The sequence below is a fragment of the Alteromonas abrolhosensis genome (assembly GCF_001953635.1).
Lineage (GTDB): Bacteria > Pseudomonadota > Gammaproteobacteria > Enterobacterales > Alteromonadaceae > Alteromonas > Alteromonas abrolhosensis.
The window spans coordinates 230685-288355 of the sequence record NZ_MEJH01000004.1 but is presented as its reverse complement, the minus strand read 5'-3'; the positions used below and the strand labels follow the sequence as shown (position 1 = coordinate 288355).

Annotated in this window: 53 protein-coding genes and 9 tRNA genes (2 of these 62 cut by a window edge); 30 read left to right on the top strand and 32 right to left on the bottom strand. The window is 44.5% G+C overall.

Features of this window, described 5'->3' with window-relative positions; genetic code table 11:
• The 4 genes in view from trpCF to BGK61_RS08740 are tightly spaced (at most 20 nt apart) and all read left to right on the top strand, a layout consistent with a single transcriptional unit that may run on beyond the window.
• Positions 1-1169, top strand: the 3' portion of a protein-coding gene (gene trpCF, locus BGK61_RS08755) for a bifunctional indole-3-glycerol-phosphate synthase TrpC/phosphoribosylanthranilate isomerase TrpF (RefSeq protein WP_076026050.1). It extends 241 nt beyond the left edge of the window; 1169 of the gene's 1410 nt are visible here — the last part of the coding sequence; its start codon lies off the left edge, out of view; the stop codon is at positions 1167-1169.
• Positions 1170-1189: 20 nt separating this feature from the next.
• Positions 1190-2371 (top strand): tryptophan synthase subunit beta, encoded by a 1182-nt coding sequence (gene trpB, locus BGK61_RS08750; RefSeq protein WP_014976090.1) that lies wholly within the window; start codon positions 1190-1192, stop codon positions 2369-2371.
• On the top strand, positions 2371-3180 hold the full coding sequence (trpA, locus tag BGK61_RS08745; RefSeq protein WP_076012458.1) for a tryptophan synthase subunit alpha: 810 nt from the start codon (positions 2371-2373) through the stop codon (positions 3178-3180). Before trpB ends, trpA begins: the two co-directional genes overlap by 1 nt.
• A 4-nt stretch (positions 3181-3184) precedes the next feature.
• The gene (locus BGK61_RS08740; protein ID WP_076012457.1) at positions 3185-3484 is read left to right on the top strand and encodes a YciI family protein; all 300 of its coding nucleotides are present in this window, start codon (positions 3185-3187) and stop codon (positions 3482-3484) included.
• A 364-nt stretch (positions 3485-3848) separates the two neighbouring features.
• Here BGK61_RS08740 and BGK61_RS08735 read toward each other — a convergent pair whose 3' ends face one another.
• Positions 3849-4313: a pyridoxamine 5'-phosphate oxidase family protein gene (locus tag BGK61_RS08735; protein WP_076012456.1), complete on the bottom strand. Its 465-nt coding sequence runs from the start codon at positions 4311-4313 to the stop codon at positions 3849-3851.
• A gap of 715 nt (positions 4314-5028) precedes the next feature.
• Between BGK61_RS08735 and BGK61_RS08730 the strand changes: the two genes are divergently transcribed.
• Genes BGK61_RS08730 through BGK61_RS08720 form a run of 3 tightly spaced genes read left to right on the top strand, consistent with a single transcriptional unit; the run spans position 5029 to position 7302 of the window.
• On the top strand, positions 5029-5298 hold the full coding sequence (locus BGK61_RS08730) for a PepSY domain-containing protein (RefSeq protein ID WP_076012455.1): 270 nt from the start codon (positions 5029-5031) through the stop codon (positions 5296-5298).
• A 1-nt stretch (position 5299) separates the two neighbouring features.
• Complete coding sequence (locus BGK61_RS08725; protein WP_014997903.1) at positions 5300-5974, top strand: response regulator transcription factor; 675 nt, start codon at positions 5300-5302, stop codon at positions 5972-5974.
• Positions 5971-7302 carry an ATP-binding protein gene (locus BGK61_RS08720; protein ID WP_076012454.1) on the top strand — a complete coding sequence of 444 codons (1332 nt, stop codon included), beginning with the start codon at positions 5971-5973 and terminating at the stop codon, positions 7300-7302. Before BGK61_RS08725 ends, BGK61_RS08720 begins: the two co-directional genes overlap by 4 nt.
• A 263-nt stretch (positions 7303-7565) precedes the next feature.
• Here BGK61_RS08720 and BGK61_RS08715 read toward each other — a convergent pair whose 3' ends face one another.
• Positions 7566-8606, bottom strand: a complete 1041-nt coding sequence (locus BGK61_RS08715) for an AI-2E family transporter (protein WP_076012453.1) — start codon at positions 8604-8606, stop codon at positions 7566-7568.
• Positions 8607-8679: 73 nt separating this feature from the next.
• Between BGK61_RS08715 and folX the strand changes: the two genes are divergently transcribed.
• Positions 8680-9048 carry a dihydroneopterin triphosphate 2'-epimerase gene (gene folX / locus BGK61_RS08710; RefSeq protein WP_014997900.1) on the top strand — a complete coding sequence of 123 codons (369 nt, stop codon included), beginning with the start codon at positions 8680-8682 and terminating at the stop codon, positions 9046-9048.
• A gap of 21 nt (positions 9049-9069) precedes the next feature.
• Entirely contained in the window at positions 9070-9966 is an 897-nt protein-coding gene (locus BGK61_RS08705) for a TIGR01777 family oxidoreductase (RefSeq protein ID WP_076012452.1), read from the top strand.
• Positions 9967-10290: 324 nt separating this feature from the next.
• Here BGK61_RS08705 and BGK61_RS08700 read toward each other — a convergent pair whose 3' ends face one another.
• Both BGK61_RS08700 and BGK61_RS08695 read right to left on the bottom strand, forming a co-directional pair.
• Complete coding sequence (locus tag BGK61_RS08700; RefSeq protein WP_076012451.1) at positions 10291-12813, bottom strand: ABC transporter permease; 2523 nt, start codon at positions 12811-12813, stop codon at positions 10291-10293.
• Positions 12814-13512, bottom strand: a complete 699-nt coding sequence (locus BGK61_RS08695; protein WP_014997897.1) for an ABC transporter ATP-binding protein — start codon at positions 13510-13512, stop codon at positions 12814-12816.
• A 16-nt stretch (positions 13513-13528) separates the two neighbouring features.
• Between BGK61_RS08695 and BGK61_RS08690 the strand changes: the two genes are divergently transcribed.
• Both BGK61_RS08690 and BGK61_RS08680 read left to right on the top strand, forming a co-directional pair.
• Positions 13529-14185, top strand: a complete 657-nt coding sequence (locus BGK61_RS08690; protein ID WP_076012450.1) for an arylesterase — start codon at positions 13529-13531, stop codon at positions 14183-14185.
• Positions 14186-14798: 613 nt separating this feature from the next.
• Complete coding sequence (locus tag BGK61_RS08680) at positions 14799-15773, top strand: transposase (RefSeq protein ID WP_076012449.1); 975 nt, start codon at positions 14799-14801, stop codon at positions 15771-15773.
• Between the two features lie 29 nt (positions 15774-15802).
• On the opposite strand, the gene dusC is transcribed toward BGK61_RS08680, so the two are convergent.
• The 10 genes from dusC to gltX form a co-directional block, all read right to left on the bottom strand.
• A complete protein-coding gene (gene dusC / locus BGK61_RS08675) occupies positions 15803-16741 on the bottom strand; it encodes a tRNA dihydrouridine(16) synthase DusC (protein WP_014997894.1) in 939 nt (312 codons plus the stop codon).
• A 63-nt stretch (positions 16742-16804) separates the two neighbouring features.
• Complete coding sequence (locus BGK61_RS19810) at positions 16805-16927, bottom strand: hypothetical protein (protein ID WP_267889389.1); 123 nt, start codon at positions 16925-16927, stop codon at positions 16805-16807.
• Between the two features lie 88 nt (positions 16928-17015).
• The gene (locus BGK61_RS08670) at positions 17016-17177 is read right to left on the bottom strand and encodes a DUF1289 domain-containing protein (RefSeq protein ID WP_014997893.1); all 162 of its coding nucleotides are present in this window, start codon (positions 17175-17177) and stop codon (positions 17016-17018) included.
• A 277-nt stretch (positions 17178-17454) separates the two neighbouring features.
• The gene (locus BGK61_RS08660; RefSeq protein ID WP_076012447.1) at positions 17455-18360 is read right to left on the bottom strand and encodes a M14 family metallopeptidase; all 906 of its coding nucleotides are present in this window, start codon (positions 18358-18360) and stop codon (positions 17455-17457) included.
• A 410-nt stretch (positions 18361-18770) separates the two neighbouring features.
• Positions 18771-18846, bottom strand: a tRNA-Glu gene (locus BGK61_RS08655).
• Positions 18847-18997: 151 nt separating this feature from the next.
• Positions 18998-19073: transfer RNA gene (locus BGK61_RS08650), tRNA-Glu, on the bottom strand.
• Between the two features lie 150 nt (positions 19074-19223).
• A tRNA-Glu gene (locus BGK61_RS08645) sits at positions 19224-19299 on the bottom strand.
• 157 nt (positions 19300-19456) lie between these two features.
• A tRNA-Glu gene (locus tag BGK61_RS08640) sits at positions 19457-19532 on the bottom strand.
• A gap of 92 nt (positions 19533-19624) precedes the next feature.
• Positions 19625-19700 (bottom strand) — tRNA-Ala (locus tag BGK61_RS08635).
• A gap of 85 nt (positions 19701-19785) precedes the next feature.
• A complete protein-coding gene (gene gltX, locus BGK61_RS08630) occupies positions 19786-21195 on the bottom strand; it encodes a glutamate--tRNA ligase (RefSeq protein ID WP_014997890.1) in 1410 nt (469 codons plus the stop codon).
• A gap of 616 nt (positions 21196-21811) precedes the next feature.
• Here gltX and BGK61_RS08625 point away from each other — a divergent pair.
• The 5 genes from BGK61_RS08625 (at position 21812) to BGK61_RS08605 (ending at position 24090) form a co-directional block, all read left to right on the top strand.
• Positions 21812-21887, top strand: a tRNA-Val gene (locus BGK61_RS08625).
• 37 nt (positions 21888-21924) lie between these two features.
• Positions 21925-22000: transfer RNA gene (locus BGK61_RS08620), tRNA-Val, on the top strand.
• A gap of 37 nt (positions 22001-22037) precedes the next feature.
• Positions 22038-22113 (top strand) — tRNA-Val (locus BGK61_RS08615).
• A gap of 36 nt (positions 22114-22149) precedes the next feature.
• Positions 22150-22225 (top strand) — tRNA-Val (locus BGK61_RS08610).
• Positions 22226-22467: 242 nt separating this feature from the next.
• Positions 22468-24090, top strand: a complete 1623-nt coding sequence (locus tag BGK61_RS08605) for a response regulator (RefSeq protein ID WP_014997889.1) — start codon at positions 22468-22470, stop codon at positions 24088-24090.
• A 40-nt stretch (positions 24091-24130) separates the two neighbouring features.
• Here the strand turns inward: BGK61_RS08605 and BGK61_RS08600 are convergent, their stop codons facing one another.
• Positions 24131-24658 (bottom strand): GNAT family N-acetyltransferase, encoded by a 528-nt coding sequence (locus BGK61_RS08600; protein WP_014997888.1) that lies wholly within the window; start codon positions 24656-24658, stop codon positions 24131-24133.
• 128 nt (positions 24659-24786) lie between these two features.
• On the bottom strand, positions 24787-25755 hold the full coding sequence (gene moaA / locus BGK61_RS08595) for a GTP 3',8-cyclase MoaA (RefSeq protein ID WP_076012617.1): 969 nt from the start codon (positions 25753-25755) through the stop codon (positions 24787-24789).
• Between the two features lie 327 nt (positions 25756-26082).
• On the opposite strand from moaA, the gene BGK61_RS08590 reads away from it, so the two are divergent.
• The 3 genes from BGK61_RS08590 (at position 26083) to BGK61_RS08580 (ending at position 28508) form a co-directional block, all read left to right on the top strand.
• On the top strand, positions 26083-27903 hold the full coding sequence (locus tag BGK61_RS08590) for an ABCB family ABC transporter ATP-binding protein/permease (protein ID WP_076012616.1): 1821 nt from the start codon (positions 26083-26085) through the stop codon (positions 27901-27903).
• On the top strand, positions 27904-28119 hold the full coding sequence (locus tag BGK61_RS08585) for a DUF3820 family protein (protein WP_014948919.1): 216 nt from the start codon (positions 27904-27906) through the stop codon (positions 28117-28119). It abuts the gene before it with no gap.
• Between the two features lie 65 nt (positions 28120-28184).
• A complete protein-coding gene (locus BGK61_RS08580; RefSeq protein WP_014997885.1) occupies positions 28185-28508 on the top strand; it encodes a hypothetical protein in 324 nt (107 codons plus the stop codon).
• Here the strand turns inward: BGK61_RS08580 and BGK61_RS08575 are convergent.
• The 8 genes from BGK61_RS08575 to BGK61_RS08540 form a co-directional block, all read right to left on the bottom strand.
• Positions 28505-29869, bottom strand: a complete 1365-nt coding sequence (locus BGK61_RS08575; protein WP_014978808.1) for a TrkH family potassium uptake protein — start codon at positions 29867-29869, stop codon at positions 28505-28507. The genes BGK61_RS08580 and BGK61_RS08575 overlap by 4 nt on opposite strands.
• Complete coding sequence (locus tag BGK61_RS08570) at positions 29866-30522, bottom strand: potassium channel family protein (protein WP_014997884.1); 657 nt, start codon at positions 30520-30522, stop codon at positions 29866-29868. Before BGK61_RS08570 ends, BGK61_RS08575 begins: the two co-directional genes overlap by 4 nt.
• A complete protein-coding gene (locus BGK61_RS08565) occupies positions 30522-31217 on the bottom strand; it encodes a response regulator transcription factor (RefSeq protein ID WP_076012615.1) in 696 nt (231 codons plus the stop codon). Before BGK61_RS08565 ends, BGK61_RS08570 begins: the two co-directional genes overlap by 1 nt.
• A gap of 4 nt (positions 31218-31221) precedes the next feature.
• A complete protein-coding gene (locus BGK61_RS08560) occupies positions 31222-32220 on the bottom strand; it encodes a sensor histidine kinase (RefSeq protein WP_014997882.1) in 999 nt (332 codons plus the stop codon).
• Positions 32221-32400: 180 nt separating this feature from the next.
• Entirely contained in the window at positions 32401-33744 is a 1344-nt protein-coding gene (locus BGK61_RS08555; RefSeq protein ID WP_014997881.1) for a class II 3-deoxy-7-phosphoheptulonate synthase, read from the bottom strand.
• A 179-nt stretch (positions 33745-33923) separates the two neighbouring features.
• Positions 33924-34859 carry an ABC transporter ATP-binding protein gene (locus BGK61_RS08550; RefSeq protein WP_014997880.1) on the bottom strand — a complete coding sequence of 312 codons (936 nt, stop codon included), beginning with the start codon at positions 34857-34859 and terminating at the stop codon, positions 33924-33926.
• Between the two features lie 16 nt (positions 34860-34875).
• Positions 34876-35853 (bottom strand): FecCD family ABC transporter permease, encoded by a 978-nt coding sequence (locus BGK61_RS08545; protein WP_044556768.1) that lies wholly within the window; start codon positions 35851-35853, stop codon positions 34876-34878.
• 57 nt (positions 35854-35910) lie between these two features.
• The gene (locus BGK61_RS08540) at positions 35911-36387 is read right to left on the bottom strand and encodes a low molecular weight protein-tyrosine-phosphatase (protein WP_014997878.1); all 477 of its coding nucleotides are present in this window, start codon (positions 36385-36387) and stop codon (positions 35911-35913) included.
• Positions 36388-36480: 93 nt separating this feature from the next.
• Here BGK61_RS08540 and pepE point away from each other — a divergent pair, with 93 nt between their 5' ends.
• The gene (gene pepE, locus BGK61_RS08535) at positions 36481-37203 is read left to right on the top strand and encodes a dipeptidase PepE (RefSeq protein WP_014997877.1); all 723 of its coding nucleotides are present in this window, start codon (positions 36481-36483) and stop codon (positions 37201-37203) included.
• Here the strand turns inward: pepE and bioD are convergent.
• The 4 genes from bioD to bioB are packed head-to-tail and all read right to left on the bottom strand — an operon-like array spanning position 37174 to position 41493.
• Positions 37174-37944 (bottom strand): dethiobiotin synthase, encoded by a 771-nt coding sequence (gene bioD, locus BGK61_RS08530; RefSeq protein ID WP_076012847.1) that lies wholly within the window; start codon positions 37942-37944, stop codon positions 37174-37176. The genes pepE and bioD overlap by 30 nt on opposite strands.
• Positions 37941-39005 carry a methyltransferase domain-containing protein gene (locus tag BGK61_RS08525; protein WP_076012848.1) on the bottom strand — a complete coding sequence of 355 codons (1065 nt, stop codon included), beginning with the start codon at positions 39003-39005 and terminating at the stop codon, positions 37941-37943. Before BGK61_RS08525 ends, bioD begins: the two co-directional genes overlap by 4 nt.
• 2 nt (positions 39006-39007) lie before the next feature.
• Positions 39008-40369: an aminotransferase class I/II-fold pyridoxal phosphate-dependent enzyme gene (locus BGK61_RS08520; protein ID WP_076026049.1), complete on the bottom strand. Its 1362-nt coding sequence runs from the start codon at positions 40367-40369 to the stop codon at positions 39008-39010.
• Positions 40369-41493: a biotin synthase BioB gene (bioB, locus tag BGK61_RS08515; RefSeq protein WP_014997873.1), complete on the bottom strand. Its 1125-nt coding sequence runs from the start codon at positions 41491-41493 to the stop codon at positions 40369-40371. The genes BGK61_RS08520 and bioB overlap by 1 nt, the downstream gene beginning before the upstream one ends.
• 98 nt (positions 41494-41591) lie before the next feature.
• On the opposite strand from bioB, the gene bioA reads away from it, so the two are divergent.
• The 3 genes from bioA to BGK61_RS08500 all read left to right on the top strand — a co-directional run bounded on the left by bioA (position 41592) and on the right by BGK61_RS08500 (position 44168).
• Positions 41592-42857, top strand: a complete 1266-nt coding sequence (gene bioA, locus BGK61_RS08510; RefSeq protein WP_076026048.1) for an adenosylmethionine--8-amino-7-oxononanoate transaminase — start codon at positions 41592-41594, stop codon at positions 42855-42857.
• A 156-nt stretch (positions 42858-43013) separates the two neighbouring features.
• Complete coding sequence (locus tag BGK61_RS08505; RefSeq protein ID WP_014997871.1) at positions 43014-43535, top strand: DUF2937 family protein; 522 nt, start codon at positions 43014-43016, stop codon at positions 43533-43535.
• 351 nt (positions 43536-43886) lie between these two features.
• The gene (locus tag BGK61_RS08500) at positions 43887-44168 is read left to right on the top strand and encodes a hypothetical protein (protein WP_199820709.1); all 282 of its coding nucleotides are present in this window, start codon (positions 43887-43889) and stop codon (positions 44166-44168) included.
• Between the two features lie 45 nt (positions 44169-44213).
• On the opposite strand, the gene BGK61_RS08495 is transcribed toward BGK61_RS08500, so the two are convergent.
• Both BGK61_RS08495 and BGK61_RS08490 read right to left on the bottom strand, forming a co-directional pair.
• Positions 44214-45488: a GNAT family N-acetyltransferase/peptidase C39 family protein gene (locus BGK61_RS08495; RefSeq protein WP_076011365.1), complete on the bottom strand. Its 1275-nt coding sequence runs from the start codon at positions 45486-45488 to the stop codon at positions 44214-44216.
• Positions 45485-46972 (bottom strand): RimK family protein, encoded by a 1488-nt coding sequence (locus tag BGK61_RS08490; protein WP_076011366.1) that lies wholly within the window; start codon positions 46970-46972, stop codon positions 45485-45487. The genes BGK61_RS08495 and BGK61_RS08490 overlap by 4 nt, the downstream gene beginning before the upstream one ends.
• A 252-nt stretch (positions 46973-47224) precedes the next feature.
• On the opposite strand from BGK61_RS08490, the gene BGK61_RS08485 reads away from it, so the two are divergent.
• Entirely contained in the window at positions 47225-48193 is a 969-nt protein-coding gene (locus BGK61_RS08485; protein WP_014997867.1) for a calcium/sodium antiporter, read from the top strand.
• Between the two features lie 177 nt (positions 48194-48370).
• Here the strand turns inward: BGK61_RS08485 and BGK61_RS08480 are convergent, their stop codons facing one another.
• Positions 48371-48859, bottom strand: coding sequence for a hypothetical protein (locus BGK61_RS08480; protein ID WP_076011367.1), 489 nt, complete (start codon positions 48857-48859; stop codon positions 48371-48373).
• Positions 48860-49184: 325 nt separating this feature from the next.
• Between BGK61_RS08480 and asnS the strand changes: the two genes are divergently transcribed.
• Entirely contained in the window at positions 49185-50582 is a 1398-nt protein-coding gene (gene asnS / locus BGK61_RS08475) for an asparagine--tRNA ligase (protein ID WP_014997865.1), read from the top strand.
• Positions 50583-50673: 91 nt separating this feature from the next.
• On the opposite strand, the gene BGK61_RS08470 is transcribed toward asnS, so the two are convergent.
• A complete protein-coding gene (locus BGK61_RS08470; RefSeq protein ID WP_076011368.1) occupies positions 50674-51693 on the bottom strand; it encodes a hypothetical protein in 1020 nt (339 codons plus the stop codon).
• Positions 51694-51857: 164 nt separating this feature from the next.
• Between BGK61_RS08470 and BGK61_RS08465 the strand changes: the two genes are divergently transcribed.
• From BGK61_RS08465 to BGK61_RS08445, 5 genes are all read left to right on the top strand, one after another.
• A complete protein-coding gene (locus BGK61_RS08465) occupies positions 51858-53000 on the top strand; it encodes a paraquat-inducible protein A (RefSeq protein WP_108721593.1) in 1143 nt (380 codons plus the stop codon).
• Entirely contained in the window at positions 52997-54649 is a 1653-nt protein-coding gene (gene pqiB, locus BGK61_RS08460) for an intermembrane transport protein PqiB (RefSeq protein WP_014997862.1), read from the top strand. The genes BGK61_RS08465 and pqiB overlap by 4 nt, the downstream gene beginning before the upstream one ends.
• A gap of 125 nt (positions 54650-54774) precedes the next feature.
• A complete protein-coding gene (locus BGK61_RS08455) occupies positions 54775-55377 on the top strand; it encodes a PqiC family protein (protein ID WP_076011370.1) in 603 nt (200 codons plus the stop codon).
• 8 nt (positions 55378-55385) lie between these two features.
• On the top strand, positions 55386-56501 hold the full coding sequence (locus tag BGK61_RS08450; RefSeq protein ID WP_076011371.1) for a GGDEF domain-containing protein: 1116 nt from the start codon (positions 55386-55388) through the stop codon (positions 56499-56501).
• 129 nt (positions 56502-56630) lie between these two features.
• On the top strand, positions 56631-57671 hold the 5' portion of the coding sequence (locus BGK61_RS08445) for an efflux RND transporter periplasmic adaptor subunit (RefSeq protein WP_014997859.1). The gene runs 108 nt beyond the window's last position; 1041 of the gene's 1149 nt are visible here — the first part of the coding sequence; the start codon lies at positions 56631-56633; its stop codon lies beyond the right edge, outside the window.

Sequence of the window (57671 nt, the reverse complement as noted above, 5' to 3'; positions counted from 1 at the left end):
CTGCCGGTATTTCTGTGCTGACAGACGAGAAGTACTTCCAAGGTAAATTTGAGTACTTAGCTTATGTTACTGAGCGTGTTGCTCACCCTGTGCTTAACAAAGATTTCTTCGTTGATACCTATCAAGTGTATCTAGCCCGTCACTATAATGCCGACGCAGTGCTATTAATGCTTAGTGTGCTAAATGATGACGAATATCGCGAGTTGGCAAGCGTTGCCAATGCTCTGTCATTAGACATTCTTACCGAAGTAAGTAATGAAGAAGAAATGGAGCGCGCTATTGCCCTTGAAGCCAACATCATTGGTATCAATAATCGCAACTTACGCGACCTTTCTACCGATTTAGCGACCACCGAACGCCTTGTGCCCATGCTTGAAAAAGCCACGCATGACTACGTGGTTATTTCAGAGTCGGGCATCTACACACACCAAGACGTGCTTCGTTTAGCGCCTGTATCCCAAGGCTTTTTGGTGGGCAGTGCGTTAATGGCAGAGTCTGACCTACCGCGCGCAGTGAAAACGTTAGTGAATGGTGCAGTTAAAGTGTGTGGGCTTACCAACCCTGAACAAGCGCAAATGGCGTTTGATAAAGGCGCTAGCTTTGGCGGGCTTATCTTCGCTGAAAAATCGCCACGCTGTGTGAGCGAAGCACAGGCTTTGACTATAACGCAGAGCGTTGACGGTGCTTTTGTTGGTGTGTTCGTTAATCACGACATTGATGAAGTGACATCACTCGCCGCCTCGCTCAACCTTTTTGCCGTGCAGCTTCACGGCAGCGAAGATGACACCTACATTTCAGCGCTTGCTGCCAAGCTTCCAGAAGGTTGTGAAATTTGGAAAGTCGAAGGTGTTAAAGCAACCTCTTCTGACGCACTACCAGACGCAGTGGACAGACACTTAAATAATAACCTTGTAAGCCGCGTTCTTCTGGATTGCCAAGTGGGTGATGCCAAAGGCGGTACAGGCGAAGCGTTCAATTGGCAGCTATTAAACGATATCGAAGCGAAGCATAAGTTAGTGCTTGCTGGCGGTATTAACGCCCAGAATGTTGCAGAAGCTATTGCAACCGGCTGTGGTGCTATTGATGTGAATTCAGGCGTAGAAACCGCCCCAGGCGTGAAAAGCGAAGAAAAACTCGACGCGCTTTTTGCTATTTGCCGCCGTTACTAATTTAAATACAGGACAACGTAATGAACCAGTTAGATACAAAATTTGGTGAATTTGGTGGCATGTACGTGCCCGAGCTACTTATTCCAGCACTAGACCAACTGGAAAAAGCATTTTTAGATGCCAAGGACGACCCAACATTTAACGAAGAGTTTTTATCTCTGTTAAAAGACTATGCGGGTCGCCCAACGTCAATGACGTTAACTCGCAATCTGGTAAGTAACCCAAAGGTAAAATTATACCTAAAGCGTGAAGACCTACTACACGGTGGTGCACACAAAACTAACCAGGTGCTAGGCCAGGCGCTGCTGACTAAGCGAATGGGTAAAAAAGAAGTTATCGCCGAAACTGGCGCAGGCCAGCACGGTGTTGCAACCGCGTTAGCATGTGCATTGTTGGGGCTAAAAGCACGTATTTATATGGGTGCGAAAGACGTTGAGCGTCAAGCGCCAAACGTGTTTCGTATGAAGCTTATGGGCGCAGAGGTTATTCCTGTGAATGCCGGTTCAGGTACGCTTAAAGATGCCGTAAACGAAGCCATGCGCGACTGGTCGGCAAACTATGATAAAGCCCACTATTTGTTAGGCACAGCCGCGGGGCCTCACCCGTTCCCGACCATTGTTCGTGAATATCATCGCATGATTGGCGAAGAAACTCGCGCACAAATTATGGAAAAAGAAGGTCGCTTACCTGACGCCGTAGTAGCATGTGTGGGCGGAGGCTCAAATGCTATCGGTATGTTTGCAGACTTTATTGATGAGCCATCTGTACGCTTAGTGGGCGTTGAGCCTGCGGGTAAAGGTGTGCACACCAAAGAGCACGGCGCAACTATCGTGACGGGTACAAAAGGTATTCTTCACGGCGCTTACACCTTCATCATGCAAGACAAAGAAGGCCAGATTGAAGAGAGCTACTCAGTATCTGCTGGTCTCGATTACCCTGCTGTTGGCCCTCAGCATGCTTATCTTCACGACATTGGCCGAGCGGAATACGTGGCCGCCACAGACGAAGAAGCACTGAACGCATTCCAATTGCTTGCAAGGAAAGAAGGTATTATTCCTGCCCTTGAATCGTCGCATGCCTTAGCGCACGCGCTTAATATGGCAGATGAAGCGGAAGAAGAAACTATCATCGTAGTTAACTTATCAGGTCGTGGCGACAAAGATTTAGCGCACGTTATCAACATTTTAGGGGACGATTTATAATGGATAGATATGCACAGATGTTTGCCGGCCTTGATGAAAAGAACCAAGGCGCTTTCGTACCTTTCGTAATGGTAGGTGACCCCGATTTAGCGCAATCTGAAGCCATTATTTGCCAGCTAGTAGAAAGCGGTGCTGACGCACTTGAGTTAGGTATACCTTACTCTGACCCCATCGCAGACGGCCCCACAATCCAAGCTTCTGCCATTCGCGCGTTAAGTAATAAGGTGACGGTAGCAGATTGCTTGGGCGTTATTTCACGTGTTCGCGCAAAATATCCAGACGTGCCTATCGGCTTGCTACTGTACAGCAACTTAGTTATGGCCCAAGGTATAGAGAACTTTTACAACAAAGCGCAAGAGGCAGGCGTTGACTCAATTTTGATTGCAGACGTGCCAATTCGCGAAGCGGCACCTTTCCAAAAAGCTGCAGAAGCAACAGGCATTTCTCAAATTTTGATTGCACCGCCGAATGCTACTGACGAAACCATGGAAAAAATCGGGGAATACTCAAAAGGCTATACATACCTGCTAGGCCGTGCGGGCGTTACAGGTGCAGAAACTGCCGCAAATGTGCCTGTTTCAGAGCTTATTGAGCGCTTGAACAAACACAAAGCAGCACCAGCATTGTTAGGCTTTGGTATTTCTACACCGGAACAGGTTAAATCTGCTATTGACGCAGGTGCCGCTGGCGCAATTTCAGGCTCGGCGACGGTGAACATCATCGCTGCCAATTTATCGGACAGTCACAAAATGCTAAGCGAGCTCGGCAGCTTTGTTGAAAGCATGAAAGCAGCTACGGTGAAAGGATAAACGCATGCTATATATGATTTGTGCAACCGATGTTACGGACAGTCTAGAAAAACGCTTGGCGGCGCGCCCTGCTCACCTTGAACGTTTGAATGCATTAAAAGATGCGGGCCGTTTAATAATGGCTGGTCCCTTTCCTGCTGTTGATAGCCCAGATCCTGGCCCAGCCGGCTTTACCGGTTCGCTAGTGGTAGCAGAGTTTGATTCGCTTGAAGCTGCCCAAGCATGGGCAGATGCCGACCCGTACATCGAAGCTGGTGTTTATGAAAGTGTTGTAGTTAAACCTTACAAAAAGGTTTTGCCTTAACTTTTAGCTAAACGCTGTGTAGTAAACTTCGATAAATAATGAAAGCCCCTTAAGACCGAACAGCTCCGGTTTTAAGGGGCTTTTTTGTTGTTTTAACAATATTGAAGCTAACTTTGGACAGACACTTATCTGCTAGACTACTGTCTGGTGTGAAGCCAATTATGGACAGACAGTTATTTACCGAAATAATGTGGACACACACTTGTAATCGTTCACCAAGCTTCACATTATTGATAGTGGACAGTCACTTAATAATCAGCCAAAAATCGCAATAAAAAATCCCTTGTGGACAGACACTCGCTCCTCTGAGTAAGTCTCCTAACGCCTCCAAGCTTCGCCATAAAATTGGCCCAAAATGCTGCGTTTAAAGTTCGACCTTCTCGTGTTCACCCATCTCTTCTGGCTTTACCGTTTTACCAGTGAGCATTTTAAACATGCCTTTTAGCGAAGGATCTGCATCCCACACCTCTGCATCTATAAGTTCAAAGCGAAGCATTAATAAAGAAGGATCATCTTTACCTTTCTCGAACCATGCTTCTACTGGATTAGACCAGTATTTATCAATCACCTCTTTACGTGATTCAACAGTGAGGTTGCCTCGGATACAAGCAAATACCTCATGACCTTTGGATGCAAAGTGAACCATCGCTTTTCCACCTTTAGCAATGCGGTTGTCTCGACTAGTGTAAAACCAAAACTCACTATCAGCGTCTTTATCAAGCTGGGCGTACATAGGCTCGGCATGCATATCCTCGCCTATCAGACTTACCATTACTTTTGGACTATCTGACATTGCTTTCCACATTGTTTTCTTAATATCGCTAGACATAATTTCTCCTTGTTGAAAATGAGTGTCTGTCCGACTTTACTATCTAGTTAAGTAGTTGAGCTGAACAGCTTATTTTCACTTTGTTGATTTATACGGAGCCAATGCCTCGCACATGCCATGCCAAAGAAATCGATGTCACCGAACTCACTTGCTAAAAAAACTATTGAGAAACGAGGGCATCTCCGCCCAATGCGAGGCAGGTACAGGTTTGGACACACACTCAAACCTCTATTTGAACTTTGTAAACCATTAAACTGTAACTGTGGACAGTCACTCATCAGCACAATAGATATTCATCTCCCTTAGCCCTAGATCAACAAAGTGGACAGACACTTTTTCAAAGGAAGCGTAAAGATTACTCAATGCTCCATAGCATCTGGAGCGCTCTAATAAATTTGAAATTGTGTTATCTAAAAAGAAGCGGTGGACATACACTTTCATTTAAACCTGAGATTTAACAGTAATTAAGTGTCTGTCCCTTCCAGCACTTCATAGCTGTACTTTATTCCTTTACTTTCAACCCCAATATCTTTCCACTTGATGCTCAAATCTGTGTCTGTCCACAAGATTTGCTTTTTTGTAAAACCCATTTACTTAAGGCGTATATACAGCTTTTAATCCGCAAGGTAGACTGAACCTAGTTCAGAATGGGTTCAGTTAACCAAGTTATACTTATCAGTAATTTGGACTGAGTGGATAATAATTGTGAGGTTGTATGACATTATCGCTTCGTGTTGCAGTAATTTGTTTAGTGTTAGCTTTGTCTAACACAGCGCCAGCTTTGGCGTTTCAAGACACTGGCGGCGATATATCAAAAAGCGAAGCTGCGGAACGTGCACGCACTGCTGTAAATGGCCGCGTTTTAAAAGTTGAACAAACCTCAAAAAACTACCGAGTAAAGGTGCTCAAGAAATCAGGGAGAGTAGTATCGGTAGACGTAGATAAACGCTCAGGCAAGGTAAAAACAAGTAAAGATAAGGATTAACATGCGTATCCTCGTAGCCGAAGACGATAGCAGATTATTAACTCAACTTGACGCGCTCCTTCAACAAAATGGCTATAGCGTAGACTTGGCAGACAATGGCGAACACGCACTTTTTCTAATTAAAGAATATAGTTACGACTTGGCTATAATTGACATTGGCATGCCAAAGCTAGACGGGTTTGAGGTTATAAGAAAAGCTCGCCAAGCAGACATTTCGTGCCCGATACTTATCTTAACTGCTAGAGATAGGTGGCAAGAGAAAGTAGAAGGCCTCGACGCTGGCGCCGACGACTACCTCACTAAACCCTTTCATAACGAAGAATTGCTTGCTCGAACGAAAGCGTTAATTCGACGAGCTTCAGGACAAGCGAATCCTACCATTCAGTTCGGCCCTATCTCGCTAGATACAGTAAGTGAAGAACTATCATTGAATGGCCAGGCTTTGGATTTAACCGCTTACGAATACAAAGTCATGGAATACCTGATGCTGAACCCGCAAAAGGTCATCTCTAAAACAGAGTTAACCGAGCACATTTACGATCAGGATTTCGATTTAGATAGTAATGTCATTGAAGTGTTCGTGGGAAGATTGCGAAAAAAGCTGGATCCGACAGGTGAATTAAAGCCAATCGAAACCCTTCGAGGTAGAGGATATAGGATAAATAGAAGTTTATGAGGCAGTTGTCGCTTCGCCTTCGAAGTATCTTTTTAGCGATTGTTCTTCTGGCGTTCTTTGCGCCCTTCACCGTTGTAATCTTAGATGAGGCGTACACAGATAGCCTTACTCAAGCGAAGATGAGCGAACTTCGGTTGATGAATTTAGGCTTGTTATCTGCATTCGAGTTAGATGGCGACCTGCCCTATATGCCTGAAATTTTATACGAAGAGCAGTTAAACCTTCCGGGCTCAGGCTATCTTGGTATTATCGTTTTTCGAAACGAGGTTATTTGGCAATCAGCATCCGCACTTGAATATACATTTTCTCCTCCTGAAATAGACGTTGCAGTGGGTAACGAGCTATTTTTGGACTCCTATACACCTACCTTTAAAGAAGATTCCGAGTTTTTTGTGTACGCCTTTACTGCGGAATTTGCTTCAAGTAGAGACTTTGAGCCTGTTCGATTTTATATATTTAATAATAAAGCTCTTTTTGAAGCAGAGCGAAATACGTTTTTGGACACGACGTGGCAGTGGATTTTCACGCTATGTATAGCACTCCTAATTTTTATCATTATTGGGATTAGCCTAGTTCTCCTCCCTGTTAGAAAGTTAATTGAAGAGATTTCACAAACTTCAAGCGGACATAAGCGTCAGTTGGACTCTCGCTACCCTGTTGAATTTGATTCATTAAAGCAATCTATAAATGGTTTACTTCAAACTGAGGCTGCCCAAAGGGCTAGATACAAAAACAGCTTGGGAGACTTGGCACATAGTTTGAAAACTCCACTGGCGGTGGCGTCCGGCAATAGAGACTTACCTTTGGAGGTAAACGAAGCATTACAGCAAATTGACCGAATCATTAAACGTCAGTTGAAAAGAGCGAGCGCAGGAAAATCTGGCTGGCAACACGCTATTGATATATTACCCATTTTGCACAAGCTTGCGGATGCGATGGATAAGGTCTACCAAGATAAAGCCCTTACTATTGAATTTGAACTGGATGAGGAGGTTCAGTTTAAAGGAGACGAGACCGACTTCATGGAACTTTGTGGCAATCTTTTAGACAATGCATGTAAAGCAGCGAACAATAGAATTATCGTATCAGTGACGAAGAGTGCTGGTTGGCTAACAATTAAAGTGGAAGACGACGGCCCAGGTATCCCCGACGACAAAAAGGTAATTTTATTAGAACGAGGAACACGCCTCGATACCTATACCGAGGGGCACGGAATAGGCATGGCGCTGGCTGCAGACTTAGTTTCTATCTATGAAGGTAGAATGCTGATTGAAGATAGTTCGCTCGGTGGCGCTTGTATTGTTATTCAATTTCCCAATCATGATTAGTCATGGAAGTGGACACACACTCAAAATCTCGAAAGCTATTTGAAACCAGATATTAGAACTGGACAGACACTTAATATGTGAATGTTCGACTGCCCGTTTTTAGAGAGCCGCTACAAGCTTTTAAGTGTCTGTCCCTTTTCGCTCACTTGCCCCAATTATGTAAACGCCTGACCTGAATCGGACAGGCACTTCTACGACCCGCCCAATTCAGTACTTTAATAAAAAACGAACAAGTGTCTGTCCACTGTTAACTCATTCTAAAATTAGGATGTAGATTTTTCGCCTTCACTCGACAACAACACTGCAAGCCACTTGCTCTCTTCTCGAGACTCTAATGCGATTTTCACTACCATGGTTAAAGGCACAGACAACAGCATCCCGACTGTACCTAGTAACCAACCCCAAAATATTAAAGACAGAAATACTACGAGCGTAGACAACCCCATGCCCTTGCCCATTAATTTAGGCTCCACCATATTACCCATGATGGTATTAACAAGCACAAAGCCTAGTGCAGCGAAGCCCGCAGAGGCAGGACCAAGCTGTACAAAGGCTATCAATACTGCTGGCACTGCTGCAATTATGGAACCGATGTTTGGAATGAAGTTGAGCATGAATGCCAAGACAGCCCATAACATGAAATGATCTACCCCCATCACATACAGCCAAACCCCAATAATCAAACCGGTCCCTAAACTAACCACTGTTTTTATTGCTAAGTAGCTGTTTACAGAACGAATAAATCTGTCGATATGCTTAAGCTTCATACCAGGGTCTGCGAGCGCAATATGGAGACGGCGAGGAATACTATCTGCTTCGAAAAGCATGAAAATAACGGTAAGAAGAATTAGGAAAAGGTTTGAAAGTACGCCCCCCATTCCACTAATAAAATTCGTCGCTACAGACATCGCCGTTGCAGGGTCGAGGTGAGAAGCGATCAACTCCCGATTGATGTGAATATTAAATTCAGCCAGTTTAGACGCAACCCAAGCAAATTCTGTGTCAAGCTTGCTTCGATACTCTGGCAAGTTTTCTCTAAACTCGGTCATAGACTGGCCTACTAAGCCAGCTAAAAGAAAACCAAAAACGACGATAAGTAGTATAACAAAAGTTATAGAAAGCCATTTAGGCACGCCGAATTTCGAAGTCCAGCGTATTATTGGACTACACGCAATCGCTATAAAAATAGAGAGAAAGAATGGCACCATTATCGCACTGGCGGCTTTTATACCGGCCATTACTACAACTAGACATGCTAATACGATAAGAATTTTTGCTGTTGGCGAGCGTAGTTCCATTGACATTTTGTGCTACATTCCTGACTGAAACGACAATACTTTACAACGACTTATAAACAACTACAAACAAGAGACTTAAATGAACTTTAATCTTGCCACTATTAAAATTAAAAACCTGAGATTACGCACGTACATTGGTATCAACGAAGACGAAATCAAGAACAAACAGGATGTTGTCGTGAACGTAAAAATTGATTATGACGCTGAAAAAGCGACAAATACCGACGATATGAGTGACGCACTTAACTACAAAACGATTACAAAGGCGATCATCAAACTCGTGGAGGACAACCGTTTTTCTCTTCTAGAAAAACTTACAGCCGATGTGCTAAGTATTGCCGCGGAGCACTCTTCGGTGCGTTACGCTGAGGTTGAAGTCGATAAGCCACATGCCCTTAGATTCTCTGATTCAGTATCCCTAACGCTATCATGCAATAAGTCGGGGTAGGCATACCTCAAGGAGTTAATTGTGAACATTCTTTTGACTGGCGGTACAGGCCTGATTGGTAGCGAGTTTATTCGGCAATATTCGCATGAACATGAGTTCACGGTGATTTCTCGCAACGCTGTAAAGGCAAAAAGCAAATTGGGGGATAACGTCAAAATAGTCGAGGGCGTTTCTTCGATAGAAAATTTCGAGAATTTCGACGCGGTAATTAATTTGGCTGGTGAACCTATCGCCGATAAGCGATGGACAGACACTCAAAAGAAAATAATTTGTGATAGCCGCTGGGACATCACTTCAGAGCTAGTCTCAAAAATAAATTGTTGCGATACACCTCCGCCTGTTTTCTTATCGGGCTCTGCGATTGGTTACTACGGCAATCAAGGAAACAAGCTTGTAACTGAGGAAACTTCTCCTTATAACGAGTTCACCCATGAGCTTTGCGCTAAATGGGAGGCTATTGCTCAAAGCGTAGATCAAACTAAGACACGCGTTGTGATTCTTCGTACGGGCGTAGTGCTCACCGAAAAAGGAGGCGCGCTTGGGAAAATGGCGCTGCCGTTTAAATTGGGGGCCGGAGGTACACTTGGGAGTGGTAGTCAGTATTTGGCCTGGATCCACTTACAAGATATGGTGCGTGCTGTCTCATTCTTGCTCGAAAATAGTGCATGTTCTGGTGCATTTAACTTAACGGCACCGGAGCCTGTCACGAACAAGGTGTTCTCTAAAGCGCTCGCAAAGTCTCTTAGCCGACCTTGCCTATTCAATGTCCCAAGCTTTATTATGAAAGTAGCAATGGGCGAATCGTCGACGATGATACTTGAAGGGCAAAGAGTCATTCCTCAAAAGCTTACTACCGCCGGCTTCAGTTTTGAATTCCCTTCTATCGACGAGGCGCTAAGAGAAATATATCGCGCTTAGTTGAATAACTGAAATTCGTTATGTGCCTTGTGGACAATCACTTGAATTGCTAAGCAAGTGTGTGTCCACATTTATTGCACAACATTATCGCGAGGCACTTTGCTTAGTCACAAACCTCAAAAATTTCTATCCACTCTCAAACCAAAGTACTTCTCAAACTCTTAGCGAAAATCACTCTTTCGTAATTAGCGAGCTTTGCTGTGAAATGCACAGTGGACAGACACTCATTTGAATTGAGTGACTGTCCACTGCCCTTAATTTAAACGGCACTTAACCAAGTGTCTGTCCATTTTGAATTAACGCGCCTTCTAAACACAAGAATACCTAAACCATATTCCGCAACATCTGGCTGGTATTAAGTGTAAGCAAACGCCAGCATCCAAACGCACCTAATATGCCTACAACGACAGCGCCAACGCTTGGCGCTATTGCCCAGTATTCTGGGTGTAAGCTTGCTTCCATTTGAAATACGGAGGTTTGGAGTAAATAAAGGCTCAACTCATTGGCCATCGCTGCCATAAAGCCTGCTACCACACCGATAATAACGAACTCAAAAATAACACTTTTTCTTATTAACGCCCCCTTTGCACCGAGCGTTCGAAGTATGGCTATTTCCTGTCTGCGTTCATCCATGCTCGCCTGTACTTGAGCAATCAATACCAGACTGCCCGCTAACAATACCAGCACCAAAATAAATTCAACGGCAACAGACACTTGATCCACAATCTCTCGCAACTGATTAATTCGAGCATCAACGTCGAACATAGTTATTGATGCAAACGGCTTAAGTAGGTTGGTTAACTCAGCCTTTCTCTCGGTAGGAAGGTAAAAACTAGTAATATAAGTTGGGCTAAATGCAGCCATCGCCTCGGGATGAATGACGAAGAAGAAGTTGGGCTGCATGGTTTGCCAATTCACCGTACGGATACTGGTTACTTTCGTTTCGACAATCTCGCTGCCCACATTAAAAGTAAGCCGATCGCCCATCTTAATGTTCAACCTTTCTGCAACGCCTTCTTCAACGGAAACCGGGAACCATCCTTCGCTGCATTGTTTATCCTCATCGCCGTGCCAGTTCCCATCAATAACCTCGTTTTCTTTTTGAAGCGTATTACTCCAAGTTAGGTTCGCTTCTCTGCCTAAACCTCTTCGGCCTTCTCGATTCGGCTCATCTTCTTTAGAAACCTCGGTGTTTACCCCTTCTCCATTTACCGAAACAAATCGACCTCTGATGACAGGATAAAACTCTTCGATATCTACCCCGTTGTCAGCGAAGTGTCTGTCCAACTCTGGTTGTATGTCTGGAGTAATGTTTATTAAGAAATAGTTCGGTGTACCTTCTGGCAATTGCGATCGCCATTGCGAAACCATATCGTTGCGCATTACTAGCACCACTAGAAGCAGCATAATGGTGACGGAAAAGCTAATAAGCTGCACGCTATTGTCCATTGCACGTCGCTTAATACGTGCCCATGCCAACTGCCACGCCCCCATCCTTCCACTGCCCAACTTGCGTCCCACAGCAATCAAGATGTATGTAGCGCCAAGCAGTCCAAGAACCAGCGCAGCGCCAGAAACGAAAAGAATTGCGCTAATTTTTAAATCTCGGCTATACATCCACATCAGTAAGAATATTGCACCACCGGAAGCCACGAACTGAATGCTTCTGGAACGTAAATTTGCTGATATGTCCTTTCTTAATACGCGAAGCGGGGGAACTGAAAAAAGCTGTAAAAGCGGATATAAGGAAAAAAGCAATGCACACGTAGCGCCTGTAGCAACGGCTATTAAAAGAGGGCGCCAATGCCACACATCAAGAGAAACATCCACCCTATCCGCTATTAGTGAAACCACCACTTGCTGACCGATAAAACCAATTACGAGGCCAATCAATATACCAAGTCCAGTAATGAATAAAATCTGGAACAAATAGACTTTCCGAATGGTGCTGCTTGTTGCCCCCAAGGTCTTCATTATTGCCACAGGGTCAAAGTGACGTTGAGCATAACGCTGAGCAGCAACGGCAATGGAAACTGCTGCTAATACAATTGCTAACAAGCTTGCTAACAGAAAATAGCGCTCAGCACTTGCGACAGAACGCCCTATCGCTGACTCGTCATCTTCGACTCTCCGCCACGAGTGTAAGTCGTCATTTAATTGGGGCAATAACCAGGTATTGAAGTTTTCTATGTCAGCCGAACCACCGGCAAAAAAGCCCACATAACGAGCGCGACTCCCTGGCCCGGTTATCGCAGTTTTTTCCAAGTCATCTAAGTTAATCAGCGCAATAGGGTCGGTATTAAACACGCTGAAGCCAGCATCTGGAATATCTACCAGCACATGGGTGACGGTAAAAGTTCCATCACCAATTTCGATATTATCGCCAATAGAAAGCCCTAAACTTTGAAAAAGCCGAGACTGTACCCATGCTTCGCCAGATTGTGGTAACCCTGCGGTAGCACGTTTTTCCCCGAACGGCTGGTCAGTAATATTGACTGTCCCTTTCAGTGGATAAGCTTCATTCACAGCTCGCAAATCAACAAGCGACATCTCGTCGCCTTTAAACACCATTGAGCGTGTTGCCACCTGCTTTGCCGTCTCAAGGCCCTCTTCTTGGGCTCTAGCCAACCATTCCTCGTTTATAGGATCGTCTGAGCGAAGTTGAGCATCTGCTGCAATGAAGGCCGCAGACCGAGACTTTAGTGCGCCTTGTAAACGCTCACTGAAAAGAGACAGCGACAACACCGCTGCCACAGATAGCACAATGGCCAGCAATATTATGGTCAGTTCACCACGTCTAGCCTCATGCTTGAAAAGCCGCCAAGCTAAATTAAAAGACGTCGACATCTAAACCGCCTCTTTATTATTCATTATGTTCGCGCCAGTTGTTTCAATGAGTTCTCCCGCATTCATAGTGAGTTGTCTGTCACAATGTTCCGCAAGCTCGTTATCATGAGTTACGAGTACGAGAGTTGTGCCTTTTTCTCTATTCATCTCGAACAACAGCGCTTCAATTTTTTCACTATTTTTGGCATCTAGGTTGCCGGTTGGCTCATCGGCGAAAAGTATCTTGGGAGAGGTAATAAACGCTCGAGCTATGGCAACGCGCTGCTGCTCGCCCCCCGATAACTGGTTAGGAAAATGATGCGCGCGATGTTTCAAACCAACTTGCTCTAGAATATCCAAAGCTAGTGCTTTCGGGTTATCAAGCCCTGCAATTTCTGCAGGTAGCATCACATTTTCTAAGGCAGTTAAGCTTTGAACTAACATAAAGCTCTGAAAAATAAAGCCTACTTTATTTCCTCTTAAAATCGCGCGCTCTTCTTCATTCATGCTGTGAAGTGCTTCACCGTCTAAGAAAATTTCCCCTTCTGTAACTTGGTCAAGCCCTGCCAACAAGCCCAATAGGGTTGACTTACCCGAGCCTGACGCGCCAATAATGGCAACGGACTCACCAGACTTGACTTCAAAAGAAATAGGACGAAGGATCTGCAGTGAACCTTCACTCGTATCCACTACTTTGGTTACAGCATTAGCTTTTATCATAAGAGGTCATCAATTCGTGTTTGTTAAATTTCGTTATCTGTTCGCTTTTTTACTTATTCTTTTAATACCCTTTCAAGCGCTATCAGATCAAGCTGAGCAGAGCGACACAAGCGAAAATGCGGTTTTACTTATCTTAGGTGACAGTTTATCCGCGGCTTATGGATTACAGCAACATGAGGGTTGGGTCAGTTTGTTACAAAAGATGTGGCAAGACGACAACATTCCGATTGATATTGTAAATGCTGCGGTAAGCGGAGAGACCACTGACGGTGGTTTAGCGCGATTTCCTCGTTTATTAGAGCAACACAATCCTACCCATGTATTGATTGAACTGGGTGGTAATGACGGCCTTCAGGGGCACAATATCAGTAAGATTAAGAATAATTTAGACTCTCTGGTAACCGTTGCAAAGGAGAGTAATGCCGTAGTGTTTTTACAAGAAATGCAAATTCCTTCTAATTACGGTAAGCGCTATACGCAAATGTTTACACAAAACTTCAATAAAGTAGCGGAAACTCAGGACGTTCAAAAAATTCCCTTTTTCCTTGAAGAAATAGCACTAAATAAGGACTTGATGCAAAACGATGGTATTCATCCCAATGCTGAGGCACAGCCTTTGATCGCTAATTTTATGGACAGACACTTAAGAAGTTTAATTCTTGGCGCTCAATAATTGTGCTAATCTTATTAAGTGATTTTTAAATGCGAGGTTTGTTTATGGACGCTTCTTCTGTTAGTTCGTCTCCTGTTTCCACTGTCTTAGAATCGCCACAGCGACCTACTCAACAGGTTGAGCCTCGTAATGTGCAAGAAAGTCGCGAGACTCAGCCTCAAAGCACACAGCAGACCTCGAGCACAAATGATGGGCGTGTGGGTTCTAGAGTTGATGTGTATGCTTAAACTCCTTCTTATTGAAAACTGTTAGGGACAGACACTCGTCCAGATTTTTGTCTAGTCCTCTAGCAAGTAGAGGTGTATGAGCAAAAAAAGGGAATTAAAGAGAAATTAGAAAGGACAGACACTAACTAAAAATGAGTGTCTGTCCTTTTTCTTTTTAGTCTGTTTGACGCAATGATAAATGCCTATCCGCTATTAAGCTTGAGTGTCTGTCCACGATTTTTCACGATTTTCAGTTCTAATTATCCAATTTCGACTGAGACTCTCTATGATATAGAGATTGAAAGTGCACTCATTGGAAGTAACGTCCGCCTAAAACTGTCCCAAAGACCACTTAAAATTGACGCCGTAAATCTCATAATACCTATAAATAACTATGGGATACGGATATGCCTCTACCTCGTTACAAGCAAATAAATACTGATGTTACACCTTATTACCACTGCATTTCTCGCTGCGTGAGGCAATCTTACCTTTGTGGTCGCGATGCCCGCACTGGCATAAACTATGAGCATAGAAGAAAGTGGATTCAAGACAGGCTCCATAAGCTTTCTCAAGCTTTTGCCATCGACTTATGCGCCTACGCTGTTATGCACAATCACATTCATGTGGTATTGCATATAGCAAAAGGCAGAGCTGAAGGCTGGACGATGGATGAGGTCTTGCTTCGGTGGAGGATGTTTTATAAATGCCCGCCCGTAGTGCAGCGATATTTAGAAAATTTTGATTCTGTAACGTTAGATGAGCTAGCAGAATTAAAATCACTATCTGTTACATATCGAGAGCGCCTTCAAAGCATCAGCTGGTTTATGCGCATGCTCAATGAATACATTGCTCGAAGAGCAAATAAAGAAGATGAATGTAAAGGCTATTTCTGGGAAAGAAGGTTCAAGTCACAAGCTATACTCGATGAGAAAGCACTGGCCAGTGTAATGGCTTACGTCGATTTAAATCCCATTCGAGCAAAAATAGCAACGACACTAGGCAACTCTCACCATACTAGTATCCAATATCGCTTGAATGCCAAACGCTCGAATAAAACGCCTAAGTTTTTGATGCCCTTTAGCGATAGTCACTACAAGAACACCGTGCCGTTGCCCTTCGCATTCAGTGATTATTTGCAGCTTATCACTGATACACTAAACGCGGAGCGCAATAACGATACCTGCATAACCCCAAAGCTTCCTAACCGATTACTAAGTAAGCTTGGAATGACAAAAGAGAACTGGCAGCTAGTAACCAGTAATTTTGAAATACTTTTTACTGGGCCAGTCGGTTGCCCAGAGATGATGGAGAATTTCGCCAGATGCTGCGAAAGAACATGTCGTCCAAACGTTGCAAATGCTCAAAGGTATCTGTCGTGAACCTCTAACTCCATTGCAAAAGTACTTTGCTAAATATCGGCTTGGCGTGCAAGTACATCAACAATGTCCTGAGATTTTGTAAGGCGCCTTATGTCGTTGAACAGAACTTCTGCTTCAGGGTATTGTCTTTTCAGATAGCCGCACCATTGCTTAATTCGATTGGGGTAATATTTGCCCTTGTCACCAAAAATTTCATAGCCAGAGTACTGAATTAGCAACGCAGCCAGTTCAGACCATGGCATAGGTGCTTTGCCCTCTTTAATACTCAGCGCCAAATTAGGCATTGCCAATGCACCTCTTCCGATCATTAAGTTGGTGCACTCTGATTGGCTTTGACAACGCTTAGCGTCTTCAGCATTCCAAATTTCGCCATTAGCTACGATTGGAATATCGGTGTGTTGTTTAATCTTCGCTATCCAGTCCCAATAAGCCGGTGGTTTATACCCCTCCGTTTTGGTCCGCGCATGAACAACGAGCTCAGAGGCGCCTGCTTCCGTGATTGCAATTGCGTTATCGATAGCTAAAGATTTATCCTCGAAGCCCAATCTTATTTTGGCTGAAACCGGGATTTCTGCTGGAACAGCGTCCCTTACAGCTTTCACAATGTCGTAAAGGGTTTGGGTCTCTTTCAACAACACCGCCCCGCCCTTACTCTTATTAACAGTTTTTGCAGGACAACCAAAGTTTAGGTCAACACCTGGAGAGCCCAGCTCTATCGCTGTCTGTGCATTCTCTGCAAGCCACTGTGGGTGTTGCCCTAATAATTGAACTCGAACAGGCACGCCTGACGGAGTTTTGCCGCCATTGTGAAGCTCGGGACAAAGTCTATAAAACGTTTTCTTTGGTAACTTTTGATCGACCACTCTCACAAATTCAGTAACGCACTGATCAAAACCACCCACGCGAGTAAGCATATCTCTCATTAAGTGATCAACAACGCCCTCCATAGGGGCAAGCATTACTTTCATTGCAAACATCTCAGTTTAATAGAACATAAAATCGGCGCGGGAGTTTAGCAAAAAGCGCTTATATCAGCCAGATTTCAATACGTAGTTTTTCAACTTCTGTGACTGTCCGTTTTCAGGCATGTTTTTAAGCGGCTCTGCATCACTAATAAATAAACTTGGCGTTATGGAATATGAGTGTCTGTCCATTCATCGCTTTGTGCATTGCCTCGTGGACAGTGCTTTTCAGGCGACTAGATCTTGCTATTAGCCTATTCGCAAGGCGATGACTGTTTAGCTATATTTTTTCCGCACTTTCAAGGCGAGCGAGTACCGCCTTTTTTTGATTATCGGTGTATGTCCGCCAATTGATGATTTCTTCAATCGTACGTTTACACCCAATGCAAATGTCGTCTTCGCTTAATTTGCACAAAGCTACACATGGGGAAATCAAGTTCATAATACTTCTGTTTTATCTAAACCGTCTTTTTTACTCTGTGCTCGTGACGCAGCAATTGCCGCCATTGTATTTTCTGATAATTCTTTGTTGGACCACAAGCAGACGTGGCAACCAAACCGTGACTCTAGATATGAGGAAAACTCAGTGTCTGTCCTGCATTCATATCTCACTAAATTTTGTTTTTTACCGTCGTAAATAACTGCAGAATAAATAAACACAGAGAGCCTCCTTGAAAAGAGGCTCAAATATACATCTAGACGTCTAAACGTTCAAGCGTCTATTTTATATAATCGAGAGCAGCGCAAATCGCCGCTACCTGAGCGTCATTACAGTTTTCGGGTGTCGCATTATCGCTATCTGGATAAACTTCTGTGGTTGTAACGTACTTCGCATCTGTCATACCTCCGCAAAGATACAACGCTTTTTTGTCGTAGCAAATTACTCCTTCACTCACCACATCTGCACCTATAATCTTTCCGTTTTCATCGGCTGGTGCGATATGCGTTACTTTCTTAACCGCTTCAATAACGGCTTTTTGAAACTCTATTTGTGGACTGGGTGTATTAGCAACCGTATAGAAACCATCAGGAATGTTCCAATTGTCATGAGTAACGCCATCCCGCGCAGCTAGCGCTGGCCTAAATTCACTGTTGTCCGTATCCGTCGTTTCATGTAAATCAATATGGAGTGTTAGAGGTAACGCTAAATCCGACACCAATTTCATAAGCTGAGCAGACTCAGGAGCTGGCGAGTCTTTGTAAAATGAGCGATTTGGGTCTAACGCGAACGGGTTCCATCGATTTATCGTCTCATACCCCCAAGGACTTACACATGGAACAACAACTATGTTTAGTTGCTTAGCGTACTGACTCAGTTTTGTTTCTATAAACTGGAGAGCTCCCTGCACGCCACTGGTTTCATAGCCGTGAACTCCACCTGTAACAAGTGCAGACGGCTTATTAGCATCAAAACTCTTGGGAATTACAGCATATAGTGGGTAGCGAGCAGTGTCATAAGGAAGTGCGCCGTACTGCTTTAAATCAAAACCTTCAGGAATAATTTTAAAGAGTTTTTTGAGGACTTCTTCTTGATAACTTCTTTTCACATTCTGCCGTGCTTTCCATTGGGCTTTTTCTTCTTCGCCCCATGGCTTACCTGGAGTTCCAATTGGATAATTCTGCATATAACACCTCTTTTGTATTTTAGAGATCATAACAGTTCAACAAGCTTACGTATCTACCCCACTAAAGATTCCTTAATGGTTGTGACATAAGTTCTTTACGCGCCAAATCTTTGAAATAGTGTTTGCTCGCTAGTGTTGACCTCCCTTTGAAAAAAATAGCTAATTCCGACCAAAAGGATTGGAGTAATTCTCGATGCGTTAGTGATTAGTTAAAGAAAGAAGAGTGTCTGTCCGCTGTAGCTTCACTGTAGCCTTTATTAGGGCAGCTTTAACTTTATTTGCTTAAAGGTTCAATTAAGGGAAGTGTGTGTCCACAACGGATTGCTTGGGGCGTTAATGAACGGAGTGTCTGTCCACTAAGTTTTAAGGGCATATAAAAAAAACCAGCCGGATGGCTGGTTTTTTCGATATGGCGTCCCCTAGGGGATTCGAACCCCTGTTACCGCCGTGAAAGGGCGGTGTCCTAGGCCTCTAGACGAAGGGGACTGAAAATCTTCTAGTGAAGATGTACTTCACTAAATTTCTGTGAGTATAAGACAACGTTAACCGAGCTTATCCTTACCGAAACTTTCAGTCAGAAGTTGAATAATCAACTCCAGCCTATTTCACAGTTATAATCGACTGTGACGCGATAATATGGCGTCCCCTAGGGGATTCGAACCCCTGTTACCGCCGTGAAAGGGCGGTGTCCTAGGCCTCTAGACGAAGGGGACTGAAAATTTTCTAGAGAAGATCTACTTCACTATATTTCTGTGAGTATAAGACAGGTTAACCGAGCTTATCCTTACCGAAACTTTCAGTCAGAAGTTGAATAATCAACTCCAGCCTATTTCACAGTTTTAATCGACTGTGACGCGATAATATGGCGTCCCCTAGGGGATTCGAACCCCTGTTACCGCCGTGAAAGGGCGGTGTCCTAGGCCTCTAGACGAAGGGGACTGAAAATTTTCTTTCGAAAGCTTTGCTTTCGAGATTTTCAGTAAGGTGAAGTGGACCAGCGAACTGAGCGACCTTTCCCTACCGAAACTTTCAGTCAGAAGTTGAAATAACAACTCCAGCCTATTTCACAGTTTTAATCGACTGTGACGCGATAATATGGCGTCCCCTAGGGGATTCGAACCCCTGTTACCGCCGTGAAAGGGCGGTGTCCTAGGCCTCTAGACGAAGGGGACTGAATTCTTTCTTCGAGACTAAACTCTCGAAGTTTCAGTCCGAAGCTGCGTTAACAACTTCAGCCTATATCAAACCACAACTCAATGTGACTTGGTGGAGCCAGGCGGGATCGAACCGCCGACCTCCTGCATGCCATGCAGGCGCTCTCCCAGCTGAGCTATGGCCCCATCATGGTACCAGTCATTTCGTGTGACTGTTCCGTGACAGCGGGGCGCATTCTAGGCATCCCCCCCTGTCATGTCAACGCTTTTTTTACGAATTTTCTCTGTTTGCTATAAAAGTAAGCGCTTTGTCGATTCTCTCGCCAATTTTCTCTTTTGAGAGCAGATTCAATGTGATATCTAAAGACGGAGAATTACCGCCACCAGTAACAGCTACACGTAGCGGCATACCTACTTTACCCATGCCCACTTCTAATTCCTCAGCCGTATTATTAATAGCAGCTTGGATATTTTCTGGGTTCCACTCTTCTATAGCCATTAATTTATCTTTAACTAGCTCTAGTGGACCTTTAGCAACTGGACGAAGATGTTTTTTCGCCGCGTTCGCATCAAAATCTTCATAGTCTTGATAAAAGTATGTAGAAATCTCTGCTAACTCTTTCAGCGTTTTTACTCTATCTGCCTGAATAGCAATAATAGATTCAAGCGCTGGACCTGTCGTTAGGTCAACATTCAACTCTTCAAAATGCCATTTAGCATGCGAAGCTACTTCACTTGCTGGCAATGTCTTGATGTAGTGTTGATTCAACCAGATTAGCTTTTCTGTGTTAAATGCAGAAGCAGACTGGCCTATAGCATCTAGGCTAAATTTCTCAATCATTTCATCAACTGAGAAAATTTCTTGGTCACCGTGAGACCACCCCAACCTTACAAGGTAATTAAGCACAGCTTGCGGTAAGAAACCGTCATCGCGATATTGCATTACACTTACTGCACCATGGCGCTTTGATAACTTTTTGCCGTCATCACCCAAAATCATAGAAACATGAGCATACTCTGGGATAGGTGCGCCAAGCGCTTCAAGGATGTTGATTTGGCGTGGCGTGTTATTAATATGGTCTTCGCCGCGAACTACATGAGTAATACCCATATCCCAATCATCAACAACTACACAGAAGTTATATGTAGGGGTACCGTCAGAACGCTGAATGATAAGATCGTCAAGCTCAGTATTGCTAATCTCAATTTTTCCGCGCACGTGATCATTAATAACCACTTTACCTTCCAGAGGGTTTTTGAAGCGAATAACAAAAGGCTGACCTTCAGGGTGATCCGTTCTGTCTCTCCACGTACCTGGGTAACGAGGCTTCTCACCACGTTCTTTTTGCGCTTCACGAATTGAGTCTAATTCTTCAGAGCTCATGAAGCATTTATACGCTTTACCTTCATCCAAAAGCTGCTGGATAAGTTCTTTATATCTATCGAAACGCTCAGTTTGATAAATAGGACCCGTGTCCCACGTTAAACCTAACCATTGCATTCCGTCTAAAATGGCCTGCTTGGCTTCTTCAGTTGAACGTTCAATATCAGTATCTTCAATGCGCAGTACAAACTCGCCGCCTTTGCTTTTGGCAAGAAGCCAAGAATAAAGCGCAGTTCGTGCGCCGCCAACGTGAAGATAGCCTGTTGGGCTGGGTGCAAATCGTGTAACAACCGACATGGTCACTCTCTATTGTTAATGTATTTCTAAAGTTGGGCGCATTCTACCAGTGTAAGCGCGACTTCAAAAGTAAGTTAAGAATAGAACAATGTAAAAGAGGAGAAGAAAGTGGACAGTCACTTATCTTCAAGCTTATTCCTTTTATATCCATTCTTGCTGCAATGGACACACACTTAGATAAATCTATAATCAACTTTTCGAGTAACTGTAGGGTAAACACTTTCCTCAATAAGAAAGTGGCTGTCCAAAAAGAGCAGTCTCTTTAATAAAAGCACTCAATTAGGTAGGTTTAAGTGTCTGTCCTTTAAAACATCGCACTACCGCGTTCTCTTATTTTGGTCGAGCTGAATAAGTGTCTGTCCACTAAAATCTGAGGAAGAAGCAAGTGTCTGTCCACTTCCAACCAGTTCGAAGAAACGCACCGTGCAGTTTTTGGATATAAAAGAATTCAAAACGACATTAAAAAACGCTGTTCTTTTCATCAATTTAGTTAAGATGCAGCCAGAGTGTCTAAAATTCGGGCACACAGTCATTTTTCTTTAATTTTATTGTTGACACTAACGGAACCGACTCTATAATACCGCCCCACTTGCTTAGGCAAGCTTTAAAGAAATATGGACGCTTAGCTCAGTTGGGAGAGCATCGCCCTTACAAGGCGAGGGTCACTGGTTCAAGCCCAGTAGCGTCCACCACTTCTTCACCGTGGTTAAACAGTGAAACTTAAAATACGGACGCTTAGCTCAGTTGGGAGAGCATCGCCCTTACAAGGCGAGGGTCACTGGTTCAAGCCCAGTAGCGTCCACCACTTCCTCACCGTGGTTAAACAGTGAAACAAAAAATATGGACGCTTAGCTCAGTTGGGAGAGCATCGCCCTTACAAGGCGAGGGTCACTGGTTCAAGCCCAGTAGCGTCCACCACTTCCTCACAGTGGGTAAACAGTGAAACAAAAATACGGACGCTTAGCTCAGTTGGGAGAGCATCGCCCTTACAAGGCGAGGGTCACTGGTTCAAGCCCAGTAGCGTCCACCACTTCCCCACTATATCAATCTCCAGAAACACAACAATCCAACTTTGTTTAAATCGTTGTCTTGTTAAAGCATTTGGTAATTACTACGCCAAAGCCACTAATCATTCTCATAAACTAGTACTTAAATTCAGCTACGAAAAGCCGTCATTGTGCGATAGTCTCCATAAAGAACTATACTTAAGGAGCACTTACCGTGATATGGTAAGAAAAGAGAGAATTCTCATGTTTCAGAGGCTTAAAATTAATGAAACTACACTTAGCTAGAAATACTAAGTTGTTAATTGCTGAAGATCAGGTGCTGGCAAAGAGCCATATGCACTATGCACTTGAGCAATTAGGTTTCAAGAACATGGACTATGTTGATAGACCCTCTCATGCCCTTTCAGCACTTCAGGAACATGATTACGACGCCATTATTTGCTCTTATAATTTACGCTCCGAGCAAGGCGGTTATTTTTTGCTCGAGCAACTAAACGAAACTCACTCTCTACCACTTACCAGTGCATTCATTTTCACCAGTGCAGATACCTCAGCGGAAGTCGTCCACGCCATTATCGAATTACAGCCGGATGAATTTATCGCCAAGCCCTTTTCAGTGAACGAGTTAGATAGACGACTTTCCAGAGTTTTATCCAGGAAAAAAGCACTAAAAAATATTTATTCATTCATGGATAAAAAGGACTATGAAAAAGCCCTAGCCGAGGTTGAGTTCTTTTTATTACAGCCTGAACAAGCCGAGCACTTTCCTTTGGCGATGAAAATTAAAGGTGATTTATTTATTATCACTGAAAGATATCAAGAAGCCGTTGCCTTCTTTGAATCGATAATAAATGTTCAAGATTTTAGCTGGGCAAAAATGGGGATTGCAAGAAGCTTGCTTGCACTCAACGAACTGGATGACGCAGAACGAGAGATTATCCAACTAGCAATGCGACCCGATTCGGCACTTGAGGCTTACGACTTGCTTGCTAAACTTCAAATTAAGCAGTCTTCTTTTGACGACGCGTTAGAATGTACATCATTGGCGTGCAATATCTCCCCTCAAAATATTGCTAGACACAAGCTAGCAATAAATTTAGCTCGAATTACACATGACTATGAGAGCCAGTTCAACAGCGCTAAAAAAGTGGTACGCTACGCGAAAGACTCCATCCACGACAAGCCTGATATTTATTTAACTGCTGCAAGAGCAGGCGTTGACTTTGCTATGACGTCTGAGCCCGAACACGTAAACAACATTGTTAAACAAACTAATGAATATTTACGCCAGTTGAAAAAAGCTCATCCTAAGGCTGTGTTGAACGATGAGCTGGCGGTGATCGACGCGCGCCTCCACTATTTGAAAGACGATACAGTAAAAGCACAAATGCTGTTGTCAGATTTTCACACAGATCATGCCCAACACCACTCCACAGAAGCGCTGCTTGACCGAGCCAAAGCCCTTCATGAAGTAGGAATGAAAAAAGAGTCTCTTGCAATTTTAGACGCAATTTCATCTAGGCAAGATGAAGACCCCGATGAATTGAACCTAATGGCAACGTATCTAAAGCAGGAGAAAGAGGAAAAAGAAGCTATTACATTAAGCCCTAAAACGCTTAATAACACCGCAGTCGCGCAATATAAGCGAGGTAATTTAGAACAGTCTTATGCGACTTTTTCTCAAGCATTTCGCGTTATGCCAAAAAACCCTTCTATTGCGCTTAACTACCTTCAAGCCATAGTTAGGGCCAGAAAGGCGAATGCACCTATACTTCCTGATACCCTAACGGCCATCAAAAAATGCAGAGAAACGCTTGAATCTGCGACCTTGTCTGAAGATCAGTATTCACGCTACGAGAATGTAAAAAACATCTTAAAGAGCGAGTGACTGATATAATCAGCCCCTCGTTTTCATTTACTAAAGGCTCTTAGTTAGAATAGACCACCACGGTCTCATGGTAGAGTTTGTCTTTGTACTCAAGCTCGTGACTAAACGTCATTCCCAGCTTTTTCATAATATTAATAGACGCACTGTTTTGCGGATTAGCTATGGCAGAAAATTTTTCGACACCGATGTCATACAGGGCCTCTTTCACAGCTTCCGCCGCTTCAGTTGCATAACCTTTACCCCATGCATGGCGCTTGAACCTCCATCCTAGCTCCATGTTGTCGCTTTCGGGATGTTGGGTAAAAAAACCAAAGGGACGAACTAAAATCCACCCAATACTTTCTTTTTCGGCTAACGTTTCAACACGCCACAGCCCCCACCCTAAGGCAGGATTTGAATAGGCTTGAAAACGAGGAACAAAGATTTCACGAATATCTTCTTTTGAAGACTTCTTGCCACCATTGATATATTTCATGACAAGCTCGTCTTGGTCGAGCTCCCATAGAAAATCTGCGTCTTGTTCCGTGACATAATGGTAGGAAAGACGCGCACTGTCCTTGATATGCATATACTTCCTTTATCGTTATTATTTTCAATATACTTACACCGCTGAATATAGCTCAATTTTACAACAAACCAAACTTATTCGGTGTTTTTTATTTGCTCACATTTTCCCTAAATGTGTGAGTTACTTCACTAGCCTCCCAACATCGCTAGATGCTTAGTTGCCCCTGTTTTTCCTTCGTGTAAATAATGAGTTTCATGTTTTTGGCCAAGCACCTCTTGAAGAAATGCCACTACATCATCCACATTTCCGTTCGCAAGCAAGTGTCTCATGTCGATGCCATTATCGCTGAACAAACAAAGGTGTAGCTTTCCCGGAGCAGAAACACGAAGTCGATTACAGGTTTTACAAAAATCTTTGCTGTAAGGCATTATCAAACCTATCCTTCCAGCGTAATCGGGATGGTAAAACTCTTGCGCAGGCCCAGCATCTTTTCTGCGCAATAAAGGCTGCCAGCCCATTTCTAACAACGTACTTTTTAGGGGTGTACCGCTTTGATGTTGCTTGTTAAAAAACTGGTTTAAGTCCCCTGTCTCCATTAATTCTATAAATCGGAGCGTTACTGGCATGTCTTTAAGCCACGCAAGGAAACGGTGTAAACGGCTATCAGAAAAGTCGTTGAGCAAAACAGAATTAACTTTCACGTCAAGGCCAGCATCTAATGCCGCGTCCAACCCTCGCAGCACCGCTTTTAATTTATCTTGACCTGTAATTGCTGCAAATTGGCGGGGATCTAAACTATCGATGCTGACATTAACTTGATGCAGGCCTGCATCTTTCCACTGATGAGCATACTTCTCCATTCGCGCGCCGTGTGTGGTCATAGCAATACGTTGGATACCTGGTGTATTACTAGTTAACTGTAATATCTCAAGAAAATCTCTTCGCAGCGTGGGTTCGCCGCCTGTAAGACGCACTTTTGAAGTACCGAGTTTGGCAAACGCTTTTAGTAGAGTATCGATTTCACTCAGCGTCATAAATTGGTCACTTGATGGACCTTCATACCCATCAGGTAAGCAGTACTGGCAGCGAAAATTGCACGCTTCGGTCACTGACAAACGCAAATAGTGAAACTGTCTACCGAAACTATCTTCTAACAAACTAACTCCTTAAAACCTTACAACTTTTTTCAAATTATCTGCCGTGTTCTCAAACTGAAGTGTATGCCCTGCCAACGCTCATATCACAAGGTAACTAAATTACACTGGCACCTAGTGTACGCCCCACTTTAGTATAATTAAACATATACATCGCTATAAATAAGACCATTTTAATCTCTCACCTATTTCAAAACGTACTTCAAAAGGCGAAAATCATCCCACACGAACAGGCTAGCTCAACCTTAACCAAAGAGTTAACGTTATCGCTAGTCATCAATAGTATTGAGCTCTTGATACTGAATATTTAACAATAAAGCACACAATAAAATGAGAAAAAACCGTTTTCCTTCAAATGTCGATGAACCTGTTAAATGGCACGTTCTCTCGCAGCTCTGGCCTTATCTTCTGGAATTTAAACATCGCGTTTTTCTTGCTCTTGTATGTTTGGTGGCAGCGAAGCTTGCCAGTATCGGCCTGCCCTATGTATTAAAGTACACCGTTGACAGTTTAAACGGCGACTTAACCACCCTCGCTTTAGCGGTGCCGATAAGTTTAATAGTCGCGTATGGAGCGCTGCGCCTGCTAAACGTGTTGCTCGGTGAAGTGCGCGATACGCTATTTGGTCGTGTCACAGAACGCGCCATGCGTCGATTAGGATTAAAAGTCTTCAAGCATTTGCACAACCTAGACTTAGGCTTTCATTTAAATCGACGTACAGGCGGTTTATCTCGGGATATAGAGCGCGGTACCAACGGCGTTAGTTTTCTCATGCGATTTATGGTGTTCAATATTGTCCCTACCCTATTAGAGATTGCCCTTGTTGTTGGCTTACTCTTGTTTCAATTTGGCGTATCTTTCGCGTTAATTATTGTGCTTAGCGTGGTGGCTTATATCGGATTTTCGATGAAAGCAACGGATTGGCGCACTCGCTTTGTTACACAGATGAATGAAGCTGACTCCACCACCAACTCCCGGGCGGTAGACAGCCTGCTAAATTTTGAAACCGTTAAATACTTTAACAACGAATCGTTTGAAGCACATCGTTACGACACCGATTTAGCAACATGGGAAAAGGCTCGAAGGAAGAACCGGTTGTCGCTGTTTGCACTCAATGGCGGCCAAGCTGCCATAATCGCAATTGCCATGACCTCGATGATGGCTAATGCTGCCTTTGGTGTAATAAATGGCGAAATGACCATAGGCGACTTTGTATTGATCAACGCCTTCACCATGCAAATTTTTATGCCGTTAAACTTCTTAGGGTTTGTTTATCGAGAAATTAGAGGAAGCCTTGCCAATATCGATAAATTGTTCGACCTTCTCGCACAAACGCCAGCAATAAAAGATGCAGATGATGCCACAGAATTAACTTGCGCCAACCCCGCACTGCGATTTAGCAATGTACATTTTGCGTATACCGAGAATCGACAAATACTTAACGGCTTGAGCTTTGAGGTGCCCCCCGGGGCAAAGGTCGCGGTGGTGGGGGAAAGCGGCGCGGGAAAATCGACGCTGATGAAGCTGCTTTTTCGTTTTTACGAGCCCCAACAGGGCGACATCACGATAAATGGAAAAGACATCGCGTCGGTCACCCAACAGAGTCTGCGTTCACACATAGGTATCGTGCCCCAAGATACTGTTCTGTTTAACACTACCTTGTTGGAGAACATTCGCTACGGTAATCCTGATGCGAGCGAGGACGAGATTAAACACGTTATTAAGCTCGCCCATTTAGAAACATTTGTAGAAAGCCTGCCTGATAAGCTAGAAACTACTGTGGGCGAGCGTGGTCTAAAACTTTCTGGTGGCGAAAAGCAGCGCGTATCTATCGCAAGGGCCTTACTTAAAGGCGCGCCAATCATGATTTTTGATGAAGCCACCAGCTCGTTAGACAGCACGTCAGAACGTGCGATATTAGCGGCCCTTCGCGACGCAGCTAAGGGACACACCAGCTTAGTCATCGCCCATAGACTGTCCACTATTGTTGATGCCGACAAGATCCTTGTACTTAAAAACGGTACCATTGTAGAGGAAGGGACACACACTTATTTGCTTGAGCAAGGTGGTGAATACGCAGCACTATGGCAAGCACAGCAGCGTGAAGATGAAGACCTCATCGAAAATTCCAAGTCAAAAGGTAATCAGTAAATGGACCCAACGCTTATTAAAGCCGCTATTAACCAAGTGATGCCCTTTGGCAAATACGCTGGAAGACGCCTATTTCATTTACCTGAACCCTATTTGGTCTGGTTTCACAAGCAAGGCTTTCCAGAAAACAAGCTTGGTGAACAGCTCGCTTTAATGTATGAAATTAAGCTAAACGGTTTAGAGTCTGTTGTAGAACCGCTATTAAATGACGACTAGCAATCACACGGGGACTCGGCGTCCCCTAATGGCAAAATGAGTAAACTCTAACCACACGATGATTTATGTTAGCAAGACCCAAAAAGCAACGTCGAAGTGACGTAAACGAACGTATCAAAAAAATACACAATGCCATTGCCGACAAACTGATGTTGCAACCAGAACTATTCGAAGAAGTCGAAAAAACATTAGAAACCCGTTATCACAAAAAAATGATGCGCTATGGAAGCTACCTTCTTTGGAAAGGAATAATTGAGGCTCGCCATCAACCAGACGTATTTAAGGCGCTTCTTTTGGCTGACGATGAGCGTACAGCCAACTTAAGAAGAGAAACCATCTTCGTCGGTATTTTAAGTGAAGATGAACGTGCCGCCATTTTTGCAGGTTAACCAATTGCTAGCTTAGCTTCTGGGTATTTAATGCGGCTTATTCGAGGGCTGGCAATAAAATAAGCCAATGTTAAAGGCCCTAATCTACCCGCGTACATCAGTAAGATAATGATCCACTCACCACTGTTTGACAGCTCGCCAGTTAACCCTCTGGAAAGACCCACGGTCCCAAGAGCAGAAACCGCTTCGAAAACGATATCCAAAAAGTCAGCTTTTTCTGACATTAATAAAAGAAAAATAGCTATCCACGTAATACCTATGGAAATCATCGTAAGCGCTAGCGCTTTGCTGATAGTGTCATTTGAAATTGTTCTACCAAAAAGTCGTGGCGCAGCTCCCCGCTGAATATAGTTGTATGCGGCAATGATCAAAACGATGAAAGTCATCAGTTTTATACCGCTTGCGGTACTCATTGAGCCCCCGCCGATAAACATTAGCAACAACATTAATGCTGTTGTTGGATCTTCTAACGATGCTATATCCAGCGTATTAAAGCCGGCTGTTCTTGGAGTAACGGCTTGAAACCAAGATGCCCATAATGCGCTTTGAGTATCGAGGTTCGCCAAGGTTGCAGGATTATCACTTTCAATAACAAAGATAAGCAAAAAGGCGGTTACATTGACAATTAGCGTACCCAATATCATTGTCTTGGCATACACAGAGATACGTTGCCATCTGCGCTTTTTATGAAGCTCTATCCAAACGGAAAACCCGAGACCACCAATAATAAATAATGCAGAAATAGTGATGTTGATAACCGGGTCTCCCACATAGGCGGAAAGACTATCCCCACTAAGTGCAAATCCTGCGTTGTTGAACGCAGAGATGGTGTAAAAAAACGCGTGAAATAACGCTTCACTTACTCCTTTTTCCTGCATCCAGTAGGCCGACAGAATACAAAAACCCACTAACTCAACGAAGAAAGCAAAAATCAGTACCGACTTTGCTGTAGACACAAGCGTTGATAAATCTGTTTGATTAAACGCCTCCTTCACTGCCGATTGCTGCAAGAAACTGATTTTACTTCCTAAGGCAATGAGCGTGACGATGGCAAACGTCATCAACCCTAAGCCCCCCAGCTGAATTAAAACCGCAATCACCGCTTGTCCAGCAGTTGTAAAAACAGATCCGGTATCGACTACCACAAGACCCGTTACTGTCACCGCCGATGTGGAAGTAAATAGGCTTTGGATCCACGAGATGGGCTCATGAGTCATCATTGGTAATTTTAGGATTACGGTGCCTAAGAAAATCACCGCCACAAAGCTTAGGGAGAGAATAAGAGGCGGCCCTACCTGAATTTTATTGATACCTTTAGGCGAGCGCTCTATAGGTCTATAGCCAGGATCCCATCTGTTCATTGTGCTAGCCTGGGCGCTATTTTAACAAGGTTCTCTCTATGGCCGCAGAGAATAACGGTATCTTTCGAAGTAACTTCAAAGTCTAACGATGGATTATGATGTAGCTGGTGACCTCGCTTAACTAACAAACAAGAGACCTGCCCCTTACCGACGGACAGCACGTCTTTTAAGCGCTGTGAAGAAAAGTGATCAGACAAAATGACATCAACGATATAAACGCCGTGTCCTATACCCAAGTAGTCATTCACCATTGGGTAGTTAAGCGCTTGCGCCACCCTTGCTCCCATCTCTTCTTCAGGGTGGATAATTTTCGATACACCCAGCTTGGATAAAATAGCGTGGTGAGCAGAGCTATTAGCTTTCACCCAAATATTGGCTACGCCCAAGTTATTTAATGCCAACGTACACAGTAAGCTAGCTTGCATATCCTCGCCAATAGCAACAAGCACGGCTTCACTCTGACACAAGTTTAATTCCTTGAGCGCACGCTCATCACTGGCGTCACACACAACGCACTGCGTAAACTCACCTGCATACTGTTCAACCAGCTTTTCACTTTGGTCAATTCCTGTAACGGTGTGTCCCATATGAATTAACTCTAAACTGGCCGTTAAGCCAAACTTGCCAAGCCCAATTACACTAAAGTGCGACATTAATTAGCCTCCGGTTTATCAACCGCTATTCGGTAGCCTTGTTTAGGCATTGTCTCTATTAAATCTTTCTCGAACGGATCTATCTTCTTTCTAAGCTGTCTTACAAGAACGCGGATGTAGTGGGTGTCTTCACTGTGATGTAGACCCCATATTCTTCTTAACAATTCCTGCTGACTAATAAACGCCCCAGGCTGTTTTGTAAGCTCGTCAAGAAGCTGAACTTCTTTTGGGGCCAGCGCGATAACTTCGCCTTCAACGAGCAGCCGTCGCTCGGTAATATCCAATGCTATCTTGCCAATCTGTCGTGTGGGCGTTGTGGGCTCAACCACAGGATTGAAGTCTCTAAGCAGTACTTTCACTCGGGTGACAAGCTCTCTGATCCCAAAAGGCTTGCTAACATAGTCATTGGCACCCCGGGACAACAGGTCGACCTTGTCTAACTCCTGATCTCTTGCAGACAATACGAGCACTGGCAGGCGACTGGATTCTCTAATGCGTTTAAGTACTTCACTCCCCTCACCATCAGGTAACCCTAAATCGAGTATGACAAGGTCAGGACGATGCTGATTAAACAATGAGAAGGCTTCTCGAACCGAAGCAGCTTCAACACAAAGGTAGCCTTCTACACCTAGCGCAATGCTCAGCATCTGACGAATATTCGCATCATCTTCAACAAGTAGAATGGTGTGGCTCATTGCGCTAACCCCTTCTTGGAATTGTAATACTGACGAGAAGGCCTGGTGTGGTATTCGACAGCTTGATAGCACCACCATGGGCGTGAACTATGCCTGCTGCTACGCTTAGCCCTAAGCCAATGCCGCCTTTTCCGCTATCGCTGCGACGACTGGTTTGAAAAAGCTGTATTGGCGCTTGAAGCTGTTCATCGCTGATCCCTTCGCCTTTATCGGCTATTTGAAACTTAAACTCTCCATCAGAGTGGCTAACCACCAGCAATACACTGTCATCGCTGAATTTAAGGGCATTATCAATTACGTTAAATAAAGCTTGTTCAAACAGTGATTCAGACACGGTTATACCGTGACTGTCACTGTTGTTGCTCACTTTTAGTCGACCACTGTTAATACGACTTTCAAGGTTAGCTAAAAAGGCAGTCAGGTTTACATGGGTTAAATTTAGCGCTAACGCGTTATGCTCAATTCGTGTGGCTTGAAGCAGGTTCTCAACGTAAACATAAAGGCGTTTACCTTCATCGTGAACCCCTTTTAACAGTGCCTGTCTCTCAATGTCATCAAGCTTGTCTTGATATGTCATATAGGTTTCAACAGAACCGATAATGGTAGAGAGCGGCGTACGCAAATCGTGTGACACAGATCGCAGGACACTAGATTGTGTTTTAACAACCTGTAGTGCATGTTGTTGAGAATTGACGTAGACAGCAAGCTCGCTAATGAGGATGGCTACAATGATGAAAACGACAAAATTTATGCTGTCTTCAACTTCTGCAATTTGAAATGAGTGCAAAGGCTCGGTGAAAAAATAATTAAAGCTCAGTGCTCCGGCTACCCCTGCAAGCAAGCCGTAAAACCTTGAGGTCGTTAACGCCACAATGGCACACGCAAGCTGTAGAATGAGCAGAATACCGCCAAGCGGCAGTAACCAGTTGCTAAGTGCTAAACACCCTAAAATAGCCGCAGCCATAATAAAAAGCGTATAGAAACCGTGTTTAAATTGGGTCATAGGTCAATCGTGTTTACTTCAACACAATGAGCATATCAACCTAACCTCAAATATACGCGTAAAATTTAGGTAAAAAAAACGGCATCTCACTGATGCCGTTTTTCTAAATTGCCAATGCGATAATGGATGCTATGAGCATTACACATTACGCATTACGCATTACGCATTACGCATTACGCATTACGCATTACGCAGATGATCAGCCACCAAGAATGCCATTTCAAGCACTTGGTCTGCATTTAAACGCGGGTCACATTGCGTTTTGTAGGCCTGCGCTAAATCTTCATCGCTAATTTTATAAGCACCACCCGTACACTCAGTTACGTGCTGACCTGTCATTTCAAGGTGAATACCACCAGCGTGAGTACCTTCCGCTTCATGAGCTTGGAAGAACTGTTTAATTTCTTTCAAAATCGCATCGAAATTACGGGTTTTGTAACCGCTAGATGCCGAGAACGTGTTGCCGTGCATCGGGTCAGAGCTCCACACTACGTGTCTACCTTCAGCTTTCACTTTACGTAACAAGCGGGGCAGATTGTCGGCTAAATTATCGGCACCCATGCGCGTAATCAGGGTCAAGCGTCCTGGGTCGTTTAGCGGGTTAAGCGCATCAATTAAACGAATAAGCTCGTCTTCCTGCATACTTGGCCCTACTTTCACACCAATTGGGTTGTGAATGCCACGGAAAAACTCAACGTGTGCGTGGTCTAGTTGACGCGTACGCTCGCCAATCCACACCATATGTGCAGAACAGTCGTAAGGCTTACCGGTAAGGGTATCGATACGCGTTAGCGCCTGCTCGTAGTTCAACAGCAATGCTTCATGCGACGTAAACAGCGAAGTCTCATGCAGTGTAGAACTGGTTTGTGCATTAATGCCAATAACATCCATAAACTCAAGGGTGTCTTGAATACGGTTAGCCATATCCGAATAACGCTCTTTAAGCGGGTTATTTTCAACAAACGCCATGTTCCAGCGGTTGACTTCGTGAAGGTCGGCCAAACCGCCTTGTGCGAACGCGCGAAGTAGATTCAACGTTGACGCACTGCGATGGTAGGCTTCCAACAAACGATCAGGGTCTGGTCGGCGCGCCGCTTCGGTGAATTCAAAGTTATTGATGATATCGCCGCGATAGCTTGGCAAGGTGACGCCGTCGCGAGTTTCGAAATCTGATGAACGCGGCTTGGCGTACTGGCCTGCCATACGGGCAACCTTGGTTACCGGGCAACGACCAGCAAAGGTAAGCACAATTGCCATTTGAAGAATAACTTTAAAGGTATCGCGAATTTTAGGTGCGTTAAATTCATCAAACGACTCCGCGCAGTCACCACCTTGCAAAAGAAAGCCTTTACCCAAGCTCACTTCACCTAACTGACGTCTAAGTTCACGGGCTTCAGCAGCGAATACCAGTGGCGGATAAGAACTCAATGTTTGCTCTACTTCTTTTAAACGTACTTTGTCGTCGTACTCTGGTTGCTGAAGAATAGGTTTACTTCTCCAACTGTCAACTTGCCAATTACTCAACGGTGTTCTCCTGAATAAAAAACGTAGGGCAAACGTTTTACTGAAAAAAAATATTGAAGCTCTACGCTTCGAATAAAAAAGACTGTAACGCGCTTTAAGATGGATCCGTAGCGCTTTTTTATAATCAGCCTAATGTGAAAATGTGAATCTAAAAAAATGCTGGAGGCACTTTACCACATTTATTCTAGGGAAATAGGTGCGCAAACTTGAATTTCTAGAAAGTTATCGTGCTTGCTTATAGCAAAATGGCATTCAAACACACTTTCTAAGTTTGTTTGCGTGGCCACCTCTTGTGGCTTGCCGAACGCCACCATGCGACCTTTTTGCATAAGCCATAAACTATCGCAATAGTTGGCACTAAGCGCGATATCGTGAGACGTCATAAGTAGGGTATTCCCTTTATCGCAAAGGAATTTTACCAAACTAGCCAGTGCATATTGATGCCTTATATCAAGCCCTTGTAGGGGCTCGTCTAAAAACGCTATACCCTCTCCACGCTCTAGTTGCGGCCAAATTTGCAAAAGCGAACGACAAATTTCTACTCGCTGACGCTCACCGCCAGAAAGCTGAGTGAGAATTTTGTTTAAGAAACGCGACACTTCAAGGGCTTTCTCTAAAACCGGAGGAATTAGTTCATCTTGCTGTGCTGTTGCATAAAAGCTTAGGTACTCTTTTACCGTCAAGTGAAAACCACTTTCGCTTTGTTGCGCTAATAAGGTGCGCACACTCGCAAGTGTTGCCAGCGACCAATCGTTCATTGGTTTACCTAGCAGCATGACGGTGCCCTTCTCAGCGTCAATAAGGCCCGCAAGGGTAAGCAACAGTGTTGATTTCCCTGCTCCATTTGGCCCTATAATGTGAACGCACTCGCCTTTTTTTGCACGTAGACCTTCCACCCAAAGTCTTGATGCAACTTTTACATTCTGTAAGCTTAAAACGGTATGATTATCTGCTAGGTTATGGCTATTCGCTGAGCAATTGCTATCAGCATCGTCATCTTTGCCACTAACATTTTGCCTTGGGTTAGCGTTGATGGAGTCTTGCTCATCAACATTTTTTTGTTGATTGCTACAAGTATCAGGGCGTTGCTGGGTACTAAAATTTTTTGTCGTCATTTCATATCCCCCTCCACTACCCTTTTATTTGACCTTTAGCTAATGCCCAAATTAATAATGGACCGCCTAACGTAGCCGTTACCATAGACACCGGAAGCGTAATGGCACGGGTCATTTCGGAGCTTAACGCAACCAGCATCAACAGGCTTGCACCACTTAATGCACTTAACGGCAACAAATAGCGATTATTATGCCCGATGATCAAACGTAAGATATGCGGTACTAATAAGCCAACAAAAGCAATAGAGCCTGCCATAGACACCGCAGTACCTACAGCAATAGCGCAGACAATGAGTGCGCGCTCAGTGAGTTTCTCCACATCCACACCACTACTTTTTGCTGCAAGTTCACCGGCATAGAGCTTGTTTAAATCGCCAGCGAAATAAAGCTGAAATGCGACAGCAACAGCGATTAACGGGCCACCAACCGACAAAATTAACCAGTTAGTTTGGTACAAACTACCCATTAACCAGAAAGTAAGATTGCGAAGGGCATTTGCGTCACTGAACATGTAGAGCCACGCTATAACGGCGCCGCTAAGAGTAGATATGGCAATGCCTGCAAGAATAACAGCCGTAGAGGAGCCTAGTAGTTTTCTTGCTAAGCGGTAGATGATAAATGTAGATAACAACGCACCGACAAAACACCCCAACGGCAATAAATAGTGCAGATAAGCTGTAGCCCATTGTGGGGTTAGCAGTAGCAAAAGCGCAGCAACCAAGCTTGCGCCACTTGTGATGCCAATAATTCCCGGGTCTGCTAAGGGATTACGCAGCACCACCTGCAAGGTAGCGCCACTTATAGACAGTGCCGCTCCTACTAAACACGCAGTAAGAATAAGCGGTATTTGAAGCTGAACGATAATATGCTGTTTTAGATCAGCGGCCGTATCGGAAAGCCCTGTCACGCTAACAATACCTACCACACCTATGACCAGTGACAAAAGTACTGTTATTACAACCAAAGTGACGGCGGTGCGTTTAGTTCCTGTCATTGTCAATATGGATTCTCAACGTGGGCTTTCGAAATGGTTTATCAATATGACTTGCGTTTATTGTTGTTGGGTTTGCTTAATGTGCGCAATCAAACCGTCCGACGCTTCTTCGATAAGATCTAACACCAGCTCAAAGCCGCGCTTGCCGCCATAGTATGGGTCAGGTACTTCCTTATCTTCTGCGTTTGCAAAATCAAGAAACAGCTTAATTTTATCGTGGTACTGGCTTGGCGACATACCGTGTAAACTAGCTAGATTGCTGTTATCCATGGCAAGAATGAAGTCAAATCGTTCAAAATCGCTTTCATCAACACGTCGGCATTTCAGCCCTTTGAAACTGTAACCTCGCTCTACGCCAGCGGCTTGCGAACGCTTATCGGGCGGGTTACCAATGTGATAGCCGTGGGTTCCCGCTGAGTCGATTTCTATATTCAATCCGGCTTGTGCAGCCTTGTGTTTGAACACGGCTTCTGCGGTTGGAGAACGACAAATATTACCCAAACACACGAACAACACCGATGTAGATTGTTTCATTCAAAATCCTATTTCAAAACAGTGACGGAGCGTGACTAAACTTTATGCCTAGTTTCACGTATGATACGCCGTCAGAAAAATTGTGGAGTTAGTATGACCGCACATGTACTTATGCTAAGTAGCTCACGCCAAGGCGACGAGGCTTACTTAGAGCACGCTAGAGCGCTTATTTTTGCACACTTAGGGGAAATTCGCGACCTTCTATTTGTTCCTTACGCCGCCGTAACTCAAACGTACGATAGCTACGTGGACGCCGTTGCTACCGCCCTGCCAGAGTGCAAGGTTACTGGGCTACATACTGTTGAAGATCCGGTTGCCGCAGTAAATAATGCGAAGAAAAACGGCCAAGCCATTGTTGTAGGCGGTGGAAACACCTTTCACCTGCTTTCTACCCTTTATGCAAACGCGCTAATTGTGCCAATAAAGCACGCCATCGCCGATTGTACGCCTTATATTGGCTGGAGTGCGGGTTCGAATATTTGTGGTCAATCAATTAGAACCACTAACGACATGCCCATTATCGAGCCGCCGAGTTTTGATGCGCTAGATATCGTGCCGTTTCAGTTAAACCCGCACTACACCGATTATCAGCCGCCGGGCCACAATGGCGAAACCCGAGACCAACGTCTGGCAGAGTTCACCACGCTTAATCCAACCACACCAGTAGTTGCTATTCGCGAAGGCACAGCGCTGCGCCTTACTAATAATCAACTTAGCCTAGTGGGTGAAAAAGACGGCTTTATCTTTCTAGGTGAAGAAAAAACGCCAATCAGTTCAGGTGATGATTTAACTTATTTGCTTGATAGCGGCGAATAGCGCCTCATCGCTAGGCGCTACATGGTAGGGAATTTCTGCCAGTAGCGGCTCGGGTAACATGGCTTTAAGAGAATGAAGATTTTCTTGGTATCGCGTCATGTTACCTGTGATGTCGTTCGCAACCCATCCTTTAATGGTAAGTCCATCTGCACGAATTGCTTCTGCGGTTAATAGCGCATGATTTAAGCACCCCAAACGCATGCCTACAACTAAAATCACATCCATTTTGAGTGTTTTCACGACATCAGAAAGATAATAAGTGGGCGTATACTCATCACCTACCGTTAGCGGTAAACGCCACCCACCTGCACCTTCCATTAACAAAAGATCTGGTTGATAGGCGTGCAGTTCGTCAAGCCCTTTTGCAATCTCGTCAAACGTTAATGCAACACCTTCTTCAAGGGCAGCAATATGTGGTGCAATAGCCGGCTTTAGTGCAATTGGGTTTATTTGATGCAAAGGAAGTGTCTGTCCACTTTCTTCGTTGTTTTCATTTGCGCTTTTTAGCTCGTCATTGTCTGTTATTTTAATGGCTTTATCTGCGCGTATTTTGGAGCACGCTTTCTGAATATTTAGCGCATCTTCGTTTACCCACTCACCATCAACCTGTTCGCACCCGGCTGCAATAGGCTTGTAGCCGATGGCGCTTAACGAGGCTTTTTGCGCAGCTTGTAGTAGTTGGCAGGTAACATAGGTTTTACCTACTTCGGTGTCGGTACCGGTAATGAAATACTGCTTCATCGTTTTTCCAATCTAAAATGACTTACGCGGTAGGTAAGCGGTAGCTTACTTTTTACACCGCTCATATTGCTGTAAGCCATGGCTAATTTTTTAATATCCCGACGGGTTAGCGGCGGTTGTTTTCGGCCGGTCTCTCCTGCCCCCACCCCTTTCACAGAGCGCAATAGCGACATAATATCGTGGTGAGAATCGACATAATCTTTGGTAATCACCCGTTGCAAAGAGAGACCCGACTGCTTAAAGCCATTTACCCACTGTGCGGTAGTTGGCATATAGGTTTCGGCCTGTGGAAGCTGCGCCACTTTGCGCGCCGTTTTAAGTTCACTAAATGACCCCGCCACCATAATCGCCAGCTCGGCAAGACCACCGTTTTTAAGCACTCGCGCTATCTCATTGGCAACAAGCCCAGTATCACTGACCCACTGAAGCGCCATAGATGAAAAAACGGTTGAAAATTGGCTATCAGAGAAAGGCAAATCAACAGCACTACCCTGAATAAAAATGGGGTCAGAGTACATTTTTCTGGCCTGCGCTAACATGCCCTCGGCAATGTCTACGCCAGTTGCAGCTGCACCTTTATTTGCAAGCGTTTGGGTATGAATGCCAGTACCACAGCCAATATCAAGAGCCGTACCCTGTAGGTCTATCGGTAAGTTCGCTAATGCCTGCTTGGCAATAATGCGCTGAACACCCGCAATACTGTTGTACTGCACAGCCGCTTTTGAAAAACGTTGTGCAACGTCCTGCTCGTTAATTCCTGAAGCAGTATCATTGCGTTCAGCTTTTGCAGCGCCTTCAGCTGTAACATAGCCCTCAGTCTTAGCGCTCTTCTCTGCACTCAAATGTGCCGCAGCTTTGAAGGAGCTATCTGAAGGGGAAGCAGTATTAACTGTGAAAGTCCCTTTAGCGTAGGTCGCACTCTCGGATTCAAAAGATGTCTCGGACGAAAAAGCCCCGTTTGCCTTAAAAGCCGCCTGCGCCGCGTCACGCGACAGCTTACCGTCGAAGAGACTTCTCGATTCTGCCGACATAGCAGCTTTTACAGCGGGACTTAGTGACATCGTTACATCTCTTTTTTACTTACAGAGTCAGGAGCATTCACAGCGCTGTCTGATTCTTTTTCTACTGAAGTCTCACTTAACGCCGACTTATTAAGTGAAAGCTCTAGCGCATCAAGCAATACGTCAATATCTTGTGATGTATGATTTGACGTAAGCGTTATGCGCAGCCTATCTTGGTTTTTCGGTACAGTAGGCTGCCTGATAGCCGTTGCCCAAATGCCGCGCTGTTTTAGCCCCTCACTTAGTGCAATTGCACGTTCTGGGCTACCAACGATAATAGGCTGAATCGCGCTTTGTGATTGCCCCAAGGTGATTTCAATTGATGCGTCGCCTTTCTCGCTTGAATTGAGTGTCTGTCCAAAACGTTTTTGAAACGAGTCTCTGAAATAGGCGATATTGTTATGCAGAGTTTCGCGGCGGGCAGTATCACTGCCGATATGTGTAAGAGAGTACAACGTCGCGACCGCTTGTGCTGGTGGCATGGCAGTGGAATACACGTAGTGTTTAGAAAAATTCACCAGATAATCAATTAGGGTTTGGCTTCCCGCAATAAAGGCGCCGGCCGTGCCCACTGCTTTGCCAAATGTTCCCATAACAATAGGCGCTTGTTGCTGGCTTAAGTTTAGTGCTTCTGCTGTGCCGAAGCCGTTTTCACCCAATACACCCATACCGTGTGCATCGTCTAACATGAACCATGCATTATATTTAGCGGCCAGTTCAGCGATACCTTCGCAAGGCGCTACGTCACCGTCCATACTAAACACACCTTCACTGGCAATCAGAATGTCTTGCTGGTTTGCATCAGAATTACCAACCGCATCGGGCACCTGGCTTTGACAAACGCTCGACAGCATGCTCTCTAAATGACTTAGATCGTTATGCTTGAAACGGCGAAGCTTGGCGCTATCAGATACACATTGCGCCCCCTCTAAAAACGAAGCGTGCATGAGCTTATCAGCAATTATGTGCCCTGCTCTCGCGCTTTTATTCGGGTGAGACATGTGAGGAAAAAGTGCCATGCACAGTGCCTGATTGGCCGCAAAGCCAGAGTTAAATAACAGCGCAGCTTCTCGGTTTAAACCATCTGCAATGTAGGCTTCTAGAGCCAAATGAGCCTGTGTGTGCCCTGTTACCAATGGCGATGCACCACTGCCACCACCAAATTGCGCTAACCCCTCAACCCAACTTTGCAACACACCCTCATGCTGGCGCATGCCTAGGTAGTCATTGCTTGAAAAGTTAAGATAGTGCTCACCGTTAATACAAATAATGTTGTCTTTTTCGTATTGTTGGCAGTGGCGCTGGCGCAGCAAGCCTTGCTCGGCACGCGCGCTCAGCGAATCGTCTAACCAGTGAAAGGCCATTACGCCTCCGTTAAATGCTGTTTCTTTGGCGCTACCTTAGGCTTGGTTGCATCAATAAACAAGTCGTTACTGTCGTCGGCTTGTTCTTGTTGCTGGGCAATTTCTTCTTCCAACACTTGTTGATGTGCTTCGTCTGAGTAATCCCTTGTACGCTCAGTATTAATACCAAGCTTTTTGAACAGCATAACATCTTCATGGGTATCTGGGTTTGACGTAGTTAACAGCTTGCAGCCATAGAAAATAGAATTCGCGCCTGCCATAAAACAAAGCGCCTGCATTTGTTCGTTCATCGCTTCGCGGCCTGCCGACAAGCGCACATGTGACTTGGGCATCATGATACGAGCCACGGCAATAGTGCGGATAAACTCAAAATAGTCCAGGTCTTCTACGCTATCGAGTGGCGTACCTTTTACTTTAACCAACATGTTAATAGGCACACTTTGAGGCTGCTCAGGAAGGTTAGCTAATTGCACTAACATACTAGCCCGATCGCTCACCGTTTCTCCCATGCCCACAATCCCCCCAGAGCAAACGTTCATGCCTGCAGCACGCACGTTCTCTAAGGTATTCAATCGGTCTTGGTAAGTACGGGTCGTGATAATATCGCCGTAGTATTCCGGAGAGGTATCAAGGTTGTGATTATAATAATCAAGGCCCGCTTGCTTTAATGCCACAGCTTGATCGCGGGTTAACATACCCAGCGTCATGCAGGTTTCTAAGCCTAAGCTTTTCACCTCTTCAACCATTTTCAAAATGTAAGGCATGTCTCTGTCGCGTGGGTTTCGCCAAGCAGCTCCCATACAAAAACGGGTTGAGCCTACTTGCTTTGCCTCTTTCGCACGCTGGATAACCTTTTCAATTTCTAGCAGGCGCTCTTTTTCTAGGCCCGTATCATAACGGGCACTTTGTGGACAGTACTTGCAGTCTTCAGGACATGCACCGGTTTTAATCGACAAAAGCGTGCTAACCTGCACTTCATTCGGATTAAAATGCTGTCTATGCACCACTTGGGCATTAAACAGTAAGTCGTTAAATGGCATGGCAAACAAAGCTTCGACTTCGGCTTTGGTCCAATCGTTTCGAATAGTTGTCGTTTGCGCAGAATGCGCACTAGCCAGCGTCATTGACTGTCCTTTACTAATTATTATTGCTGGCTTAGTCTATGCCCCAATATCAAGTTGTCAACTCTGACCAATTTCAAAACTTTACCAATGGTTAATTTGTGAACAATATAGAATTTGATAAACAACACATTTGGCACCCCTATACCTCGGCGGTTAATCCCCTTCCCTGCTATGAAGTAGTTGGTGCAAAAGGCGCTGAGCTTACCTTGGCCACCGGTGAAGTATTAGTAGACGGCATGTCTAGCTGGTGGGCTGCAATTCACGGCTACAACCATCCTGTACTCAACGATGCTGCGCACAAGCAAATTGATGCATTCTCTCACGTTATGTTTGGCGGTATTACCCACCAGCCGGCGGTAGATTTGTGTAAATCGTTACTTAACATGGTGCCGGCAGGTTTAGAGCGTGTATTTTTAGCAGACTCTGGCTCAGTGTCTGTTGAAGTTGCGATAAAGATGGCGATTCAGTATTGGGCATGCCAAGGGCGCACAGAGAAGTCGCGCATTGTCGCGCCGCGCAATGGCTACCACGGCGACACGTTCGCTGCAATGAGCGTGTGCGATCCCATTAACGGTATGCATAGTTTATTTGAGGGTGTACTGAGCAAGCAGATTTTTGCGCCCGCTCCTCAAACTCGCTTTGGGCAAACGTTTAGCGAAGATGACATTCTTCCGCTTGAAGAGATTTTTGAAAAACATCACCACACCATGGCTGCCCTCATCTTAGAACCCATTGTTCAAGGTGCGGGAGGCATGCGTATTTATCACCCCGAATACTTAAAGCGCTGCCGCCAACTTTGCGATACCTACGACGTACTTCTAATTTGCGATGAAATTGCTACTGGCTTTGGCCGTACAGGCAAACTCTTTGCTTGCGAGCATGTAGGCATTTCGCCTGACATTATGTGTTTGGGTAAAGCGATTACCGGTGGTTATATGACCCTTGCCGCGACCTTGTGTACCGAAGATGTGGCATTAGGAGTTTGCCAAGGTGAGCCGGGCGTTTTTATGCACGGTCCAACCTACATGGGAAACCCGTTAGCTTGTGCGGTGGCCAATGCTAGTCTATCGCTCATCAACCAAAACCATTGGCAGCAACAAGTTCCTGCCATTGAGAAACAATTACAAAGCGAATTGGCAAAATGTGCAGACTTACCGCGAGTTACCGACGTAAGAGTGTTAGGTGCTATAGGGGTAGTCGAGACGGCAAATCCAGTCAACGTAGCCGAAATTCAACGCCATTTTGTGAAACAAGGCGTGTGGATACGTCCATTTGGGAAGTTGGTATACATTATGCCTCCGTACATCATATCTTCCGAGCAATTAAGTAGATTGACCCACGCCATTTACACAGCCTTGAAATAACAAGAGAGGTTGTTAGGCTATTTACTTACTTTTTGTCCATACAAGAGATTTAACATCGAATCGCCTGTTTATTGAGAGTGAAAACCTCTTTATGCAACGTGCATATATCGAATATTAAACGGGTACTTAATAGTGAGTCTTTATAGCGAGTTTTAAATGATAGTACGTGTTTTAGATAAAGTTGTATTTGCAGTTTTGTTTATCATTACACTACAAGTCCCCATTTTGGCGGATCACTATCGCCAATACCTTAATGGTTATTACGATGCCTTACGTGATGAAGTTTCTAGTTCTTCAGTATTGGCAAAACAGCATGGCTTCTCTTCTGTTGAAGCCATGCTTGATAGCTTACAGAAAAACAGCGAACCGGTTGTGCGCGAAAACGCGTCCATGAAAGCTGCTCGCTTTGCACAGATTACTACATTAGAACAAGGTATGAGAAAGCTAGAACACGGCCATTATTTTGAAAAGCTCGTGTTTATGGCATCGCCTTCTCAATATGAAACGCTTAAACGCGTGCTCGATAATTTCAGTCCGTCTGTGCCGCTAACACCTTCCTCAATAGTATTTAGTTTAGTTACCGCTATATTACTTAACCTGTTAATTTGGACACCGCATTTCTGCTACTGTCAGGTTAAGAAATTAAAAGACAGGCCGAAGCGTTACTCTTATAGGTAGTGCCCACAAAGCGCCTGACTTGGTAGCTCCTGTAAGGCTCCCCTATCAAAGTCCCCCTGTAGAAATATGAAACTGTGCCTGCTCTAGCGCGTAACTCTCTCGCATTTCGATGAGCGGGCACTCGCCTAAACCGCCCCTATAGTTCCTCGCTCTAGCAGCGTCTTTAACATCAAATTCCCCTTTTGCGAGCATAAGGAAGTTGCTTCATGAGAGTTGGCATTCTTGATGCAACACTAATTGTGAGAGTTGTGTTGAAGGATTGCTGGCTTTAAGAAACAACTATCAAGACTGAAAGATAAACGTTTGATAAACAGCGACTTAAACACAAAGAGTTATACAGGAGATATTAATATGCCAACAGATGCACAATTATTAATCGGGAAAGTGTTGCAAATAAAAGACAAAATTATTGCAAAACGCCACTGTATTCCAAGCGACCTAAAAGCGGAGTGGAATACGTTAGATGAGCAAACAGCGTGTTTTGAAAGTGAGGCGCTTTGTAGAAGTGCTGTGAAAGGCCAGGAAATGAATAAGCACATCGAATATAAAGGTTCGGTAAAAGAGCTTTCTCAACTGGTGAAGCAGCTTAAAACACTAAATAAAAAGGTTAACGTTACACAAGTCCGTCATTAAGGCCTCAAGCATTCTTCGTGCCTAAGGCCTAAGCAAAAATTTGTGTTACTTTTTCTTTTTAAGGAGTACTAATGTTCTTACTTTACGCGTGCCATAGCTGGCAAGTCGTAGAAAGTCTTCGCGGGCAACCGGAATGTGCTGATACTCAACAGGCTGCCCCTCACTTGCATCAGGATCGTGCAGATAATAGCAGTGAGAATCGCAGCTTGTAATTGCTACCCAGTGCGGTACCTTTTTCTTATCAAAAGCGTACGTACTGATTAGGCATAGAACCGCACCGCCGGCTTTGAGGGTTTGGTCAATAACATCCACTCGCCAATCAGAGATTTCGACAGAAATGCCTTTTTTGCGTGCTTCTGCCATAAATTGTTGTTCAACATTTTCGACAATCTCTTTCTTGTGGGCATCCCTTACACCGTCAACAAAGAGCGGAACGTCTCGATTAATCACTACTTTTGCTGCATAACCTTCGTTTACCGCAGCAAGCGCTAACCCCACCGGATGACAACCACCGTGACCTGACATCATGAATATCGTGGTAGCAGTACGCCACAACGACAGTTCTTTTTCCTGTGTCATTTCATAGCGATTGTTTAACGCACACATTGCCATCATCAGAGCCGATGGACCACAGGTAAAATCTGTCGTTTGCTGGTACCACGGATAAATTTCTGGTTTAACCGACTTACTGGGCACCAATACTTTTTGCATACGCAGAGCATCAGTGTGATCGTCGTAGTAATCGGTATACATACCGAACTGACTAAAACCTAACTTTTTATACAGAGCAATGGCGCCAGCATTACCTACTGCCACTTCCAGGCGCATAAATCGCTTTCCCCGCAAAAGCGCCCGCTCCCCCAAGCTGTTAATTAGCTTTTCAGCAACGCCAAGCCCACGTGCTTCTGGCAATACCGCAATAGAGTACAGTCTAGTAAGCTGCGTTCCACGACGAAGCAGCAACAACCCATAGCCTACGATGCTGTTCACACCTTGCTTGTTCTTGTCGTGCTTCGCATTCTCACTCGAAGGCTCACGTTCGGCTACAATAAGCTCTGCATGCTGTGCATCTATGTAAAATTTAAACCGGCTTTTACTTAGCCTATCGGTGGTAAAACAGGTTTGCTCGATATGCTGCAGCGAAGCAAGATCTTGTAATGTCGCCACACGCAGCACTACATTTGACTGCGCGGAAGGCGCAACGACATCTTTTGTCGGTTCACCAATCGACGCGCCCTCTGTTAGGTCATGTACGCTATTTACGCTTTTCAGTGGACTTGCACTATTCACTTCAGTTACTCGCTCAGCCGATGTAATCATCGCCCTCTCTGCTCCAACCTGTCAGCAAATTCCTGCATAATTAATTCATACAGTTCTTTGCCTAAATATTTATCTTCGACGCCCGAGTCGATGCTTGGGTTGTCGTTTACTTCAATAACATAAACCGCATTGCCGGTTTGCTTGATATCTACACCATACAAGCCGTCACCCACTGCTTTAGCGGCCTTGATAGCGGCTTGTAATACCGGTTTAGGTACTTCAAACGTTGGCATTGTGGCAAATCCACCCGAAGAGAATCGATCTCCCTGATGGTTGTATATCTGCCAATGGTTGCGCACCATAAAGTACTGACAAGCATAGATAGGTTTGCCACCTAAAACACCAATTCGCCAGTCGAACTCAGTAAAAATATATTCCTGAACAAGAACAAGCGCTGATTCAGCCAACATCTGTTCTAAACGCGTTTTCAGCGCTTCTTTATTTTCAGCTTTGTGCACACCGCGCGAAAACGAGCTTTCAGGCAGCTTTAATACCAGCGGCAAACCGAAGTCAGCAATTAACTTATCGCATACTTCATCGGTAGCGCTCGATACAAAGGTCGCTTTTGGCGCAGGCACTTTCTGATAGGCAAACGCATCCTGCAAGTACACCTTATTACAACAGCGCAATATTGACTGCGTATCGTCCATTACCACAATGCCTTCTCGCTCAGCGGCGCGTGCTAGTCGATAGGTATGATGGTCAATTGCTGTCGTTTCACGAATGAACAATGCATCATAGTGTCCCAATTCTTCTTGCGACAGGCGGCTCACCACATCAGCACGAAAGCCCACTTTTTCAGCTGCTTTCACAAAGTTTTTAATGGCGCGTTCATCACTAGGAGGTGTGCTCTCTTCTGGATTAACCAAGATAGCCATATCCCAACGTGTACGTTTGCTCGTTTTACCGGCTTTCCATTGTATTTTTGTGTGCGCTTCTAATTGCTCAATGAAACGCGCTTGTTGTTTGGCGTTTAAGTCTTTAAATGCTTTTGCCTGTACGCTTGCAAAGCCTTCAATTTGCACTTTTCCTGAAGCTTTAGGTGACACTTTAGTATCGGTAACCGTTGGGCTTAACACCAAAACAGGGTACGGATATTTTTCAAACGCTTGGCGCGCCAAACGTTTAAAGCGCTGATCTTTCACTTCGCCAAAAAGTACTAATATAGGTTCATCAGTAATTTCCGTATTGTCTTGCGATACCGACAAAGAGAATACGATGCGATCGATACTTTTTTCTTCCGCCATGCGTAAATCGTTAATGGTGTTTACCGACGGCAATACAGAGTGATTACGTGCCTGAGCCAAAAGTGAACAATAGTAGCCCTCACTTAAATAACGCGTGGTATCGCAAATATTGATAACGCGTGTTTTAGGTTCATTCAGTTTTGGGAACTCAGCAAGATAATCTTGAAAAGTCAGCACGGTTAAAGCTGTGTTACAAAAAGGAGTAACATCATCAGTAACAATCAGTGTATTGTGCATGTAATTCGCTTCTAAATAGTGTGTTGTTAGTTAAAATTATTGCCGTGTTTGGTCAATTTACAAACACGATTAAAGTAGCGCTGAGTTTACGCTTTACTCATCATTTGCATAGCATTATCAGTACGGCTTTTTTTCATCGTTATGACAACAAAAACTAATGTGCATTTGAAAAAATTGAAACTACTTTTGTTTATTAAGTTTGCCTATACATTGAGGTAAGCGCACAAGATACGAAAGGTTTAAGGAGTACGTATGTTACTGGCCAGCTTGGCTATTTTAATCGGATTGCCGATTTTACTTTGGAGTGCAGGGAAATTTGTCGGCGGGGCTGCATCGGTCGCGAACCATTTCGGTGTATCGCCACTGCTTATCGGTATGCTTATTATCGGGTTTGGTACGTCGGCGCCTGAAATCATTGTATCTGTATTTGCCGCCATTCAGGGCAATTCAGGAATTGCGCTGGGTAATGCGTACGGTTCTAACATTGCCAACATCCTATTAATTCTTGGTCTAACTGCGATAATTAGTCCAATTGCAGTTAAATCCGAAATCATTAAGAAAGAACTTCCCGTTCTACTGGGTATTACTTTCTTTGCCGTTTGGCAGGTTTGGGACTTAAGTATCTCTAAAGACGATGCATTTTCTTTATTAGGGTTATTCGTACTTTTATTATCTTGGAGTATCTATCACGGTATGAAAGGCGACAAAGACGCCCTTGCCGACGAATATGATGAAGAAATCAACAGCAATGAAGGTACGGTAAAAACTCACGTTATGTGGCTAATTACAGGTCTGTTGTTGCTTGTAGCCAGTTCGCGCATGCTGGTGTGGGGCGCAGTAGAAGTCGCCACTTTCTTTGGCGTTAGCGATACCATTATAGGCCTTACCGTTATTGCAATAGGTACTTCGTTGCCAGAGCTGGCTTCCTCGCTAATGGCGGTGAAGAAAGGCGAACATGACTTAGCAATAGGTAATGTAATTGGCTCCAACATGTTTAACACACTTGCAGTGGTAGGCATTGCAGGCACTATTCAGCCGATGACTGTGGGCGCTGAGTTCTTTTATCGCGATGTGATGGTAATGTTCGCCTCCACCATTGCACTGTTCATATTTTGTATTGGCATTAAGCGTCAAGGGCGTTTAAATCGTCTGGAAGGTGGTGCATTTGTGCTGGCCTACGCGGCTTATACGTACTGGCTTATCCAAGCGGCTTTCATTTAAATTATTCCCGAAAGCCAATAGTAAGCAAAATATGATTTGCATATTGATCACTTGATGGGAATACCTAGGTTAAACCGTCAAGTGACATAAATGCTGTTCTTCCGAAAGCGCTACGCTCAATGAGTTGTTTGTTTTACCTTTGGTCTTCGAACTCCAAATGCAAATAGCTTTGACAATCTACAGCCCCAGTGTGGTGGCCAACGTAATTAAGCTTATTGCCGCAATCGCAAATAGAATAAACAGGTTTATGCCAAAGCTATCGCTTTGACGACGGTTTCTCCTGGCTCGCATAATGATGCTAACTAAACTCACTACCAAACATACCTGCAGCATAATGGTCATAGCTGACAAATGACTTTCAGACCAGCTGGTATCGCCTTTTATTCCCCAGTATTGCTGTACGCCGCTGATAAAATCTGGGCGCGCATAGTGAAATAGCACTAATACGACGACCATCCCTACCCAGCCAACGATATTTAGTGCAAGCATGACCTTGTAAAATGGCGTTTTAGAACGAGGCGTTGAACGTCGCTCGGCAAGTTGCTCGTAAGTCATAGAACTTCTCTCATTTTCAGTATCGCTAGAACGCCTTGTGTCACTTTGCGTAGCACTTGATTCTGGGGCTTGCTGTGGCACTGGCGTGCTTGAATCATTTTTATTTCCCATTTGTCACTCTGTTTTCTGGCATCCCGCTTTTTGTTGGGTATACTAGCGTGCTATTGGATTGTATTTCATTGGTTATTTTTACATCACCAAGTCATGTTTCGATCTGTATTTTGCTAACATTGGCGCTAAGCGAATTGCGAAAAGCCTTTTTTGAAAAGCAAAAAGCGATTATAGATTCTAGTTAGTTATCGGCATGGCAATCCAAAAACATTGACCATAAAGCAAATTTTAGTGCATTTTTTCATTCACAGTTTAATGCACTGTGTTGTTGAAAATGACTCAATAGTAAGCAACAACATAAAATTAGTAAGACGGAGAAATTAACATGACGCATGCGCCCGTAGTTGACGTACTTAAAGGTAAGTACGCCGTTGGCGAATCGGTAACCGTAAAGGGTTGGGTAAGAACACGCCGCGACTCTAAAGCGGGGTTATCATTTATTGCACTACACGACGGTAGTTGCTTCGATCCTGTACAAGTTATTGCGCTAAATTCTCTGTCAAATTATGCCGACATTCAGCGCTTAACAGCAGGCTGCTCATTATCGGTTACCGGTACAGTGAAAGAGTCTCAGGGCCAAGGCCAAGCCGTTGAAATTGACGCAACTGATGTTGAAATTTTAGGTTGGGTAGAAAACCCTGATACATACCCAATGGCAGCTAAACGCCACAGCATTGAGTACCTTCGCGAATATGCGCACCTACGCCCTCGCACTAACGTTATCGGCGCGGTAACCCGCGTTCGCAACTGTTTGTCGCAGGCCATTCACCGCTTTTTCCATGAGAAAGGTTACTTCTGGATCTCTACGCCAATTCTAACGGCTAGCGATACAGAAGGTGCAGGTGAAATGTTCCGCGTATCAACGCTTGATATGATGAACCTTCCACGCGACGACAAAGGCAATGTTGACTACTCAGAAGATTTCTTCGGCAAGGAAACCTACCTAACGGTATCAGGTCAGCTTAACGTTGAAACATATTGTACAGCTATGTCTAAGGTATACACCTTTGGACCTACGTTCCGTGCAGAGAACTCAAACACGTCTCGTCACCTCGCCGAGTTTTGGATGATTGAGCCTGAAGTGGCGTTTGCTGAATTGAAAGACGTAGCGCAACTAGCGGAAGACATGCTGAAATATGTGTGTAAGGCCGTGCTTGAAGAGCTGCCTGATGACATGGCGTTCTTTGCTCAGCGTATTAAGAAAGACGCCATTGAGCGTTTAGAAAAGTTAGTAAGCTCTGACTTTGTTCGCATGGACTACACAGACGCTATCGAAATTCTGCAAAACTGCGGCAAAGAATTCGAGTTCCCTGTTGAATGGGGTATCGATTTATCTTCTGAGCATGAGCGCTACCTTGCTGAAGAGCACGTCGGTGCGCCAATTATTATGCAAAACTACCCGAAAGACATTAAGGCGTTCTACATGCGCATTAACGATGACGGTAAAACAGTTGCAGCTATGGACGTACTTGCGCCAGGAATCGGTGAAATCATCGGTGGTTCACAGCGTGAAGAACGCCTAGACGTATTCGATGCACGCCTTGACGAAATGGGTCTATCGAAAGAAGACTACGCGTGGTACCGCGACCTTCGCCGCTACGGCACCGTACCTCACTCAGGTTTCGGTCTTGGTTTCGAGCGTCTTGTAGCATACGTAACCGGCATGCAAAACGTACGTGACGTGATCCCATTCCCACGTACACCAGGCAACGCTAGCTTCTAAACTTGCCAACTTCATTGAAAAGCCCGCCTGCAGACATCTGTAGGCGGGCTTTTTCTTTTGTCTTTTACGCTTAATCTAACTCGACAAAACCTTACGGGTTTATGGAAAGACCAATGGCAGCTGAACGACAGGGCTCAACCTTGTATACAAAGCCTTCCGCTGCGTCCGCTGTCTTTTCAATCTGCAGAATTTCGTAATCATTAAGCTCTATAACGCGGGTTCCTTCTGGATGAGCACAACGAGATCGCGAGTCTGCTTCAAATTCATAGATAAAATTTGCCAGTGCCTGACGCTGCGCTTTTTTGTAATCAACGCTCTTTTGTTTGGCGTTAGTTAAAAGTTTAGTTAAATCTCTTTCTAGTTCAGAAACATCTTCAGCTTGTTCCTCTGTAAGTTGCGATTCACTGTTCTCACGCTTATTTTCAGTTTCTTCTATCGTTATTAACGGGTTAGCACTATCGCTACTGAATTCAGAAAGTAACCCAACTTGCCCTGCTAAAATGCCAAGTTGCAGGGCAACCCCCAGCGTCCAAACAAACCTCGCTACGGCAGTGGATAACACAAAACGATATCCGGGTTGGTGCCACAACCTTTGAACACCAAAAGGCTTAAGCAGTAATAAGAAAAACAAATAAACAAAAATTACCAGCATGCCGCCGACTAGCGCCATTAACGTGGTAACGAAAAACCAGCTAGGCACCATTAGAATTAGTGCGAAATTATGGCTATAAGGTAACGCGCTCGCAGACACACCGGTTATGCTATTCACCATGCCACTGGCAGAAGCTAGCGCAAAGTTAGCGATAATGGCGTAAACGAACAAGATAACCGCTTTCCCGGGCAAGCTATTCCAAAGCACCATGAACTTAGGCCAGGTTTCACTAACAATACCAACAAGCGCAAAACCAAACATGATAGCTTCGAACAAACCACTTTCTATATTCAAGAGCAGCTGTATAAGAAGCATGCTGGTTGCCAGAAAATAACACCGCTGGGCGAAGGTGATACTCACCCAAAACCGTAAAAAGCCAATTCGCCTTTTCAAAAATAAACGGCTTCCTTGCTTCTTTACTTTTTCATAAACGTTGCGAATGTAGTTTGTTGTTTCCATTATTTAATCGTCAATTATTGTTGTTATACTTCTAAATACGACTGGCTTTACTTCCCGACGTGACCGCAATAAGCTATGCTGTTGGTTCTAAAAATCAACGGGTTATACATTTAGGCTGCTAACTATCATACAACGAACATACAAGAAGTAGCGTGCAAAACCTTATGGCTGAATCTAATACGTTATCTATAGTTTGTGAGCAATGCCATACTAAGGTACACATTCCCGCCCTAGCACACAGGCAACGGGCCGTGTGCCCAGTATGTAACCACACGCTAATATCCCATCGAAATGGCGCGAGCGAAAACTTACTCGCTTATACCTTCAGTGCTATTATTTTTTTACTGCTCTCTTTGCCCTTTAATTTTCTAACATTTAAAGCGAGCGGCCAAAAACACAGTATAGATTTGCCCACCGGCATTACAGTACTCATCGAAAACGACTATTTATCATTAGCCATAATAACCACTTTAGCGACGCTATTACTGCCCGGAATGGTATTAGCAGGGATGTTACTGTTGTCATTAGCTCAGTTGCAAAACCGCCGCCCCTTTTACTTGCCCAGGTTGTTCAAGCTAGTAAAAGCGCTCTTACCATGGAGCATGGCTGAAATCTTTCTTGTCGGTACCTTAGTGAGCTTGATTAAAATTACCGAACTGGCCGATGTTTCTATCGGGTTATCCTTCTACGCTTTTATTGGTTTTTCAGCGTTCACCGCACTATGTATATCCCAATTCGACCCTACACGCTACGCTATGTGGTTATCTCAAGGGCAGCCTCCACAACCTAAGCCGCTTGGCGAAGCGCAGGCGAAAGAAAGTATTCAACGCACGTGGGCACTGTTGGTAACCGCCTGTATCTTATATATTCCTGCGAATGTATTACCAATTATGTATACTGAATTTTTCGGGCAAGAAACACCGAATACCATCATTGGTGGTGTTATTTCGCTATGGGAGTCTGGCTCGTACCCTGTCGCGATCATTATTCTTATTGCCAGCGTGGTGGTGCCTGTAGCGAAAATTGTCATTCTTGCTTGGCTGAATTTTTCCGTACAGCGAGAGAAAACCACTTCAAAACAATTACGTATACGTTACTACCGTATCACCGAAGCGATTGGGCGCTGGTCGATGATAGACGTTTTTGTTGTAGCAGTGCTGGTGTCCCTTATTCAGATGGGGAACACCATGTCTATTTATCCGGGCCAAGCGGCACTTGCCTTTTGTGCCGTTGTATTTGTAACGATGATAGCCGCGATGACGTTTGACTCGAGGCTAATTTGGCAGCAGTGGAAGCAATTACCATGACCACAGACGATCCGAACATTAACGAAGCAAAGGTCAAGCCGACCTCATCCATTTCTCGTATTTGGATTATTCCCATCCTTGTTATTGTTATCGGTGGCTGGATGGTTTATTACCAGTGGAAAAATCAGGGCCCTCTAATAACGATAGAGTTACACTCGGCTACCGGTATCGAAGTAAACAAAACTCCTATAAAAGTGCGTGACTTGGATATTGGACAAGTAAAGAAAATAACGCTCAAGCCTGATTTAGATGGCGTCCTTGTCACCGCCAGAATTGACGCAAGCGCCGCTCACCTTCTTAATGAAAATGCAAAGTTCTGGGTCGTCGCTCCCCGAATAAGTTTTTCCGAAGTATCAGGGCTCAACACGCTTTTATCTGGCAGTTATATTGCTATGTCGGCCCATGACAAAGGTAAAGAACAACTACATTTCAAAGCACTAGAACGTCCGCCTGTCACCCCTCCCGGCACACCTGGACTGCACGTTATGCTTAAAAGCGATGATGAGTTTGCCTATAAACCTGGCGACCCTATTATCTACAAGGGCTTCAAGGTTGGTGAATTTGAAGACGCCACATTTAATATTGAAGAGCGCGTTGTGTATTACGATGCATTTATCGAAGCGCCCTACCACAAGCTCATAACTAACACGACACGCTTTTGGGATGTCAGTGGCGTTAAGTTATTACTTGAATCTAATGGAGTAAGCGTCGAAACGGGAAGCTTGGAAACATTGTTGGCAAACGGTATTACCTTTGGAATTCCCGATGGCGTACCTAAGGGCGAGCAAGTGCTCGATAACGCTTTCTTTACTATTTATGGCGACAGCACATCAGCGTCAGATGCTCGCTACAAGGTGGCAGCAGAATATCTGTTACTCATTGATGAGAGCGTTAGAGGCCTGACCGTTGGCGCCCCTGTAGAATACCGTGGAATTGAAATTGGCAATGTAACGGCAATTAACTCTTTCCCTGCTGTTGAAGGGAGTATTCTAGAGCGTGGCTATCCTATCCCCGTACTTATTAATATTTATCCCGGCAAGGCAAGACAGCCAGATACCAAAGAAGGCCTAAACGCGATAAAGCAAACGATTAGAAACTGGCTTGAGAGAGATCTTCGGGCGTCGTTACGCATGGGCAATGTTTTAACCGGTGGCTTGTACGTTGATTTACAGCATGTACCCGATGCAGACTACACCAGTCAAATAGAAGTAATTAACGGTTATGAAGTCATTCCTACTGTGAGTAACGAGTTTACGCAGTTAACACAAAAAGCCGATGCCATTTTAGATAAAATCAACCAGCTACCGCTTAAGGAAATGGTCGAGAATGTGCAGCTAGCTGTTGAAGACATGCGCTTAGCCGCAGAGTCAGTGGAAACCGCTAGCAGTGACTTTGACCTACTTATCGCCGATATCGATGCAAAAGCACTTAATAGCAACCTGAATCAAGTTCTTGTTAGCCTTGATGGCTTGTTGAAAAATTATAGCGAAGGTGGCTTTAATAAATCTGAGATAAAGGAAACGGTTGATGCGTTACAGGAAACCATGCGTAATATTCAACCCTTACTGCTAAAGCTAAATCAATCGCCAAACAGTTTGATATTTTCTAAGGATAGCGAGGCCGACATTCAGCCTAGAGCTAAAAATTGAATTGAAGAAACTAATAAAAACTATGCATTTTTTCATCGAAAGTAGCGTAGAGAGTGAGCGCACTTAAATGTTAATAATATGGCGTAGTGAGACATCCCTAAACAAGGATGAAAGGAATAAATAGAATGATAAAACAGTTTAACGTCTTCCCTTCCCTATCGACAGCGAAAGTACTGTTTATCGGCGTATTCGCACTTAGTGCGTGTTTGTTATCGGCGTGCAGTAGTGCACCTCGCTCACTGACATACTATCTACTGCATACCACAGGTGACACCCCGTACGCGGCACAAGAGACAACATCTGTAGTGCTAGACAAAATCACGCTTCCTGAATATTTAAAACATCGCGGTCTCGTGTATCAGACCAGCGATACAAATCTTCACATTTCAACCAGTCATTTATGGGCCGAACCGGTAGACGAAGGACTAACCAAAGCATTGACCAGTGCATTAACTTCTCAAAATGTGTCACTTCTTCGCCCCGACCACTATGCTAGTGAAGAGGCAATTCACATGGCTTTGCACATTAATGACTTTGTTAGTACCTACGAAGGGGAAGTAATTCTGTCTGGACAATACGTAGTTACTCGCGTCGGTGGCAAAAGCCTGACATACCCATTCGTATTTAAAACTCCCCTTGAAGATGACGGCTTTTCTTCAAGCATAAAAGCAATGAGAAACACTATCCATCAACTCGCTAAAGACATTAGCAAAACGCTTAAACCTTAGGCTTAGCGATGTTCGGTTCTCTTAAGCAATACGTATTTAGCGGTGTGAGTCGCCATTATAAGGACGAAACCAACAGGCGCATTATGGTGGTAAACCTATTTGCGGCAGTAGGCATGTCTATTACGTTTTTGCTCGGCACTCGGGCGTTTATTGACGGAGAATATTCCCTCTCTTCTACGCTCTACACAGCTAGCGTGGTATTTGCCATTTCACAACGACTTCAAGTGCGATTTGCGTCAGCCAAAGCACGCACGTGGTCTATCACGCTGCTTATCATCTGCTTAATGGTGCTAACTCTTTTATTGCTTATTACCGGAGGTAAAGACAATACCGGCCCGCTTTGGATATACCTGGTACCACCTGTCACCATGTTTTTCGCTGGTTTTGTGCGGGGGCTCATCGCGCTCATCGCTTATACCCTAGTGTGTGCCATAGTTCTGTTTGGCATCGACGCCCCATCGTTTATTGCAAGCTACACCTACGCTTTTAAAACGCGCTTACTCTATTCATTTTTAACCGTTTCATTTCTGTCGGCGTTTTATGAGTACAGTAGACAAAAAAGTTACGACACCGCGCTTTATTTAAGTGAACAGTTTGAACGCCAGGCAAAACACGATCACCTAACCCAGTTATTAAACCGACGTGGTGCGCAACAGTGCCTAGACCGTGAATATGCAAGAATGCTAAGAGGCAAGCGTACTTTTTCGGTAGCCATTGCTGATATCGACCGCTTTAAAAGTATCAACGACACCTTGGGTCATGAACAAGGTGACGAAGTACTTCGCCAGATATCCAAGGTCTTCAGTTCGCGACTTCGCGGGCAAGACATTCTCGCGCGGTGGGGTGGAGAAGAATTTATGTTTATCTTTACCGATACTGATGAGGCGGGTGCGGTAAATGCATTAGAAAATATCCGAGAGTGCTTAAACAAGGCCCCACTTAATATCAATGGCAAAGAAATTCACGTCACTAGCAGCTTTGGCGTAAGCGAAGTAACCCCCGCCATCGATATTTCCTGCGCCGTACGTCGCGCAGACCAAGCGCTTTACTATGCTAAAGACAATGGTAGAGACCGCGTGTGTGATTTTTCATCCCTGAGCTCTACACCTCACTCATCAAATTAGTCGTACCAATCAGTTTACGTAAACGGCTTTACACAAAATTGACTCATGTTTAGTTACATTTGCGCTGTATTCCTGAAACACTTTAGCGCTACACTATAAACAGTATTCGCTATAAAAGTAGATTTAGCCATGAAATGGATGAAAGTTGCATTACCTATTGGTGTTTTATTAGTAGGCTACATAGGTATGAAAGGAATCGAAGCCTCTGCCTCCGACAATACTATCAAAGAAGAAGTTGATACTCGCCCAACGGTGACTATTGAAGCACTCTCCCCAGAAGATGTTCGCGTTCAACTTACTTCCTACGGTGAGATAACTCCCCTTGAAACTACGAATCTTGCAGCGCAAGTATCGGGGGAAGTTGAACGCTGGAACCCTAAATTTGTCAGCGGCGGTTTGGTCAGACGTGGCGAAACTCTTTTTGAAATTGAGTCTGACGCTTACGAGGCGGCGTTATTGTTAGCCGAAGCTAATCTTGCAAGTGCCCAAGCACAACTTATTCAAGAACAAGCACAGGCCGATGTAGCAGCTAAAGAAGCGAAAACAATGCCTAATGCACGGGTGACTGACCTTTACCTTCGCAAACCTCAAGTGATGAGTGCGCAAGCTGGTGTAAAGTCCGCTGAAGCACAGCTTAAAATCGCCAAGCGTGATTTAGAGAACTGTAAGGTAAAAGCGCCATACGACGCACTGATTGTATCAAGAGATATCAGCACAGGTGACTATGTCACTCAAGGCTCACCTGTCGCGGTAATTAACAACATTGAGTACGCTGAAGTAACCTTCCCTGTTGCAGGCTTTGACCGCCTATTCCTGGCAGATAACACCATTGGTAGTGAAATTGCCATCGAAGTAGATGATGTGCAAGGCGCCTCGGTCAAAGGGACCATCCACAGAGATACTGGTGTGGTAGACAGCACAACACGTATGAGTTATTTCGTAGCGCGCATTGAAGATCCCTATGCCATCAACTCATCAAAGCCCATTGTGAAATTTGGTTCATACAGCACTATTTCATTTGAAGGGAAAACCTTAAGTGACGTTTATCGCGTTCCTCAGGAATTAGTTACTAACCGTTTGCTATGGACGCTTGATGACGAAGACAGGCTTAAATCTCAAAAAGTTAAGGTTGTGCGCGAAGAGAATGGCGACTTTCTTATTCAGGGCGAT

What these genes read in the sequence shown, in the direction of transcription:
- trpB (WP_014976090.1), top strand. Translation starts at nt 1,190, where the DNA reads ATGAACCAGTTAGATACAAAATTTGGTGAATTTGGTGGCATGTACGTG.
- trpA (WP_076012458.1), top strand. Translation starts at nt 2,371, where the DNA reads ATGGATAGATATGCACAGATGTTTGCCGGCCTTGATGAAAAGAACCAA.
- BGK61_RS08740 (WP_076012457.1), top strand. Translation starts at nt 3,185, where the DNA reads ATGCTATATATGATTTGTGCAACCGATGTTACGGACAGTCTAGAAAAA.
- BGK61_RS08735 (WP_076012456.1), bottom strand. Translation starts at nt 4,313, where the DNA reads ATGTCTAGCGATATTAAGAAAACAATGTGGAAAGCAATGTCAGATAGT.
- BGK61_RS08730 (WP_076012455.1), top strand. Translation starts at nt 5,029, where the DNA reads ATGACATTATCGCTTCGTGTTGCAGTAATTTGTTTAGTGTTAGCTTTG.
- BGK61_RS08725 (WP_014997903.1), top strand. Translation starts at nt 5,300, where the DNA reads ATGCGTATCCTCGTAGCCGAAGACGATAGCAGATTATTAACTCAACTT.
- BGK61_RS08720 (WP_076012454.1), top strand. Translation starts at nt 5,971, where the DNA reads ATGAGGCAGTTGTCGCTTCGCCTTCGAAGTATCTTTTTAGCGATTGTT.
- BGK61_RS08715 (WP_076012453.1), bottom strand. Translation starts at nt 8,606, where the DNA reads ATGTCAATGGAACTACGCTCGCCAACAGCAAAAATTCTTATCGTATTA.
- folX (WP_014997900.1), top strand. Translation starts at nt 8,680, where the DNA reads ATGAACTTTAATCTTGCCACTATTAAAATTAAAAACCTGAGATTACGC.
- BGK61_RS08700 (WP_076012451.1), bottom strand. Translation starts at nt 12,813, where the DNA reads ATGTCGACGTCTTTTAATTTAGCTTGGCGGCTTTTCAAGCATGAGGCT.
- BGK61_RS08695 (WP_014997897.1), bottom strand. Translation starts at nt 13,512, where the DNA reads ATGATAAAAGCTAATGCTGTAACCAAAGTAGTGGATACGAGTGAAGGT.
- BGK61_RS08680 (WP_076012449.1), top strand. Translation starts at nt 14,799, where the DNA reads ATGCCTCTACCTCGTTACAAGCAAATAAATACTGATGTTACACCTTAT.
- dusC (WP_014997894.1), bottom strand. Translation starts at nt 16,741, where the DNA reads ATGAAAGTAATGCTTGCCCCTATGGAGGGCGTTGTTGATCACTTAATG.
- BGK61_RS19810 (WP_267889389.1), bottom strand. Translation starts at nt 16,927, where the DNA reads ATGGACAGACACTCATATTCCATAACGCCAAGTTTATTTATTAGTGAT.
- BGK61_RS08670 (WP_014997893.1), bottom strand. Translation starts at nt 17,177, where the DNA reads ATGAACTTGATTTCCCCATGTGTAGCTTTGTGCAAATTAAGCGAAGAC.
- BGK61_RS08660 (WP_076012447.1), bottom strand. Translation starts at nt 18,360, where the DNA reads ATGCAGAATTATCCAATTGGAACTCCAGGTAAGCCATGGGGCGAAGAA.
- gltX (WP_014997890.1), bottom strand. Translation starts at nt 21,195, where the DNA reads ATGTCGGTTGTTACACGATTTGCACCCAGCCCAACAGGCTATCTTCAC.
- BGK61_RS08605 (WP_014997889.1), top strand. Translation starts at nt 22,468, where the DNA reads ATGAAACTACACTTAGCTAGAAATACTAAGTTGTTAATTGCTGAAGAT.
- BGK61_RS08600 (WP_014997888.1), bottom strand. Translation starts at nt 24,658, where the DNA reads ATGCATATCAAGGACAGTGCGCGTCTTTCCTACCATTATGTCACGGAA.
- BGK61_RS08590 (WP_076012616.1), top strand. Translation starts at nt 26,083, where the DNA reads ATGAGAAAAAACCGTTTTCCTTCAAATGTCGATGAACCTGTTAAATGG.
- BGK61_RS08585 (WP_014948919.1), top strand. Translation starts at nt 27,904, where the DNA reads ATGGACCCAACGCTTATTAAAGCCGCTATTAACCAAGTGATGCCCTTT.
- BGK61_RS08580 (WP_014997885.1), top strand. Translation starts at nt 28,185, where the DNA reads ATGTTAGCAAGACCCAAAAAGCAACGTCGAAGTGACGTAAACGAACGT.
- BGK61_RS08575 (WP_014978808.1), bottom strand. Translation starts at nt 29,869, where the DNA reads ATGAACAGATGGGATCCTGGCTATAGACCTATAGAGCGCTCGCCTAAA.
- BGK61_RS08570 (WP_014997884.1), bottom strand. Translation starts at nt 30,522, where the DNA reads ATGTCGCACTTTAGTGTAATTGGGCTTGGCAAGTTTGGCTTAACGGCC.
- BGK61_RS08565 (WP_076012615.1), bottom strand. Translation starts at nt 31,217, where the DNA reads ATGAGCCACACCATTCTACTTGTTGAAGATGATGCGAATATTCGTCAG.
- BGK61_RS08560 (WP_014997882.1), bottom strand. Translation starts at nt 32,220, where the DNA reads ATGACCCAATTTAAACACGGTTTCTATACGCTTTTTATTATGGCTGCG.
- BGK61_RS08550 (WP_014997880.1), bottom strand. Translation starts at nt 34,859, where the DNA reads ATGACGACAAAAAATTTTAGTACCCAGCAACGCCCTGATACTTGTAGC.
- BGK61_RS08545 (WP_044556768.1), bottom strand. Translation starts at nt 35,853, where the DNA reads ATGACAGGAACTAAACGCACCGCCGTCACTTTGGTTGTAATAACAGTA.
- BGK61_RS08540 (WP_014997878.1), bottom strand. Translation starts at nt 36,387, where the DNA reads ATGAAACAATCTACATCGGTGTTGTTCGTGTGTTTGGGTAATATTTGT.
- pepE (WP_014997877.1), top strand. Translation starts at nt 36,481, where the DNA reads ATGACCGCACATGTACTTATGCTAAGTAGCTCACGCCAAGGCGACGAG.
- bioD (WP_076012847.1), bottom strand. Translation starts at nt 37,944, where the DNA reads ATGAAGCAGTATTTCATTACCGGTACCGACACCGAAGTAGGTAAAACC.
- BGK61_RS08525 (WP_076012848.1), bottom strand. Translation starts at nt 39,005, where the DNA reads ATGTCACTAAGTCCCGCTGTAAAAGCTGCTATGTCGGCAGAATCGAGA.
- BGK61_RS08520 (WP_076026049.1), bottom strand. Translation starts at nt 40,369, where the DNA reads ATGGCCTTTCACTGGTTAGACGATTCGCTGAGCGCGCGTGCCGAGCAA.
- bioB (WP_014997873.1), bottom strand. Translation starts at nt 41,493, where the DNA reads ATGACGCTGGCTAGTGCGCATTCTGCGCAAACGACAACTATTCGAAAC.
- BGK61_RS08505 (WP_014997871.1), top strand. Translation starts at nt 43,014, where the DNA reads ATGATAGTACGTGTTTTAGATAAAGTTGTATTTGCAGTTTTGTTTATC.
- BGK61_RS08500 (WP_199820709.1), top strand. Translation starts at nt 43,887, where the DNA reads ATGCCAACAGATGCACAATTATTAATCGGGAAAGTGTTGCAAATAAAA.
- BGK61_RS08495 (WP_076011365.1), bottom strand. Translation starts at nt 45,488, where the DNA reads ATGATTACATCGGCTGAGCGAGTAACTGAAGTGAATAGTGCAAGTCCA.
- BGK61_RS08490 (WP_076011366.1), bottom strand. Translation starts at nt 46,972, where the DNA reads ATGCACAATACACTGATTGTTACTGATGATGTTACTCCTTTTTGTAAC.
- BGK61_RS08485 (WP_014997867.1), top strand. Translation starts at nt 47,225, where the DNA reads ATGTTACTGGCCAGCTTGGCTATTTTAATCGGATTGCCGATTTTACTT.
- BGK61_RS08480 (WP_076011367.1), bottom strand. Translation starts at nt 48,859, where the DNA reads ATGGGAAATAAAAATGATTCAAGCACGCCAGTGCCACAGCAAGCCCCA.
- asnS (WP_014997865.1), top strand. Translation starts at nt 49,185, where the DNA reads ATGACGCATGCGCCCGTAGTTGACGTACTTAAAGGTAAGTACGCCGTT.
- BGK61_RS08470 (WP_076011368.1), bottom strand. Translation starts at nt 51,693, where the DNA reads ATGGAAACAACAAACTACATTCGCAACGTTTATGAAAAAGTAAAGAAG.
- BGK61_RS08465 (WP_108721593.1), top strand. Translation starts at nt 51,858, where the DNA reads ATGGCTGAATCTAATACGTTATCTATAGTTTGTGAGCAATGCCATACT.
- pqiB (WP_014997862.1), top strand. Translation starts at nt 52,997, where the DNA reads ATGACCACAGACGATCCGAACATTAACGAAGCAAAGGTCAAGCCGACC.
- BGK61_RS08455 (WP_076011370.1), top strand. Translation starts at nt 54,775, where the DNA reads ATGATAAAACAGTTTAACGTCTTCCCTTCCCTATCGACAGCGAAAGTA.
- BGK61_RS08450 (WP_076011371.1), top strand. Translation starts at nt 55,386, where the DNA reads ATGTTCGGTTCTCTTAAGCAATACGTATTTAGCGGTGTGAGTCGCCAT.